The 42,239-nt window shown below is 62.8% G+C and carries 40 protein-coding genes; 25 read left to right on the top strand and 15 right to left on the bottom strand.

The annotated features are described in order from the left end of the window. From AC1D2G_RS33405 to AC1D2G_RS33375, 7 genes are all read left to right on the top strand, one after another. The coding region (locus tag AC1D2G_RS33405) for a 2-oxo acid dehydrogenase subunit E2 (protein WP_477419384.1) at positions 1-479 on the top strand (479 nt) is incomplete at its 5' end. Positions 480-493: 14 nt separating this feature from the next. Next, complete coding sequence (locus AC1D2G_RS33400; protein ID WP_477419382.1) at positions 494-934, top strand: hypothetical protein; 441 nt, start codon at positions 494-496, stop codon at positions 932-934. Beyond that, a complete protein-coding gene (locus tag AC1D2G_RS33395) occupies positions 931-1,569 on the top strand; it encodes an SGNH/GDSL hydrolase family protein (RefSeq protein ID WP_477419380.1) in 639 nt (212 codons plus the stop codon). The genes AC1D2G_RS33400 and AC1D2G_RS33395 overlap by 4 nt, the downstream gene beginning before the upstream one ends. Before the next feature lie 15 nt (positions 1,570-1,584). Further along, positions 1,585-3,030, top strand: a complete 1,446-nt coding sequence (gene lpdA / locus AC1D2G_RS33390) for a dihydrolipoyl dehydrogenase (protein WP_477419378.1) — start codon at positions 1,585-1,587, stop codon at positions 3,028-3,030. 90 nt (positions 3,031-3,120) lie between these two features. After that, positions 3,121-3,378: a GlsB/YeaQ/YmgE family stress response membrane protein gene (locus tag AC1D2G_RS33385; RefSeq protein WP_095091622.1), complete on the top strand. Its 258-nt coding sequence runs from the start codon at positions 3,121-3,123 to the stop codon at positions 3,376-3,378. A gap of 138 nt (positions 3,379-3,516) precedes the next feature. After that, positions 3,517-4,482, top strand: a complete 966-nt coding sequence (gene lipA, locus AC1D2G_RS33380; RefSeq protein ID WP_477419388.1) for a lipoyl synthase — start codon at positions 3,517-3,519, stop codon at positions 4,480-4,482. Positions 4,483-4,595: 113 nt separating this feature from the next. Continuing rightward, a complete protein-coding gene (locus tag AC1D2G_RS33375) occupies positions 4,596-5,054 on the top strand; it encodes a type II toxin-antitoxin system RatA family toxin (RefSeq protein ID WP_095091621.1) in 459 nt (152 codons plus the stop codon). Between the two features lie 71 nt (positions 5,055-5,125). On the opposite strand, the gene AC1D2G_RS33370 is transcribed toward AC1D2G_RS33375, so the two are convergent. Together AC1D2G_RS33370 and AC1D2G_RS33365 are read right to left on the bottom strand one after the other, a co-directional pair. Further along, positions 5,126-5,614: a CinA family protein gene (locus AC1D2G_RS33370; protein WP_477398856.1), complete on the bottom strand. Its 489-nt coding sequence runs from the start codon at positions 5,612-5,614 to the stop codon at positions 5,126-5,128. Beyond that, positions 5,611-6,834 (bottom strand): bifunctional 2-C-methyl-D-erythritol 4-phosphate cytidylyltransferase/2-C-methyl-D-erythritol 2,4-cyclodiphosphate synthase, encoded by a 1,224-nt coding sequence (locus AC1D2G_RS33365; RefSeq protein ID WP_477398854.1) that lies wholly within the window; start codon positions 6,832-6,834, stop codon positions 5,611-5,613. Before AC1D2G_RS33365 ends, AC1D2G_RS33370 begins: the two co-directional genes overlap by 4 nt. A 232-nt stretch (positions 6,835-7,066) precedes the next feature. On the opposite strand from AC1D2G_RS33365, the gene dusB reads away from it, so the two are divergent. The 8 genes from dusB to hflX all read left to right on the top strand — a co-directional run bounded on the left by dusB (position 7,067) and on the right by hflX (position 17,205). Further along, complete coding sequence (gene dusB / locus AC1D2G_RS33360; protein WP_477398852.1) at positions 7,067-8,095, top strand: tRNA dihydrouridine synthase DusB; 1,029 nt, start codon at positions 7,067-7,069, stop codon at positions 8,093-8,095. Further along, entirely contained in the window at positions 8,092-9,234 is a 1,143-nt protein-coding gene (locus AC1D2G_RS33355; RefSeq protein WP_477419376.1) for a two-component system sensor histidine kinase NtrB, read from the top strand. The genes dusB and AC1D2G_RS33355 overlap by 4 nt, the downstream gene beginning before the upstream one ends. Then, positions 9,231-10,691, top strand: coding sequence for a nitrogen regulation protein NR(I) (ntrC, locus tag AC1D2G_RS33350; RefSeq protein WP_095091616.1), 1,461 nt, complete (start codon positions 9,231-9,233; stop codon positions 10,689-10,691). Before AC1D2G_RS33355 ends, ntrC begins: the two co-directional genes overlap by 4 nt. Positions 10,692-10,820: 129 nt before the next feature. Further along, the gene (locus AC1D2G_RS33345) at positions 10,821-13,106 is read left to right on the top strand and encodes a sensor histidine kinase NtrY-like (protein ID WP_477419374.1); all 2,286 of its coding nucleotides are present in this window, start codon (positions 10,821-10,823) and stop codon (positions 13,104-13,106) included. After that, entirely contained in the window at positions 13,096-14,457 is a 1,362-nt protein-coding gene (gene ntrX / locus AC1D2G_RS33340) for a nitrogen assimilation response regulator NtrX (RefSeq protein WP_095091615.1), read from the top strand. Before AC1D2G_RS33345 ends, ntrX begins: the two co-directional genes overlap by 11 nt. Positions 14,458-14,558: 101 nt before the next feature. Then, the gene (locus tag AC1D2G_RS33335) at positions 14,559-15,422 is read left to right on the top strand and encodes a D-amino-acid transaminase (RefSeq protein ID WP_457152298.1); all 864 of its coding nucleotides are present in this window, start codon (positions 14,559-14,561) and stop codon (positions 15,420-15,422) included. A 145-nt stretch (positions 15,423-15,567) separates the two neighbouring features. Continuing rightward, positions 15,568-15,813: an RNA chaperone Hfq gene (gene hfq, locus AC1D2G_RS33330; RefSeq protein WP_006202172.1), complete on the top strand. Its 246-nt coding sequence runs from the start codon at positions 15,568-15,570 to the stop codon at positions 15,811-15,813. Next, the gene (gene hflX, locus AC1D2G_RS33325; protein WP_457152299.1) at positions 15,814-17,205 is read left to right on the top strand and encodes a GTPase HflX; all 1,392 of its coding nucleotides are present in this window, start codon (positions 15,814-15,816) and stop codon (positions 17,203-17,205) included. It begins immediately after the preceding gene. A 6-nt stretch (positions 17,206-17,211) separates the two neighbouring features. Here hflX and mazG read toward each other — a convergent pair whose 3' ends face one another. Together mazG and AC1D2G_RS33315 are read right to left on the bottom strand one after the other, a co-directional pair. Then, the gene (mazG, locus tag AC1D2G_RS33320) at positions 17,212-18,036 is read right to left on the bottom strand and encodes a nucleoside triphosphate pyrophosphohydrolase (RefSeq protein ID WP_457152300.1); all 825 of its coding nucleotides are present in this window, start codon (positions 18,034-18,036) and stop codon (positions 17,212-17,214) included. 89 nt (positions 18,037-18,125) lie between these two features. Further along, the gene (locus AC1D2G_RS33315; RefSeq protein ID WP_477419372.1) at positions 18,126-19,310 is read right to left on the bottom strand and encodes an amino acid aminotransferase; all 1,185 of its coding nucleotides are present in this window, start codon (positions 19,308-19,310) and stop codon (positions 18,126-18,128) included. A gap of 201 nt (positions 19,311-19,511) precedes the next feature. On the opposite strand from AC1D2G_RS33315, the gene AC1D2G_RS33310 reads away from it, so the two are divergent. From AC1D2G_RS33310 to AC1D2G_RS33280, 7 genes are all read left to right on the top strand, one after another. Next, positions 19,512-20,669, top strand: coding sequence for a TIGR03364 family FAD-dependent oxidoreductase (locus AC1D2G_RS33310; protein ID WP_477419370.1), 1,158 nt, complete (start codon positions 19,512-19,514; stop codon positions 20,667-20,669). Further along, entirely contained in the window at positions 20,666-21,481 is an 816-nt protein-coding gene (gene phnX, locus AC1D2G_RS33305; RefSeq protein WP_477419368.1) for a phosphonoacetaldehyde hydrolase, read from the top strand. Before AC1D2G_RS33310 ends, phnX begins: the two co-directional genes overlap by 4 nt. Positions 21,482-21,650: 169 nt before the next feature. Further along, positions 21,651-22,184: a sigma-70 family RNA polymerase sigma factor gene (locus AC1D2G_RS33300; RefSeq protein ID WP_477419386.1), complete on the top strand. Its 534-nt coding sequence runs from the start codon at positions 21,651-21,653 to the stop codon at positions 22,182-22,184. Continuing rightward, positions 22,181-22,954 (top strand): anti-sigma factor family protein, encoded by a 774-nt coding sequence (locus AC1D2G_RS33295; RefSeq protein WP_477419366.1) that lies wholly within the window; start codon positions 22,181-22,183, stop codon positions 22,952-22,954. Before AC1D2G_RS33300 ends, AC1D2G_RS33295 begins: the two co-directional genes overlap by 4 nt. Before the next feature lie 42 nt (positions 22,955-22,996). Next, entirely contained in the window at positions 22,997-23,713 is a 717-nt protein-coding gene (locus AC1D2G_RS33290) for a Bax inhibitor-1/YccA family protein (protein WP_477308137.1), read from the top strand. A 174-nt stretch (positions 23,714-23,887) separates the two neighbouring features. Then, positions 23,888-24,760: an aldose 1-epimerase family protein gene (locus AC1D2G_RS33285; protein ID WP_477419364.1), complete on the top strand. Its 873-nt coding sequence runs from the start codon at positions 23,888-23,890 to the stop codon at positions 24,758-24,760. Positions 24,761-24,816: 56 nt separating this feature from the next. Beyond that, positions 24,817-25,458 (top strand): glutathione S-transferase family protein, encoded by a 642-nt coding sequence (locus AC1D2G_RS33280; RefSeq protein ID WP_477419362.1) that lies wholly within the window; start codon positions 24,817-24,819, stop codon positions 25,456-25,458. Positions 25,459-25,612: 154 nt separating this feature from the next. Here the strand turns inward: AC1D2G_RS33280 and AC1D2G_RS33275 are convergent, their stop codons facing one another. After that, positions 25,613-27,640 (bottom strand): BTAD domain-containing putative transcriptional regulator, encoded by a 2,028-nt coding sequence (locus tag AC1D2G_RS33275; RefSeq protein WP_477419360.1) that lies wholly within the window; start codon positions 27,638-27,640, stop codon positions 25,613-25,615. 168 nt (positions 27,641-27,808) lie between these two features. Between AC1D2G_RS33275 and AC1D2G_RS33270 the strand changes: the two genes are divergently transcribed. Beyond that, positions 27,809-28,027 carry a hypothetical protein gene (locus tag AC1D2G_RS33270; RefSeq protein WP_477419358.1) on the top strand — a complete coding sequence of 73 codons (219 nt, stop codon included), beginning with the start codon at positions 27,809-27,811 and terminating at the stop codon, positions 28,025-28,027. Positions 28,028-28,198: 171 nt separating this feature from the next. Here the strand turns inward: AC1D2G_RS33270 and AC1D2G_RS33265 are convergent, their stop codons facing one another. Beyond that, entirely contained in the window at positions 28,199-29,107 is a 909-nt protein-coding gene (locus AC1D2G_RS33265; protein WP_477419356.1) for an agmatinase, read from the bottom strand. 268 nt (positions 29,108-29,375) lie between these two features. Here AC1D2G_RS33265 and AC1D2G_RS33260 point away from each other — a divergent pair, with 268 nt between their 5' ends. Beyond that, positions 29,376-31,535, top strand: a complete 2,160-nt coding sequence (locus AC1D2G_RS33260) for a mechanosensitive ion channel family protein (RefSeq protein ID WP_477419354.1) — start codon at positions 29,376-29,378, stop codon at positions 31,533-31,535. 18 nt (positions 31,536-31,553) lie between these two features. Here the strand turns inward: AC1D2G_RS33260 and AC1D2G_RS33255 are convergent, their stop codons facing one another. Next, on the bottom strand, positions 31,554-32,249 hold the full coding sequence (locus tag AC1D2G_RS33255) for a TetR/AcrR family transcriptional regulator (protein WP_477419352.1): 696 nt from the start codon (positions 32,247-32,249) through the stop codon (positions 31,554-31,556). 197 nt (positions 32,250-32,446) lie between these two features. On the opposite strand from AC1D2G_RS33255, the gene AC1D2G_RS33250 reads away from it, so the two are divergent. Continuing rightward, the gene (locus AC1D2G_RS33250; protein ID WP_477419350.1) at positions 32,447-32,935 is read left to right on the top strand and encodes a RidA family protein; all 489 of its coding nucleotides are present in this window, start codon (positions 32,447-32,449) and stop codon (positions 32,933-32,935) included. Between the two features lie 393 nt (positions 32,936-33,328). On the opposite strand, the gene AC1D2G_RS33245 is transcribed toward AC1D2G_RS33250, so the two are convergent. The 8 genes from AC1D2G_RS33245 to AC1D2G_RS33210 all read right to left on the bottom strand — a co-directional run. Then, positions 33,329-34,147: an MBL fold metallo-hydrolase gene (locus AC1D2G_RS33245; protein ID WP_477398818.1), complete on the bottom strand. Its 819-nt coding sequence runs from the start codon at positions 34,145-34,147 to the stop codon at positions 33,329-33,331. Between the two features lie 3 nt (positions 34,148-34,150). Next, complete coding sequence (locus AC1D2G_RS33240; RefSeq protein ID WP_477419348.1) at positions 34,151-34,963, bottom strand: TatD family hydrolase; 813 nt, start codon at positions 34,961-34,963, stop codon at positions 34,151-34,153. Continuing rightward, positions 34,963-36,516 (bottom strand): methionine--tRNA ligase, encoded by a 1,554-nt coding sequence (gene metG / locus AC1D2G_RS33235; RefSeq protein WP_477419346.1) that lies wholly within the window; start codon positions 36,514-36,516, stop codon positions 34,963-34,965. Before metG ends, AC1D2G_RS33240 begins: the two co-directional genes overlap by 1 nt. Before the next feature lie 138 nt (positions 36,517-36,654). Continuing rightward, the gene (locus AC1D2G_RS33230; RefSeq protein ID WP_477227129.1) at positions 36,655-37,710 is read right to left on the bottom strand and encodes a DNA polymerase III subunit delta'; all 1,056 of its coding nucleotides are present in this window, start codon (positions 37,708-37,710) and stop codon (positions 36,655-36,657) included. Then, complete coding sequence (gene tmk, locus AC1D2G_RS33225) at positions 37,707-38,381, bottom strand: dTMP kinase (protein WP_477419344.1); 675 nt, start codon at positions 38,379-38,381, stop codon at positions 37,707-37,709. Before tmk ends, AC1D2G_RS33230 begins: the two co-directional genes overlap by 4 nt. 204 nt (positions 38,382-38,585) lie before the next feature. Next, entirely contained in the window at positions 38,586-39,752 is a 1,167-nt protein-coding gene (locus AC1D2G_RS33220) for a D-alanyl-D-alanine carboxypeptidase family protein (RefSeq protein ID WP_477419342.1), read from the bottom strand. 103 nt (positions 39,753-39,855) lie between these two features. Beyond that, positions 39,856-41,085: a septal ring lytic transglycosylase RlpA family protein gene (locus AC1D2G_RS33215; protein ID WP_477419340.1), complete on the bottom strand. Its 1,230-nt coding sequence runs from the start codon at positions 41,083-41,085 to the stop codon at positions 39,856-39,858. A gap of 315 nt (positions 41,086-41,400) precedes the next feature. Beyond that, positions 41,401-42,239 (bottom strand): polysaccharide biosynthesis protein (locus tag AC1D2G_RS33210; protein WP_477419338.1); only part of this gene is annotated, 839 nt, incomplete at its 5' end.

Raw genomic sequence — 42,239 nt, 5'->3', positions numbered from 1 at the left:
CGCTGAAGGCGGTGCCGGATGCCAATGCGTCGTGGACCGAAAGCGCCATGGTCAAGCACAAGTATGCCGATGTCGGCGTTGCGGTGTCGATCCCGGGCGGCCTGATCACGCCGATCATCCGCAAGGCGGACGAAAAGACGCTGTCCACCATCTCCAACGAGATGAAGGACCTGGCCAGCCGCGCCCGCAGCCGCAAGCTGAAGCCGGAAGAGTATCAGGGCGGCACCACGGCGGTATCGAACCTCGGCATGTTCGGCATCAAGGACTTTGCCGCCGTCATCAACCCGCCGCATGCGACGATCCTGGCGGTCGGCGCCGGCGAGGAGCGGGCGGTGGTCAAGAATGGCGAGATCAAAATCGCCACCGTCATGTCGGTGACGCTGTCGACCGACCATCGCGCCGTCGACGGTGCGCTGGGGGCCGAATTGCTGGTTGCCTTCAAACGCCTGATCGAAAACCCGATGGGCATGCTGGTCTAGGAAGGGAAAGGGCGGTGCGGACATTCTTCACCAGCCTTTTCGCTTTCATTCTTTCCGGTTTGGCCGGCGGGCTGGTCGCGCAGTGGTTGGCCATCGCCACTGGCGCCGAGGAAGAATACATCCTCGTTTTCATGTTCTCGGTGCTGGTGACCTTCATGGTTACCTTCGTCTTCTTCGTGGCGGAGTTCATGACGGATCCGGTCGCGGCGGTGGCCAGGACGGGTAAGTGGCTGCTGATCATGTTTGCGGTGTTGCTTGCCCTGCTGGTCGCGCTTGCCCTGCTGGTCGCGCTTGCCCTCTACGCCGACAGCGGTGCCGCGGTGGTGAAGAAGGACATTCCCATGGTGGTCGGCTTTGGCCTGCCGGGGCTGGTGACGATCATTCTTCACTGGCTGTTCGTGAACTGGCGGGTGAGACGCGGTTCGATCAAGGCACAGGTGGGTGTGGGTGCATGAAGACAGTTCTGTGCTACGGCGATTCGCTGACCTGGGGACACAACCCGGAGACTTTGAGTCGACATGAACATGAAGACCAGTGGCCAACCACACTGGCGAGAGCGCTCGGACCGAGCTTTCACGTCATTGCAGAGGGACTGGGCGGCCGCACCACGGCCTATGACGACTTCTTGTCGGGCGCGGACCGAAACGGCGCCCGGATATTGCCGACGATCCTGAGCACGCATTCGCCGATCGATCTGATCGTCATCATGCTTGGCTCCAACGACATGAAGCCGTCGATTCATGGCAGCGCGGTCATAGCGTCCTATGGCATGCGACGCCTCGTCGAAATCGTGCGGGGGCACGCCTATCCATTCGGCGGTGCCGCCCCCAGGATTATTCTGGTTGCGCCACCGCATATCGTGGAAACTCGCAAGGTGGACTACGCCGAAATGTTGGGAACGGGTGCAATCGAGTCGCCCAAGCTCGCCGGCTTTTATCAAACAGCCGCCAACGAGATGGGCTGCGGCTTTTTTGATGCAGCGAGCGTCGCTAAATGTACACCGCTCGACGGCGTCCATCTCGATGCCGAAAACACGCGCAACATCGGCGAGGCGTTAGCGCCCCTCGTGCGCGGCATGCTGGAATCGTGAATCAAGGAGAAAATCGTGGCTGAGAACTACGACGTCATCATCATCGGCTCCGGCCCGGGCGGCTATGTCACGGCAGTGCGTTCCGCCCAGCTTGGCTTCAAGACGGCGATCGTCGAGCGCGAGCATCTCGGCGGCATCTGCCTCAACTGGGGTTGCATTCCGACCAAGGCGCTGCTGCGCTCGGCCGAGATCATGCACTATTCGGATCACCTGAAGGATTACGGGCTGAAGCTCGACGGCAAGGTCAGCGTCGACACTTCTGCCGTGGTCGACCGTTCGCGAAAAGTCTCGCTGCGGCTCAATGGCGGCGTTGCCTTCCTGATGAAGAAGAACAAGGTCGACGTGATCTGGGGCGAAGCCAAGCTCTCGAAGCCGGGTGAGATCGTCGTGTCCAAGACGGCCAAGACGCCGATGGAGCCGCAGCCGCCGGTGCCGAAGGGCGTCAAGGGCGAGGGCACCTACACCGCCAAGCACATCATTCTGGCGACCGGCGCCCGGCCGCGCGCGCTGCCCGGCATCGAGCCGGATGGCAAGCTCATCTGGACCTACTTCGAAGCCATGGTGCCGAAGGAGATGCCGAAATCGCTGCTGGTGATGGGTTCAGGCGCCATCGGCATCGAATTCGCCTCCTTCTACCGCACCATGGGCGCCGAAGTGACGGTTGTCGAACTCCTGCCTGCGGTGATGCCGGTCGAGGACGCCGAAGTCTCGAAATTCGCCCAAAAGCAGTTCGAGAAGCAAGGCATGAAGATCATTCTCGAGGCCAAGGTGACCAAGGTCGAGAAGGGCGCGAACTCGGTCACCGCGCATGTCGAGATGAAGGACGGCAAAGTCGAGAAGATCACCGCCGACCGCATGATCTCGGCCGTCGGCGTGCAGGGCAACATCGAAAACCTCGGGCTTGAGGCGCTCGGCGTGAAGACCGACCGCGGCTGCATCGTCGTCGACGGCTACGGCAAGACCAATGTGCCCGGCATTTATGCCATCGGCGATGTCGCCGGCCCGCCGATGCTTGCCCACAAGGCAGAGCATGAGGGCGTGGTGTGCGTCGAAAAGATTGCCAACTTTCCCGGCGTGCATGCCACCGACAAGCTCAAGATTCCGGGCTGCACCTACTGCAATCCGCAGGTCGCCTCCGTCGGCCTGACGGAGGCCAAGGCCAAGGCCGAGGGCTGGGATATCCGAGTCGGACGTTTCCAGTTCGCCGCCAACGGCAAGGCCATCGCGCTTGGCGAGGACCAGGGCTTCGTGAAGACCATCTTCGACAAGAAGACAGGTCAGCTGCTCGGCGCGCATTTGGTCGGCGCCGAGGTGACCGAACTGATCCAGGGCTTTGTCGTGGCGATGAACCTGGAGACGACCGAGGAAGAATTGATGCACACCATCTTCCCGCATCCCACGCTCTCGGAAATGATGAAGGAAAGCGTGCTCGACGCCTATGGCCGGGCGCTCAACGCGTGATAAATCAGGACCGCGGGTAATCGATGGAACCCGGCGGCAAGGATGTTCGTTTGCGGATGCATTTTCACCCATCACACAAGGAGAGGGCATATGCACTTGAATGGCGTCGGTTGGATAGCAGCAATCATTATCGGCGGCCTGGCAGGCTGGCTCGCCGAAATGGTCATGAAGAGCAACACCGGGATCTTCATGAATATTGTTCTGGGCATCGTCGGTGCGATCGTGCTGAACGCCATCCTGCAGGCGCTCAACGTCGGTGTCTTCGGCATCGGCTGGACGGCCTATCTGATCACCGGCTTTATCGGCGCCTGCCTGCTGATCTGGGTCGGACGCCTGGTGCGCCGTTAACATCGTTGAACAACTGCTATGCGAAAAGGGCTGCCGCGGCATGCGCTGCGGCGGCCTTTTTCTTTGAGTTGAAAAGTCTTAGATGACGTTATGACAGCGAAAGCCGGACTGGCTGTCGCGAACAAACCAGGTTTCCAGATGGTCACTGTCCTCGATACGATTGCCAACGCACCGCGCTTGCGGCACYCGGAAAAGGCGCACAAGCCCGATCAGGACGTGCTGCGCAAGCCCGACTGGATCCGCGTCAAGGCGCCGGTCTCGAAGGGCTATGCCGAGACCCGCGAGATCGTGAAGTCGCACAAGCTGGTGACCGTCTGCGAAGAGGCCGGCTGCCCCAACATCGGTGAGTGCTGGGAGAAGAAGCACGCCACCTTCATGATCATGGGCGAGATCTGCACACGCGCCTGCGCCTTCTGCAACGTCGCCACCGGCATCCCGACCGCACTCGATCCCGACGAACCGGCCCGCGTCGCGCACGCGGTCAAGCAGATGGGCCTGACCCATGTCGTCATCACCTCGGTCGACCGCGACGATCTCGCCGACGGCGGTGCGCAGCATTTTGCGGAGGTCATCCGCGCCATCAGGGCGGCGACCCCGTTGACGACGATCGAAATCCTGACGCCCGATTTCCTGCGTAAGGAAGGCGCACTGGAGATCGTCGTGGCGGCCAAGCCCGACGTCTTCAACCACAATCTCGAGACCGTGCCGTCGAACTATCTGACGGTTCGTCCGGGCGCCCGCTATTTCCATTCAATCCGGCTGTTGCAGCGGGTCAAGGAACTCGACCCGTCGATCTTCACCAAGTCCGGCATCATGGTGGGCCTGGGCGAAGAGCGGAACGAAATCCTGCAATTGATGGACGATCTGCGCTCGGCCAATGTCGACTTCATGACCATCGGCCAGTATCTGCAGCCGTCCAAGAAGCACCATCCGGTGATCCGCTTCGTCACCCCGGAGGAGTTCAAATCCTTCGAGACGATCGGCCGGACCAAGGGTTTTCTGCTGGTGGCGTCGAGCCCGCTGACGCGCTCGTCGCACCACGCCGGCGACGATTTCGCTAGGCTGCGTGCGGCGCGGGAAGCGCTTCTCAAGAAATCGCTCTAATGCATGTCGCCCAAAAGTGACCTCGGTTTTGGGAGAACGACATGCATAAAAACAAGGAATCCAAAGCGCGTCGCATGAATCCGTTTCAACGCAACGCGCTTTAGGGCCGGTTTATGCCGAAATTCGAAGCCACCCGCCGGGTTGCCCATACGCCGCAACAGATGTTCGCACTGGTTGCCGATATCGAGGCCTATCCGCAGTTCCTGCCGCTTTGCGAAGCGCTGACGGTGCGCTCGCGCAAGGAGCGTGACGGACGCACCGTTCTCGTCGCCGACATGAGCATCGGCTACAAGGCGATCCGCGAAACCTTCACCACGCAGGTGCTGCTGAAACCCGACGAGAACACCATCGACGTGAAATACATCGATGGCCCGTTCAAATATCTGAGCAATGTCTGGCGCTTCGAACCCGATGGCGGAGGCTGTATTGTCCGCTTCTTCATCGATTATGAATTCAAGAGCCGCATTCTGGGCGCGGTGATGGGCACCATGTTCGATCGCGCCTTCCGCATGTTCGCCGAGGCTTTCGAGAAGCGCGCCGACGTCATCTATGGTGTTGCATCGTCGGCCTGATGCATGTCGCCCAAAAGTGCGCAGCGGAACAACGATAGGCATAAATACAAAGACTTAAAGCGCGTCGCACTTTAACGCTGGCCGAGCGCACGCAGTCCCAGTTCCAGCGCATGCCCAACTGTTTCACGGCGGATAAAATCGCGACCCTTGTCGGCAAACAGTTGGCGCTCTGCGGTCACGGCCTGGCCGTCCAAGCCGACGCCGAACCAGACCAGGCCGACAGGCTTTTGCGCCGAGCCGCCGCCGGGGCCGGCAATGCCGGTGACCGCCAGCGTCAGCTTGGCGCGCGAACGGGCCAGCGCGCCCTTTGCCATTTCGATCGCCGTCTCGCGTGAAACCGCGCCGTACTCCTCAAGCGTGGCGGGGGAAACACCGAGCATGTCCATCTTCGCTTCGTTCGAATAGGTGATGAAGCCGCGATCGACCACGGCGGACGAGCCGGCAATGTCGGTGAGCGCGGAGATGATCATGCCGCCGGTGCAGCTTTCCGCCGTTGCCAGCATGATGCCGCGCTGCTGGCAGGCCTGAAGCAGCGCGTTTGCCAGCTCGTCGTTGGTCATTCCGGCACCTCGCCGGGAAACACCACGCTGGCGGTGGCGATGGCCGCTATGCCTTCCTCGCGGCCGACAAAGCCGAGCTTTTCGTTGGTTGTCGCCTTGATCGAGATGCGATCAGGGGAAATTGCCAGCATCTGTGACAGGGCTGCCGTCATCGCCTCGCGATGCGGGCCGACGCGCGGCGCCTCGCAGATCAGCGTGATGTCAGCGTTGGCGATGCGACCGCCGCGCTCGCGCACCAACTTTGCCGCATGTTCGACGAAGATACGAGATGCAGCGCCTTTCCACTGCGGATCGGACGGCGGGAAATGCGTGCCGATGTCGCCGGCCCCACAGGTCGCCAGCAGCGCATCGGTCAAGGCATGCAGGCCGACATCGGCGTCGGAGTGGCCCGAAAGTTTCTTGTCATGCGGGATGGCGACGCCGCACAGGGTGACATGGTCGCCAGGTTCGAAGGCATGCACGTCGTAGCCATTGCCGGTTCTGATATCGGGGAAGCGCGCACGGTCGCCGGAAAGCCGCTGGTCCGCCATTGCAATATCCCGTGCCCAGGTGAGTTTGACATTGTCCGGTGAACCCGGAACGATCCTTACCGGAATATGCGCCCATTCGGCGATCGCGGCGTCGTCGGTGAAGTCCATTTTCCCCAGGTGATGGGCTTTCTCGTGCGCGGCAAGAATGGGCCAGAACGGAAAGCCCTGTGGCGTCTGCGCGGCGTGAAGTCCGCTGCGGGAAACGGTTTCTCCGACGACGCCGGCGGCCGACTCGCGCTTCAGCGTATCGGCGACGGGCAGGGCGGGCAGCGCGCCCTCGCGCTCGCCGATGGCGTCGATGGTCCGGTCGATCAACTCCGCATCAACAAACGGGCGGACGGCGTCGTGGATCAGAACCCGGCCCGGCGCGTGGCCTCTCAGTGCGAGCAGTCCGAGCCGCACCGAAGCCTGCCTGGTCGCCCCGCCCATGATGGCGATGACCCGCCCGGCGTTGGCGCCTGCTGCCTGCTGGAACAGCTCGTGGTCATCGGCATGAATGGCGACAACAACTTCGCTGGTCCGCGGGTGGGCCAGGAAAATCTCAATCGTGTGGGCGATGACGGCGTGGCCGCCAATACTTTGATACTGCTTGGGTCCGTTGGCCTGCCCGGCGCGAGCGCCGCGGCCGGCGGCGACGATCACCACGGCGACCTTGCCATCGTCACTCGAATTTTCACTTGCGTCAGTCATGCAGATTGGCTTAGCGCACGATCCCGGAAAGTGTAATCGGTTTTCGGAAAAGATCGTGCGCCAAATATGAACTTCGAAGGCGTCCTTTGCGCCTTCCAAGGGGCGTCTGGCGCCAATTTGGAAGGCCAGCATTTTTCCCAATTGCGCCTTAATGTGGCGTCATTCCGCGTTGCACATTGCGCCGGTTCTGGCTAGAGAATGTGCAACGAATGAATATGCTTGGTTTTTGTGCATGCCTGATTTGACCAAATTGGCCGCGCCGCTCGACGTCGGCGGTGTGCAAATTCGCAATCGCGTGTTCCTGGCGCCGATGTCGGGCATCACCGATGAGGCGTTCCGGCAGCGCGCCCATGCGCATGGCGCCGGTCTTGTCGTATCCGAAATGGTCGCCAGCGGCGAGCTTGCCAAGGGCAGGGCCGGTTGCGACCTGCGCATTCGTCATTCCGGCCTGCCGGTTCACATGGTGCAGCTTGCCGGCCGCGAGGCGGCGCACATGGCGGAAGGCGCGCGGATCGCCGCTGGCGAGGGCGCCGACATCATCGATATCAACATGGGCTGCCCGGCCAAGAAGGTTACCGGTGGCTATGCCGGCTCGGCATTGATGCTGGATCTCGACCACGCGCTGTCGCTGATCGACGCCGTGGTCGGCGCGGTCAAGGTGCCGGTCACGGTCAAGATGCGGTTGGGCTGGGACGAAGGCGCACTCAACGCCCCGATGCTGGCGCGCCGCGCCGAACAGGCCGGTGTCAGGATGGTGACGGTGCACGGCCGCACGCGCTGCCAGTTCTATCAGGGCAAGGCCGACTGGCGCGCCATCGCCCGGGTCAAGGAAGCGGTGTCGATCCCGGTCGTCGCCAATGGCGATGTTTCTTCGCCGGCGGAAGCGGCTGCCATTCTCGACCAGTCAGGTGCCGATGCCGTGATGATCGGCCGCGCGCATTACGGTGCGCCTTGGATCGCTGGCAGCATCGCGGCGGCCGCGACGGGCGAGGCAGCGGCCAAGGTGCCGCAGAACCGGATAGCGCTGGCCGATTATGTCGTGGCCCACTACGAGGACATGCTGGCGCTCTATGGCGTCGAAAGTGGCCTGCGCCAGGCGCGCAAGCATCTTGGCTGGTATCTCGACCGTCATGCCGGCGGCATGGCTGACGACAGCCGAAAGGCCATACTGACCGCATTCGAGCCCGCGCGCGTCATCGCCATGCTGCGCGATGTGTTTTCGCACGATGCGCAACCGTCGAACCTGCGGAGCGCCGCATGATCGCCGCCGCTGGCCAGAGTGTTGAAATGGCGGATGCCGCCCAGATCGTGCTCAACACCATCCGGCGTCCGGTGATCATGATCAGCGAGCAAGGGTTCATCACCTACGCCAATGCCGATGCCGAGGACTTTTTCCGCTCAAGCGCGACCATGCTCGCCCGCAACACGCTGTCGAAACTCATTCCCTTCGGCAGCCCGCTGCTGACGCTGGTCGATCAGGTGCGCGAACGCCTCGCTCCAGTCAACGAATACCGGGTCGACGTGTCGTCGCCGCGCCTGGGCATCGAGAAGGTCGTCGATCTCTATGTCGCGCCGGTGCCGGAATTTCCAGGCTCCGTCGTGGTGATGTTCCAGGAAAGGTCGATGGCCGACAAGATCGACCGGCAGATGACGCACCGCGGCGCTGCGCGCTCGGTGACCGGCCTGGCGGCGATGCTTGCCCATGAGATCAAGAACCCGCTCTCCGGCATCCGCGGTGCTGCCCAGCTGCTCGAACTGTCGGCTTCCGACGAGGACCGCGCGCTGACGCGGCTGATTACCGACGAGACCGACCGCATCGTGTCGCTGGTCGACCGCATGGAGGTGTTTTCCGACGAGCGGCCGATCGATCGCTACCCCGTCAACATCCACGTCGTTCTCGACCATGTGAAGGCGATTGCCAAGAACGGTTTTGCCAAGAGAATCAAGATAATGGAGGATTATGATCCTTCGTTGCCTCCGGTGTTTGCCAACCGCGACCAGCTCATCCAGGTGTTCCTCAACCTGGTCAAGAACGCCGCCGAGGCAATCGGCAGTGACCCGCAGGGCGAGATCGTGCTGTCGACCGCCTTCCGGCCGGGCATCCGTGTTTCCGTTCCGGGCACGCAGGATCGCGTATCGCTGCCGCTGGAATTCTGCGTGCGCGACAATGGCTCCGGCGTCTCGGAAGATATCCTGCCGATCCTGTTCGATCCCTTTATCACCACCAAGCCGAACGGCTCGGGGCTGGGGCTGGCGCTGGTCGCCAAGATCGTCGGCGAGCATGGCGGCATCATCGAATGCGAATCGACGCCGMGCGGGACCACATTCCGCATTCTGATGCCGGCCTGGAAAGAGGTGCCATACGGCGCCGATGAAGACGGTGAAGGAGACCGCAAATGACCGTTCGCGGCAATATTCTCGTCGCCGACGACGATGCGGCGATCCGCACCGTCCTCAACCAGGCGCTTTCGCGCGTCGGTCACGAGGTGCGCGTCACTTCCAACGCTTCGACATTGTGGCGCTGGGTGGCGGCGGGCGAGGGCGATCTGGTCATCACCGATGTGGTGATGCCGGACGAGAACGCCTTCGACATGCTGCCGCGCATCAAGAAGGCGCGGCCGGAGCTGCCCGTTATCGTCATGAGCGCCCAGAACACCTTCATGACGGCGATCCGTGCATCCGAAACCGGCGCTTATGAATATCTGCCGAAGCCATTCGACTTGACCGAACTGCTCAACATCGTCAACCGGGCGCTTTCCGAGCCGCGGCGGCCGAAGATCGATGCGCGGCCGGAAGAGCAACCTGACGCGATGCCGCTGGTCGGCCGCTCGGCGGCCATGCAGGACATCTACCGCATGCTGGCGCGCATGATGCAGACCGACCTGACGGTGATGATTTCTGGCGAATCCGGCACCGGCAAGGAGTTGGTGGCGCGTGCGCTGCATGAGTATGGCCGCCGCCGCGGCGGCCCGTTCGTCGCCATCAACATGGCGGCGATCCCGCGTGACCTGATCGAGTCGGAACTGTTCGGCCACGAGAAGGGCGCCTTCACCGGCGCCCAGAACCGCTCCACCGGTCGCTTCGAACAGGCCGAAGGCGGCACGCTGTTCCTCGACGAGATCGGCGACATGCCGATGGAAGCGCAGACGCGCCTGCTGCGCGTCCTGCAGCAGGGTGAGTACACGACCGTTGGCGGACGCACGCCGATCAAGACCGACGTGCGCATCGTCGCCGCCACCAACAAGGATCTGCGCACGCTGATCAACCAGGGGCTTTTCCGCGAGGATCTTTTCTATCGCCTCAACGTCGTGCCGCTCAGGCTGCCGGCGCTGCGCGAGCGCTCCGAGGACGTGCCCGACCTCGTGCGGCACTTTTTCAAGCTCGGCGAGATGGAAGGCCTGCAGACCAAGCGCATTTCGTCGGGCGGCATCGAACTGATGAAGCGCTACCCCTGGCCGGGCAATGTGCGCGAACTGGAAAACCTCGTCCGCAGGCTCGCCGCGCTCTATTCGCAGGATGAGATTTCGGCCGAGATCATCGAAGCCGAGCTCAAGACCGGCGAGCGCCCGGTGGTGCCGGGCGGCGGCAACCTCATTCCCGACGACCTGTCCATCGGCCAGGCGGTCGAGCATTTCCTGCAGCGTTATTTCGCCTCGTTTGCCGGCGATTTGCCGCCTGCCGGTCTCTACCAGCGCATTCTGTCCGAGGTCGAGTATCCGCTGGTCCTGGCCTCGATGACGGCAACCCGCGGCAACCAGATCAAGGCCGCCGAACTGCTGGGCTTGAACCGCAACACGCTGCGCAAGAAGATTCGCGACCTCGGCGTCAACGTCTACAAATCATCGCGACAGCCCTGAGCCCTGATCCGAGCCCGGGCTCTTTTCAGGGGACCATCTCGCGAAAGATTTCCGTCTCGGTCACACTTGTTGCATAATCGCCACAATGCGTTGCATACATCCGACGCAATGATGGCTCTAGACGGCGACATGGCTCCGCAGGCACCGACACTCAACCAACCGCTTTTCAGCGAACCCGGCGCACGCGACGGGCGCAGGCTGCTTGCGCTGCCCGGTGTGGTCGCGGTCGGCGGCGCGCTGGTGACGGCGGCGATCTCGTTCACCATCCTCGTCGGCGCCACGCCGATTACGCCCAACGAGTCGACGACGCTCGCATTGATCGCCCTCAATGCCATATTCGTCCTGTTCCTCATCGCGCTGGTCGGACGCGAAGTACACCGCATCCTGATGGCTCGCCGGCACGGCAAGGCGGCCTCGCGGCTGCATGTGCGCATCGTCGCAATGTTTGCCCTGGTCGCCGCAATTCCCGCCATCATGGTGGCGATCATCGCCTCGATCACGCTCGACATCGGCCTCGACCGCTGGTTCGAAATCCGCACCAAGACGATCGTCAATTCGTCATTGTCGATCGCCGATGCCTATGTCCAGGAAAACGCCCGCAACCTCCAGGGCACGACGCTGTCGATGGCCTATGATCTCGACGCGTCAAGGACGCTCTATGGCCTTGATCGGACTGGCTTTCTCGACCTGATGAACAAGGAAGCCGTGGGCCGGTCGCTGGCCCATGCAGCGCTGATCAAACCCGACGGCTCGTTCGTCATGAGCGCCAAGACCGACACCGATTTCGCCATGCCCGAGCCGCCGGAAGGCGCCGTGGCCAGCGCCTCCGACGGCAAGCCGGTGCTGATCGAGCCGAAAACGCGCAACATCATGGGCGCCATCGTCAAGCTGCGCGAGATCGATGGGCTCTATCTCTACACCATTCGCCTCGTCGATCCCGAAGTGATCAAGGCGCGGCAGATCGTCAGATCCAACACCGACGAATATCGCGGGCTGGAAGATAACAGGCGCACGTCGCAGGTGGCCTTCGCGCTGCCCTATCTGTCGCTGACGCTGATCATCATCCTGTCCGCGATATGGACCGGCATTGCCGTTGCCGATCGCCTGGTGCGGCCGATTCGCCAGCTTATCGGCGCCGCCGACGAGGTGGCGACCGGCAATCTCGACGTCGCGGTTCCCGTCAGGCCATCGGACGGCGATGTCGCCTCGCTCGGCGACACGTTCAACAAGATGCTTCTCGAACTGAAATCACAGCGCAACGAGATCCTGTCCGCCAAGGACCTGATCGACGAACGGCGCCGTTTCTCCGAAGCGGTGCTTGCCGGTGTCACCGCCGGCGTCATCGGCGTCGACCCTTATGGCATCGTCACCATCGTCAACCGCTCGGCCGAGGCGATGCTGGCCATATCCGCCAACGCGGCACTTGGACAAAACCTCTCCGCCGTGCTGCCGCATGTCGGCCGCGTCTTCGAGATCGGCCGCAAGTCCGGCAAACCGGTCTACCGCGAGCAAGTCACGTTCTATCGCGCCGGTGCCGAGCGGACCTTCAACGTGCAGATCACCATCGAGGCCGGCGACGACGGTGCGGAGGAGAAATCCTATGTCGTGACGGTCGACGACATCACCGATCTGGTTCAGGCGCAGCGCTCATCCGCCTGGGCCGACGTGGCGCGGCGCATCGCGCATGAGATCAAGAACCCGCTGACGCCGATCCAGCTGTCGGCCGAGCGCATCAAGCGCCGCTACGGCAAGGTCATAACCGAGGACCGCGAGGTTTTCGACCAGTGCACCGACACCATCATCCGGCAGGTCGAGGACATCGGCCGCATGGTCGACGAGTTCTCGGCGTTCGCCCGCATGCCGAAGCCCGAAATGAAGGCCATCGACCTGCGCGAATCGCTACGCGAGGCCTCGTTCCTGGTCGAGGTCAGCCGCGCCGACATCACCTTCGAGCGGGTATTCGGCAGCGAGCCGCTCAAGGGCACGTTCGACAGCCGGCTGATGGCGCAGGCTTTCGGCAATGTGATCAAGAACGCCGCCGAAGCGATCGATGGGCTGGAACAGAAGGATGGTTCGCACGGCATAATCCGGATTCAAGCCGGCCGCCAGAATGGCGCGATTCGCATCGACGTCATCGACAATGGCAAGGGGCTGCCGCGCGAGAATCGCCAACGGCTGCTCGAGCCCTATATGACCACACGCGAGAAGGGCACCGGGCTCGGTCTCGCTATCGTCAAGAAGATCGTGGAGGACCATGGTGGCAGGCTGGAGCTTCATGATGCGCCCGCGGATTTCCACGGCGGGCGCGGCGCGATGATCAGCATCATCTTGCCGCCTGTGGCGGTCGCGCCTCCGCGCGGCGAAAGCAGGACGGAAAACGAACGAGAAACTGAAAAGGTCGGTAATGGCGTCTGATATTCTCATCGTCGATGACGAGGAAGACATCCGTGAACTCGTCGCAGGCATACTGAGCGACGAAGGTCACGAAACCCGCACGGCATTCGATGCCGACAGCGCATTGGCGGCGATCGCCGACCGGGCGCCGCGGCTGATTTTCCTCGACATCTGGCTGCAGGGCTCGCGTCTGGACGGCCTGGCCCTGCTCGACGAGATCAAGACGATGCACCCGACCCTGCCGGTGGTGATGATCTCCGGGCACGGCAACATCGAAACCGCGGTCTCCGCCATTCGTCGCGGCGCCTATGACTTCATCGAAAAGCCGTTCAAGGCCGACAGGCTGATCCTCATTGCCGAGCGTGCGCTCGAAACCTCGAAATTGCGGCGCGAGGTTTCCGACCTCAAGCTGCGCAGCGGCGAAACCTTCGATCTGATCGGCATGTCGTCGGCAATGAGCCAACTGCGCCAGACCATCGAGCGCGTCGCGCCGACCAACAGCCGCGTCATGATCATCGGCCCCTCAGGTTCGGGCAAGGAACTGGCCGCTCGCGCCATCCACACGCTGTCGGCACGCAAGGGCGCGCCATTCGTGACACTGAGCGCCGCCAACATCACGCCCGAGCGCATGGAGATCGAGCTGTTCGGCACCGAATCGAACGGTGTCGAACGCAAGGTCGGCGCGCTCGAGGAGGCGCATCGCGGCATCCTCTACATCGACGAAGTGGCCGACATGCCGCGCGAGACGCAGAACAAGATCCTGCGCGTGCTGGTCGAGCAGCAGTTCGAGCGGGTAGGCGGCACCAAGCGGGTCAAGGTCGACGTGCGCATCATTTCCTCGACTTCGCAGAACCTCGAAGCGATGATTGCCGACGGTCGTTTCCGTGAGGACCTTTATCATCGCCTGGCGGTGGTTCCGGTAATGGTGCCGGGACTGGCCGAACGGCGCGAGGACATTCCCTACCTCGTCGACAATTTCATGAAGCAGATCGCCCGCCAGGCCGGCATCAAGCCGCGCCGCATCGGCGATGACGCGCTGGCCGTGCTGCAGGCGCACAACTGGCCGGGCAACGTCCGCCAGCTGCGCAACAATGTCGAGCGTCTGATGATCCTGGCGCGCGGCGATGACGTCGATGCGCCGATCACCGCCGACCTGTTGCCGTCCGAAATCGGCGATGTCATGCCGCGCACGCCGAATCAATCCGACCAGCACATCATGGCGCTGCCGCTGCGCGAGGCGCGCGAACAGTTCGAGAAGGACTATCTGATCGCCCAGATCAACCGCTTTGGCGGCAACATCTCGAAAACCGCCGAGTTCATCGGCATGGAGCGCTCCGCTTTGCACCGCAAGCTGAAGTCGCTGGGCGTCTGACAGGCGCGACGTCCGATCGGCCGCGCTTGGGCCAACCATTTGCCGGTTACGGCAGCGGCGGAATCGCATAAGAAAGCCCGAGAATTATCCAGGGGTCGCCAATGCCGCGCATTGCCTATGTCAACGGGCGCTACGTCGCTCATGCGGACGCTTCCGTGCATATCGAGGACCGCGGCTATCAGTTCGCCGATGGCGTGTACGAGGTCTGCGAGGTGGCGCGTGGCTTCATCGTCGATATGCCGCGCCATCTGGCCCGTTTGAACCGCTCGCTGACCGAACTGTCGATTGCCTGGCCGGTGACGCGCGGTGTCCTGCCGCTCATCCTGCGCGAGGTGGTCAACCGCAATCATGTCGCCAATGGCCTGGTCTATGTCCAGGTCACGCGTGGCGTCGCCAGCCGCGACTTTGTCTTCCCGTCGGCGGACACCAGGCCGTCCCTGGTGGTCACAGCCAGGAAAGCCGATCCTGCCGCCGGAGCAAAGCGGGCTGAAACCGGCATTGCGGTCATCACCGTGCCGGAGAATCGCTGGGACCGGGTCGATATCAAGAGCGTCGGACTGCTGCCTAACGTGCTGGCCAAGCAGAAGGCCAAGGAAGCCGGTGCGCAGGAGGCATGGTTCGTCGACAGCGACGGCATGGTCAAGGAAGGCGGCTCGTCGAACGCCTGGATCGTCACCACGGATGGCGTTCTGGTCACCAGGCCGGCCGAGCATGGCATCCTGCGCGGCATCACCCGCACGACCATGTTCGAGGTGGCGGCCAGCCTTGGCTTGAAGATCGAGGAACGTGGTTTTTCCGTCGCCGAGGCCAAGGCAGCGCGTGAGGCGTTCATCAGTTCCGCGACCACAATTGCCATGCCGGTGGTGGCCATCGACGGCGATCCGGTTGCCAATGGACACCCCGGCTCAGTAACACTTTCCTTGCGTAAGGCCTTTTTTGACATTGCGGAAAAAAGTCCAGCCTGATAACCGCACAGGTGGAATGAACATCAATTTATCTCGTTCTGCTTGTCGTTACTGACGACAAGAGGGTGTTTGCGCGCTTGACATGTGCCCGTTAATTTGGCGCATTGGCTTGCAAACCGAAGGGGATCGGCGAAAGACAAGAACAATGGCGGAACGATCGCAAAACCTTCAGGACCTGTTCCTGAATTCAGTTCGCAAGAGCAAGAACCCGCTCACCATCTTCCTTATCAACGGCGTGAAGCTGACCGGCGTGGTCACTTCGTTCGACAATTTCTGTGTCCTGCTGCGCCGCGACGGTCATTCCCAGCTCGTCTACAAGCACGCCATTTCCACGATCATGCCGAGCCAGCCGGTTCAGATGTTCGATGGCGAGGAAAGCCAGGGCGCCTGATTGGCACGTGAGAAAGACGCGGACGCACCAGTTCGCGGAAAACCAGCACATCATCCCGGGACGGAAGCCAAGGGCCCGACCCGGGCCGTTGTCATCGTGCCGGTGCTTACGCGCCAGCCGCGCGGTGACGACGATACCAACCGTCCGCGGCTGACGCGTTCGGCTGACGCTCGTCACGACGAGGCCGTCGGCCTTGCCCGCGCCATCAGCCTTGACCTGATCCACACGGCGGTGGTGACCGTCAACGATCCGCGCCCGGCGACGTTGCTCGGCAGCGGCAAAGTCGCCGAGTTCGCCGAAATCGTCAAAGAGGGTCATGCGGAAGTGGTCATCGTCGACCATCCGCTGACGCCGGTGCAGCAGCGCAATCTCGAAAAGGAACTGAATGCCAAGGTGCTGGACCGCACCGGCCTGATCCTTGAGATTTTTGGCGAGCGTGCGCGCACCAAGGAAGGCACGCTGCAGGTCGAGCTTGCCCATCTCAATTACCAGAAGGGCCGTCTTGTGCGCAGCTGGACCCACCTCGAGCGCCAGCGCGGCGGTGCCGGCTTCCTCGGTGGTCCCGGTGAAACGCAGATCGAATCGGATCGGCGCGTCCTTCAGGACAAGATCATCAAGCTGAAACACGAACTCGAAACCGTGCGCCGCACCCGCGACCTGCACCGCGCAAAGCGCAAGAAGGTGCCGTTTCCGGTGGTGGCGATCGTCGGCTACACCAATGCCGGCAAGTCGACCTTGTTCAACAGGCTGACCGGAGCCGGCGTGCTGGCTCAGGACATGCTGTTCGCCACCCTCGACCCGACGCTGCGCCGCGTGCGGCTACCGCATGGCACGCCGATTATCCTTTCGGACACCGTCGGCTTCATCTCGGACCTGCCGACGCATCTCATCGCCGCTTTCCGCGCCACGCTGGAAGAGGTGGTCGAGGCCGACCTCGTCATCCACCTGCGCGACATTTCCGATCCCGATACAGCCGCGCAGGCCGAGGATGTCGAACGCATCCTCGCCGATCTCGGTGTCGATGCCGGCGACGCCAAGCGGGTCATCGAAGTGTGGAACAAGATCGACAGGCTTGACGAAGGCAACAGGAACCGGCTGCTTGCCGACGGCACCGACGCCAGCAAGGCGCCGCCGGTCGCGGTGTCGGCGGTGACCGGCGAGGGCATCGATGCGCTGAAGGCGATCATCGAAACGCGCATGGCGGGCGAACTCGAAGACCTGACGGTGACGATCGAGCCAGCACAGTTCGGTCTTGTCGACTGGCTTTACCGCAATGGCGACGTCGTTTCGCGAACCGACAATGACAACGGCAGCGCCACCATCTCGCTCAAGGCGACGCAAAGCGCCCGCGAAGAAATAGAAAGCAGATTGCGCGCCAAAACCAAAGGGTAACGTCGCTTACTTCACGGTTTTTGCATCCTGCCAGAGCGCTTCCATCTCGGCCAGGCTCGCCTTGTCCAGCGTGTTACCCGACTTTTCCAGGGCCTGCTCGACATAGTGGAAGCGTGAGCGGAACTTCTCATTGGTGCCGCTCAGCGCGGCTTCTGAATCGAGCTTGAGGTGCCTGCCGAGATTGACGACGGCAAACAGCATGTCGCCGAACTCGTCCTTGATCGACGCGGTGTCACCATTGGCCAGCGCCTCGCGCAACTCGCCAATCTCTTCCTCGATCTTGTCGAGGATAGGAGCTGCCTCGCTCCAATCGAAGCCGACGCGGGCGGCCTTCTCTTGCAGTTTCAGCGCTCGCGTCAGCGCGGGCAGGGCGACCGGAACACTGTCCAGAAACCCCTTGCCATTGTCCTCGGGGTCGAGACCGCGGGCGAGGCGGGCGCCTCGTTTTTCCGCCTTTTCCTCGGCCTTGATCTTTTCCCACATGCCCTTGGCCATGCCGGCGCTGCGGGCCTCCTCGTCGCCGAAGACATGCGGATGGCGACGGATCATCTTCGTCGTGATGGCCCGGACCACATCGCCGAAGGCGAATTCACCGGCCTCCTCGGCCATTTGCGCGTGGTAGACGACCTGCAGCAGAAGGTCGCCGAGTTCGTCGCGCAGATCGTCGAGGTCACCGCGCGCGATGGCATCCGCCACCTCGTAGGCCTCCTCGATCGTATAGGGCGCGATGGTCGAGAAATCCTGCTCGATGTCCCATGGACAACCAGTTTTCGGCGCTCGCAGCGCCGCCATGATCTCGATCAGGCGCGAAATGTCATTCGATGGCGTCATGCGACCGATGCTACCGCGCGGCCACTCGCGCGGCCAACGTTGTCAGCCGGCGAGGGGGCCTTGTCCACAGGTGCTGGGTACCCGGCCTGTCAATCAAGAACGGAAACGATCGCCTTGGCGAGTTCGTCCATCCCGTCCTCGGGCAGACCCGCGACGTTGATGCGGCTGTCACCGACCATGTAGATGCCGTGCTCGGCACGCAGCCGCTCGACCTGCGCTTCCGTGAGGCCAAGGCGGGAGAACATGCCCCGGTGGCTGGCAACGAAATCGAAACGGTCGGAATTGGACTGCCGGCGCAGCGCCTCGGCGAACTGGACCCGAAGCCTGAGCATGCGCAGCCGCATCTCCTCGAGTTCGGCCTCCCAGTCCGCGCGCAACGCGGCGTCTTCCAGCACGACACGCACAGCGGCAGCGCCATGATCCGGCGGCATCGAATACATGGCGCGCGCCGCCGATAGCATTTGACCCATCGCCAGATCGGCCTGGGCGCCGTCCTTGGCCAGGATCATCGCGGCGCCGACGCGGTCGCGGTAGACGGCGAAGCTCTTCGAGCAACTCGACGCGACGACCATTTCCGGAACCTTCGCGGCCAGCAGGCGCAAGCCGAGAGCATCGGCCTCAAGGCCATCGCCAAAGCCCTGATAGGCGATGTCGACAAACGGCAGCAGGCCGCGCTCGACCACCAGATCGACAACGGCGGCCCATTGGGCGCTGTCCAGATTAGCGCCGGTCGGATTGTGGCAGCAGCCATGCAGCAGCACCACGTCACCGCTGTTTGCCGTCCGCAGCGCTGCCAGCATGTCGTCGAAGCGAACGGCACCCGAAGCCGCATCGAAATAGGGGTATTCGCGGATCTGCAGGCCAGCGGCGCGCATCACCGGCATGTGGTTCGGCCAGGTCGGGTCCGAAAGCCAGACCGTCGCGTTCGAACGCGTCCGCTTCAGCAATTCCGCCACCAGCCGCAGCGCACCGGACCCGCCGGGCGCCTGTGCGGCGCGGATGCGCGTCATGTCGGCGCCTGGGCCGAAGGCAAGCTTGGCCATCACCGCGTTGAAGCCGACATCGCCGGCCAGGCCGAGATAGGTCTTGGTGTCCTGGCCCTGCAGCAGGCGCTTTTCGGCCTCGCGCACGGCGCGCATGACCGGCGTCTTGCCATCGCGATCCTTGTAGACGCCGACACCGAGATCGACTTTGTCGGGACGCGGATCGGCGCGATAGAGGCCGATCAGGGCAAGGATCTTGTCGGCGGGGGCGGGCTGCAGATCTTCGAACATTGGCAAAGGTTCCGTTGACGCGGCGGAGTGATACGCAAATCGAACGTATTTCGCCAGAGCTTTTCCTGCCGCCTCGGCGTGGCTGTGCATGGACGTTGTCCGAGACGACAAGGCCATCAGGACCTACACGCTACTGTCACATCGGCGTAGTCTGAATAGCCTTTCCAGCACGAAGCCTGAGAATGATGGTGTGAGATAACGATGAGCCGGCAAGAAAAATTCGACCTCGCCATCGTTGGCGCCGGCATTGTCGGTCTCGCCCATGCGCTCGCCGCCGTCCGTCGTGGTCTCAGCGTCGTCGTCATAGACCGTGACGCTCAGGCCAACGGCGCTTCAGTGCGTAATTTCGGCTTTGTTACGGTCAGTGGTCAGGAACGCGGCCAGGTATGGCGCCGTGCGATGCGATCTCGCGACATCTGGCTGGAACTGGCCGCGCCCGCCGGCATCAAGGTCATCCAGCGCGGCTTGGTCGTCGTCGCGCGCCGTCCGGAAGCGCTCTCGGTGATCGAGGCGTTTCTTCAAACCGAGATGGGCGAGGGTTGCCTGCTGCTCGAACCCGATGTGCTTCGCCGCGACCATCCAGAACTGGCGGGCCGGAATTTTGCCGGCGGCCTGTGGAGCCCGCACGATGTGCGCGTCGAGTCGCGCCAGGCCATCCCGCAGCTGGCAACCTTCCTCGCCGAAAAGCATGGCGTCGAATTCCGGCGCGAGACGGTGGTGCGCTCGATCGAGCCGCCCGATATCGAGACAAGCCGGGGTCCGGTTTTCGCCGACAAGGTGATCGTCTGCCCGGGCGACGACCTGGTCACGCTTTACCCCGATCGCATCGCGCGATACGGCGTCACCCGCTGCAAATTGCAGATGATGCGCCTTGCCGCTCCCGGCTTCCGGTTGCCGGCAGCGGTGATGTCGGATCTTGGGCTGGCGCGTTACAGCGGTTACGCCGCTTTGCCAGAAGCCGCCGCTTTGCGAAGCCGGCTGGAAATGGATCAAGGCGACGCGCTCGACAACGGCGTTCATCTGATCGTCGTCCAGAGTGCCGATGGCACGCTCGTGGTGGGCGATTCACACCACTATGCGACAACGCCCGATCCGTTCGCCTCGGGGCGTGTCGACGATCTCATCCTTGAGGAGTTCAGCGCCGTCTTTGGTGGCCCGCCACCGCCCGTGCTGGAACGCTGGACCGGCATCTATGCCTCGGCAACCGGCCAAACAATGTTCGCCGACGCGCCGCGGGAGGGCGTGCGGCTGGTCATGATCACCAGCGGCACCGGCGCCAGCACCTCGTTCGCGATCGCCGAAGAGGTGGTCGACGAGCTTTTCGGTTCAACCACGGCCGACGCCAGGAAGATCGCATGATGCCCACCCACGGTTTGCTTCGCGCCGTCGTCCTCGACTGGGCCGGCACCGTCGTCGATCACGGTTCGCTGGCGCCGATGGGTGTCTTTGTCGAGGCCTTCGCCGAATTCGGCCTGGCGATCAGCGTCGATGAGGCGAGGGGGCCAATGGGAATGGCCAAGCGCCCGCACATCGCAGCACTGCTGGCACAGCCCAGGATCGCCGCCGCCTGGACGGAGCAGCACGGTCATGCGCCGACGAATGCCGACATCGACGCCATCTATGACGTATTCGTGCCGAGGAACCGGGCTGTGGCGGCGCGGTTCTCGGATGTCATTCCCGGTGTTGTCGACGTGATCAAGGCGCTGCGGAAGCGCGGCCTCAAGATCGGCACGACAACCGGCTATACGCGCGACATCATGGCGGAGATACTGCCGGTTGCAGCCGCGCAGGGCTTTTCGCCGGATTGCCTGGTCTGCACCGGCGATACGCCTGACGGCAGGCCGACGCCGTTCATGCTCTGGAAAGCGCTGACCGAACTCGGCGTCTATCCGCCGTGGCTGTGTGTCAAGGTCGATGACACCGAGGTCGGTATCGGCGAGGGGATCAATGCGGGCGCGTGGACCGTCGGCGTGGCGGTGACCGGCAATGTCTTTGGTCACACGCTGGCGGAGACGCAGGCTATGGCTGCGGATGTGTTCAGGATGAAACGGGCCGGGGCATCGGCCAAGCTAACTGCCGCCGGCGCGCATTTCGTTGTCAACGGCGTCGCCGATCTGCTGCCCGTGATTGCCGCGATTGAAGGCAAGCTGCGGCGCGGCGAAAGGCCCTGATCGTTCACTCGGCCGTGTGCCACCTGCTTTGCAGCACCCTGCGCCGGTATCGCGGGATTGCCCGGTTTTGCCTGCGAGGCGAGGGCGGTTGCGAACGATGTCCTCCTGCGATCCGCGAAAAAAATGGCGCGGCTGGGATTAAAATCCCCACATGCTCCGTAAACAGGACATGAAACGGTCGATGCCGCGCTTTGACATCATAGGACAGCTCGGTTCGCTACGCCGCTACGCGCGCTCGCTGACGCGTGACAGCACGGACGCCGAGGATCTCGTGCATGACGCTCTTGTGCGGGCCTATGAACGGCGCGCCACTTTCCACTCTAGCGGCAATTTGCGCGCATGGCTGTTGTCGATCGTGCACAACACATTCATCGACAAAATGCGCTCCCGCAAATCCGAAGCCGCTCGCCTCGAACAGGCCGGATATCTTGCCGATGGCAGCACACCGGCGCCGCAGGAACACTCCGTGCGCCTGGCGCAGGTTCGCGAAGCCTTCTTCAGTCTGCCGCAAGAACAGCGTTCGGCCCTGCATCTCGTTGCCATCGAAGGGCTTTCCTATCAACAGGCGGCCGATGCCAGTGGCGTGCCGCTGGGAACGCTGATGTCGCGCATCGGCAGGGCGCGCGCCGCATTGCGCAAGATGGAGGACGCGGCGCCCTCGAAGACAAAAAACCGTCTCAGGATCGTTGGAGGACCGTCATGACTGGAACTGTCGATCCCGTGGCCGATACCGACCTCGACGCCTATGTCGACGACCAGCTCGATGTCGCCCGCCGCATCGAGGTCGAGGCGTTTTTGTCCACCCGTCCGGAGGCGGCGGCGCGCGTGATGTCGGATCTGCGAACCCGCGACGAGCTGCGCGTGGCGCTTGCCGGGTCCGGGGGCATGGCGCGGCCGGCGACCGCCGACGCCGCACGGCGGCTGGAGAGGGGGCTTTTCCGCGGCCGCATCTTCGGTGTGCTGCAGCGTGCGGCGGCAGTGGCCGCCTTCGTCGCTGCCGGCTGGCTGGCAAACGGCATTATCGGGCCGATGTCGGTGACCAAGGTCGTTGCCTCGCCGCAGCCGCCCGCCTATGTCGACGAGGCGGTGCGCGCTCATAGAACGACGCTGGTGCGCGAGACCATGCCGTCGCAGCCGGAAGCGCCTAACTACAATGCCGGCGAGATCCGCGCCGCAACCGCGATCGTCATGCCGTCGCTGCCCAAGGACTGGAAGGTGCGCGACGTGCAGATCTATCCGTCGCGCTTCGGTCCGAGCGTCGAAATGGCTGTCGAGACGAAGGAGATGGGCCTGGTCTCACTGTTTGCGATCCGGCCGGGCACCTTTGACGTCGTCAAGCCGACCGTCGCCCCCTCGGGTGACATTTCTTCGGCCTATTTCCAGATCGGCGAGGTCGCCTATGCGGTGGTCGGACGAAGCGAGGTCCGCGATCTCGACCGCGCCGCCGAGACGCTCGCCAAAACGCTTTACTGACCGACCCACGCTTTGCTGACCGATACACAAAGGAGAATTCATATGAACACCCCCAATCTGGGATACCGCGTGGGCGCCGGCGCCCAAACCGGCGCCGTCTACGACGAGGGCCTGCGCCAGCACATGCTGCGCGTCTACAACTACATGGGCGTTGGCCTGGTGGTCACCGGCCTGGTCGCCTTCATGATCTCATCGACGCCCGCGCTCTACGTGCCGATCTTCTCCAGCCCGCTGAAATGGGTGGTGATGCTGGCGCCGCTCGCCTTCGTCATGCTGTTCTCGTTCAAGATGCAGACCATGTCGGCGGCCAGCGCCCAGGCGATGTTCTGGGCCTTCTGCGCGGTCATGGGCCTGTCGCTGGCCTCGGTGTTCCTGGTCTTCACCGGAACCAGCATCGCGCGCACCTTCTTCATCGCCGCCACCATGTTCGGCGCCACCAGCCTCTACGGCTACACGACCAGGCGTGACCTGACCCAGTTCTCGTCGTTCCTGATCATGGGCCTGATCGGCGTGGTGATCGCCAGCATCGTCAACATCTTCCTCGGCTCGACCGCGCTGCAGTTCGCCATCTCGGTGATCGGCATCGCCGTGTTCATCGGCCTGACTGCCTGGGACACGCAGACGATCAAGGAGCAGTATGCCGAGAATGTCGACGCGGAATCGCGCCAGAAGCTGGCCGTCTTCGGCGCCTTCTCGCTTTATCTGAATTTCATCAACATCTTCCAGCTGTTGCTGAACTTCACCGGCGAACGCGAGTAACGACTGTCCGCTGTGGGCAGGGGCGAGGACTATCGCCCCTGATGCGGGGAGGTGGCCGGAGGGAGATCCTCCGGCCACAATTCGTTCTGGCAGGACCGGCTACACCTTGAGTCCTCAAGAGCTTTTGCTAGTCTGCCACCGCACCGCCCTTCAATACCGACCGCGCGAGGATATGTGGCACAAGACAGCCAGACGCTTCAGGGCGACGGCATCTCGGCAACCATCGTCGCCCAGGGCGCCGAACTGGTTTCGTTGCAAGATGCCGAAGGATTTGAGTTCCTGTGGCAGGCCGGGCCGGCCTGGCGGCGCCATTCGCCGGTGCTGTTTCCGATCGTCGGCCGGCTGAACGGAGATCGGCTGCGCCATCGCGGCCAGACCTACCCGATGACGCAGCACGGGTTCGCGCGCGACAAGCCGTTTGCCTGGGCGCAGAGCGGGCCACGATCCTGCACGCTGGTTCTCACCGACGATGCCGAGACCCGCACGCACTATCCATTCGCCTTCCGTCTCGCCGTGACCTACACGCTGGACCGCCGGCAGCTTGGCGTCACCTTCGACATCACGAACACCGGCGAAGAGCCGATGCCGGCGTCCATCGGGGCGCATCCGGCATTCAATTGGCCATTGCTGCCCGACCTGGCCAAGACGGACTACCAGCTGACTTTCGCTGCTGCCGAACCTGCTCCGGTCCGTCGCCTGAAAGACGGCCTGCTGCTGAAGACGCCGCAGCCGACGCCCGTCGAAGGCAACATCCTCGCGCTCTCCGAGCGGCTGTTCGACCAGGACGCGGTCATTCTCGACCACCCCGCCAGCACCAGCGTGCGCTATGCCGGCGAGCGTGGTCCGGCGATCGAGATGGCCTGGCAGGGATTTCAGGAATTGGGCGTCTGGTCAAAGCCGGGCGGCGCGCCGTTCCTGTGTATCGAGCCCTGGCACGGCATCGCAAGTCCGGTGGGCTTCGACGGCGATCTTGTCGACAAGCCGGGCCTGATGCTGATCGCGCCGGCCGCCAAGCGGGTGCTGAGCTATCAAATCCGGCTTTTGTGACGCCCGTCATTGACAGCTGAGGCAATAGCGTTGGCCAGCCACACCGGAGGTGTCCAATGAAGCTATACTTCAGCCGCAATCCCAATCCTCGGCTCGCCGTCGCGGTGGCACGCTATCTCGACGCGAATGTCGAATTTGAATTCGCCTCGCCATTCGCTCCGGGGCAGGCCGAGAAATATCGCCTGCTAAACCCCAATCTCTCATTGCCCATACTTGTGGACGACGGCGGAAAAAGCCTCTGGGAGGCAGACGCCATAGCCTGCCGGCTGTCGCGCGACGTGCGTTCGGATTTCTGGCGCACCGGCGATGACGAGCCCGAGATGATCCGGTGGTTGAGTTGGGGCAAGGAGCACTTCGCATTCGCCTGCGACACGGTGCATTTCGAACGTGGTACCAAACAGCGGTACGGCATAGGCCCGATCGATCAACAGCGTGTGGAGGAGGGGCTGACGCATTTCCGCACGGCCGCCGCGATACTCGATACGGAGCTTTTCGCACGGGAATGGCTGGTCGGAAATTCGGTTTCCTACGCCGACTTCCGCATGGCGACCTTTCTGCCGTTCAACGAGGCCGCCAGACTGCCGCTCGATGACTATCCCTCTGTCGGCCGCTGGTATCGTCGGCTTGAAGAGATCGAGGCCTGGCGCGATCCCTTCAAGGGATTGGACGCGCCCGCATTGCCGCCGGTCCCAGGGTGAGGCCGAGTCTGGGTATCCTCTCGGCAGCGGAGGGAACCTTGTCGGGCCGTCATGCTACGAGAGGAAGCCGGCTTTCAAACCTGCCGGGTGATGGCTCCGATCACATTGACGAGAAGGCGCGGGGCGGTCAGGGAGCGGGCTCACGCCGCCCGGCTCAATCGGGCAGGCCGGCTAGCCGCAATGCCTCGACATATCTGACGAAATAGGCCGGCCTGATCTGCCCCACCCGGTGCCTGAGGTTGGAGAGGGTCAATTCGGGATCGAGCTGCAGCGACAGCGCGATGTGCTTGCTCGCGGCATCCAGCCTGCCGGCCATGGCGTTGCTGGCTGCGGCTACGCGTAGACCGGTGAGATAATAGGGCTGCGCGCGGGATGCCGCCTCCGCGATCGGCCAGGCGGCATCATAGCGGCCGGCCACGAAATGGGCGAAGGCCGTGAAGCACTGCATGAAGAAAGTCAGCGGATCGAGCGGGCTCAGCCGCCTTGCCCGCGACAGATGCTCGATCGCGATGTCCGGGTCGTCATGGCAGGCTTTTAAGCAGCCGCTGGCGCTCCATGCGGCGGCGCAGTTGGGGTTAAGCACGAGCGCCCGGTCGGTCAGTGCCGAACCGGCCTCGTAGTCGCCGAAGACATAGCCCAGTGCGAGGCCGCTGAAAGCCAGCGCTACCGCGTCGTCCTGGCCGGCTATGGTGACGTTGCCGACCAGCCGGGAAACTTCGGCGGTCTCCTTCTGCCGGTCCGTCATCCAGCCGTTCGCCATTCGCCAGAAGTAGCACCAAGCGGCAGCACCCTGTGCGGCGGCAAAGTCAGGGTCGAGCTCAATGGCCTTGTAGAAATGCGGCAGCGCCTCCTCCAGTCCCGCTCTCGTCCAGCGGTAAAGGCTCGCCATGCCGCGTAGGTAATTGTCGTAGGCGTCGAGACTCTCGGTCGGCTTGCGCTTGGCCCGCGCTATCTCGGCCTGTTCGAGCCTGGGCGAAATCGCACCTATGACGCTGGAGGCGACGAGGTCCTGCAGTTCGAACACGTCGGCGACGTCGCCCTCGAAACGGTCGGCCCACAGGCTCGCGCCCGTTGTTGCCTCGATCAGCTGGCCCGCAACGCGGAGCCGGCTACCCGCCTTGCGCACGCTGCCCTCAACCACGTAGCGCACTCCCAGCTCGCGCGCCGCGCGCTTTATATCAACGGCCTGGCCCTTGTAGGCGAAAGCGGAATTCCGCGCGATCACGAACAGCCAGCTCACATGAGACAGCGCCGTGGTGATCTCCTCGACCACGCCGTCGGTGAAATAGTCCTGCTCGGCGTCGCCGCTCATGTTCTGGAACGGTAGCACCGCGATCGACGGCTTATCCGGTATGGAAACGACGGGGCGTGCCGGTTCCGCCACCGTTTCCCGCCGCGGCGCCCCAGCTTTGGGCGGGCCGGAGCTGCTGGACGCGTGCTCGTGCCGATCCTTTGTCTCAGGCGCCGCGATACGCTCGACCAGCGCCTGCGTCGCCTCTTCAGGGGCGACGCCGAGCTCGCGCTTCAGCGCCTCCTCGCAGGCCAGGAACTGGCGGAAGGCGTCGTTGGTCTTGCCGCGACGGCGGAAGATGCGGATAAGCGCCCGGTGGGCCTGCTCGGCGCATGGATCGAGCGCCACCAGCCGCTCCGCCAGCCTTTCGCAAGCCATCTCCTCGCTGGCGTCCGTCTCCGGCAGAAGGCTCAGCCGCTCGGCGAGGTCCAGCGCCTTGCGGGCATAGTTCGCCCGAAGCGGCGCAAGCCATTCGTCGATCTCGCCGGGAAACGACAGACCGTCGAGCAAGTCGCCCCGGTAGAGGTTCGCCGCTGTCGCTAGGCTGGCGCCGTCACTGGCCAGGATATTCCGGTCGAACAGCCAGATGTCGGCCTCGTCGGCATTTGCCGCCAGCCATATGGTGTGGGCATTGCCTTCGACACGTATGGCCTCGTCGTCGGTGGGCGGAAACAGCCGCCTGATGTCGACCAACGCTTGGCGCAGGCTGTTCCGCGCCTGCTGCTCGCCGCTGTCTGCCCATAGCATCGCAGCCACCCTCTCGCGGCGAAGGCCCTTGGGCCCGGCCAGAACGAGCGCGGCAAACAGCAACGACGTCTTGCGCGTCGCGAAGTGCAGGGATTGCCCGCCTGAAGAAATAACCTCGATACCGCCAAGCAATCCGATGTGCACCCCGACCCCCTGTAGCAGCCTCGGGTAGAATATCACTTCCCGCCGCCGACTTAACGACGATTTAGCGGCTTCGGTAGTGGTTTCTCCTCCGGTTTCACGCCTAGATGAACATCGACAAAGCGCGCCGGTGAGACACTGCCCTCATGAATTCGAACGAGGGAGAATGAAATGACCTCCATCAGCCTCAGGACCTTCCAGCCGACCTCCCGTTTTTCCGTTTTGCTCGCCGGGCATGTCGCGCGTGTCTTCGCAAGGTTTCGACGCCGATATCAGGATTTCAGGCAGCGCAGGGCACTTGCCGGCCTGTCTCTGCCGGAACAAAAGGATCTCGGCTATCTGGCGGATGAGGCGCCGGCGGATGTAGCCGCACGCGGCCGGAACCTATAGCAGCTCTAGGGAAGTCCGAGCGGATGTGGTCGATAGGAAGGACTTCCCTTTGGGAAGCCCAATGGATTCGCCTGAATTGCCGCCGGTCCGAGGGTGAGGCCAAGTCTGGGTATCCTCTCGGCAGCGGAGGCAACCTTATTGGGCCGTCATGCTACGAGAGGAAGCCGGCTTTCAAACCTGCCGGACGATGGTGCCAATCACATTGACGAGAAGGCGCGCCGCGGTCAGGGCCGACAGGCTGTCGATATCGGCGGGAGGATAGAATTCGACAAGATCGAATCCTGCGATCCTGGCCCGCCTGCCGAGGCCCGCGATCAGGTCGATCACCTGCGTGTAGGTGAGGCCGCCGGGCGTACGCGCCGCCACACCCGGCATGATGCTGGGATCGAGGGCGTCGCAGTCGAGCGTGACAACAACCCGCGATCCTTCCGGAATATGCCGCAGCGCGGCTTCGACGCCCTGGGCGTGAATCTCGCGGGCGGTCACGAAGCGACTGCCATAGCGCCGCGCCGCTTCGATCTCGGTTATGCCTGCGCTGCCGACGCTGCGAAGGCCGACCTGCACCATGCCGGCGACATGCGGCATCTCGCTCGCGCGACGCATCGGGCTCGAATAGCCGTGTCGCTCGCCAGACACCTCGTCGCGCCAATCGATATGGGCGTCGATCTGCAGGATCCAGACCGGTCCGTGATCCGCAAAGCCGGCGAGGAAGGGAAAGGTCACGGAACAGTCGCCGCCCAGCAGGATCGGTACGGCCGGCAATGCCAGGACCTCGCGCGTCTTCGCCTCGATTCTGGCCCGGTTGCCGGCATTGTCATGCATGGTGGTCGGGATATCGCCGGCGTCGATGCAGCAGCCCGGTTTGCCGTCGAACAGCGGGCCGCCGAGATCGAAATCCCAGTGCTCGACGAGCGCGGCATCGCCCTGGCTCGCGGCGCGGATGGCATCGGCGGCCAAGGCATGGCCGCTGCTGTCCTTGCCGGGATAAGTGCTGCCGTGACCGGCTCCGAAGATCACCGCACTGGGGATGCGGCCATCGGCGAGGCGATCGGGAAAGCCGAGAAAGAGAGATGCTGTCATTTGGTCTTGATGATGGTCTGGCTGAAATTATGTCGACTGCCGATGTATCAGTTTGGCGAAGCTCTGTGGAGCGAAACGCGCCACCCCAGCTGAAACGCGAAATTGCCATACCTGAACGGGGACTGGCGATTGATGGCCGAGCTCCCTTGGCACTCCGCCTCGACGGACAATTCCGGCCCTGTTCGGGCGTATTGCATCGCTACATTATTTTGTTCGTGAGGCAGTATGTTGTGGGCATAGTGAAAGTGAGTCCATCGGGGGTCAGCAGATGAGTGTGATGGTTTTCCGGGCTGGCAGAACCGGCGTGTTGTTTGCAATGCTGATGGCGTCCCTGATCGCATTCACTGCGATCGCCCGGGCGCAGGCGACCTCGGCGCCGCCCCCTCCACCTGAAAAAGTCGAGCAGTTGCTGAAGTTGCTGAACGATCCCGAAGTCAAGGCCTGGATCGCCGAGAAGGGCGCGGCACCCGCGGCCGATTCGGCAATGCCAATGGGCGCTTCCGCCACTGACTTCATGGTCTGGTCCAACGCCATTCGCGAGCATTTGCAGGGCATTGGCAATGCGATTCCAGAGGTCCCTGACGAGATTTCCGGCGCAAGCTCGACGATTATGACCGAGATTCACGGGCGAGGGCCGGGAGCGATCCTCGTCCTGTTCGCGGCCTTTGTGGCGCTCGGGTTAGGTGCCGAGTTCATCTTCCGCCGTATCGTCGGCAGGGCTCACCGCCGCAACCCAGCTCAAAGCCCGGAAACGGGCGCACCCGCCCGACATCATGTGATCGCCCGAACGTTGTTCGTCGCCATCGCGCCGCTCGTCGTGTTTGCAATGGCCAGTGTCGGCGCCTTCCTGGCGTTTACCTGGCCACCACTGCTTTCTGCGCTGGTGCTGCCTTTGCTGATCGCTGTCATCGCCTGGCGCGTGATCATGCGGATCACGTCAGTTATTCTCGGCACGGCGGACGGCAATTTGAACCTTGGAGACCAGCCGAAGGTCCGGCTCATTCCGATGGACGATGTCACCGCTGCTTTCTGGCGCCGCCGCGTCGCGTTGTTTGCTGGCATATTCTTCCTTGGATGGGCGCTCGCAGGGGAGATGAACATCCTCCACTTCACGCCGAACGTCAGGAATCTCATCGTCTACATACTCGGTCTCGGTCTCCTCGCGGTGTCGATCGAATCCGTATGGCGGCGGCCGGCGGCGATCGAGCCTTCCAAGGTTTATCGGCTCAAGGAATGGCTGCTGACATTTTTCCTTTGCGTGCTCTGGCTCTTGTGGGTCGTGGGGATGAGCACGCTTTTGTGGATTGGCATCTATGGCTTGATCCTCCCACCAATCCTGAGATCCACCAGCTCAATCACCAAGTCGTTTTTCGCCAGCTCCGACGAGACGACGAAGTCGAACAATGCCATCTTCGAAGTGCTCGTCGAGCGTGGGGCGAGGGCGATCGTCATCGGGCTCGCCGTCGCCTGGCTCGCGACTGTCGTGCGTTTGCGCGCCAGCGGAATGATGGGCGACGAAAGTGTAGACCGCATCGTCCGAGGTGTATTGAGCGGCATCGTGGTGCTGCTCGCCGCCGATCTCATCTGGCAACTTGTGAAGGGTCTCATTGGCGGTCGCATCGATCGCGCCCGCACGGAGGGCGGCGACGAGGCAGCGCTTGCCCGCAGCGGGCGGCTTTTAACGCTGCTGCCGATCCTGAAGAATTTTCTCGCCGCACTCATTGCCGCCATTGCGATCATGATGGTTCTCTCCGGCCTTGGCGTCGAGATTGGTCCATTGATCGCGGGCGCGGGCATCTTCGGTGTTGCCATTGGCTTCGGATCGCAGTCGCTGGTAAAGGACGTCATCAGCGGTGTGTTCTACATGACCGACGATGCGTTTCGCGTCGGAGAGTATATCCAGAGCGGCACCTACAAGGGCACGGTCGAGTCCTTCAGCATTCGCTCGGTCAAGCTGCGCCATCACCGCGGCCCGATCTTCACAGTTCCATTCGGCTCGTTGGGCGCCGTCCAGAACATGAGCCGGGACTGGGTGATCGATAAGTTCTTCATTTCGGTCAACTACGACACGGACATTGCCAAGGTCAAAAAGCTGGTCAAGGGGGTCGGCGCCGAACTGCTGGCAGATGAGGAATTCGGTCCGCAGATCATCGAGACCTTGAAGATGAAGGGCGTCGAGGCTTTCGGCGATTATGGCATCAACCTCAGTTTCGCGATGACGACCAAGCCGGGACACCAATTCACGATCCGTCGCCGAGCCTATGTCATGATCCGCGAAGCGTTCGCGGCAAACGGGATCGAGTTTGCCTCGCCCACAGTGCAGGTCGCAGCCGGCAATGAGGACCATGGGGCAAGTGCGGCTGCTGCCAGGGATGCGGTGGTACGCAAACAGGTTGCGGAAGCCAAGGCCAAGGAAGGCGAGGGATAAAAGTCGGCCGGCGGAACTTTATCTTGGAGCGAGGCCATCGAGCAGGAAGTCGAGGCCTTTCCTGAAAGCGCCGAGCCAATCGTCATCCAACAGCAGACGAGAGCGTTCGATTGTCGGGTAGCGTCCGCTGAGATGCGCAAGGCGCTGCTGCGCGGCGGCCCTGTTGTCGTCCGAGAGGTCAAAGCTCGTCCGGGTGATGGTGGCGCCCATCACATAGTTCCAGAGTGACCATATCGCGACGTTCAGATTTGCGTCCGCCACGCCGGCGCTGGACAAGGTCTTGCTCAGCAGCTCCAGGCGGCTGAGGATGCCCGGGCCGAGCGCCCTGCGCGGCAACAACGATGCCGACCAGGGATGGCGCAGCATGCCAGTGCGCCAGTCTTCGAGCATATGGACGACTTCTCCGCGCCAGTCTTGAGACTCAGCCATTTGCGGCGGTTCGCGATATTCGAGCACCGAGTCGAGCGCCAGATCAAAGACATCCTCTTTGTTGTCGACGTGCCAATATAGGCTCATCACGCCCGAGCCGAGGCGATCGGCCAGCCGACGCATCGTCAATCCGTCGACGCCTTGGGCGTCCAGCAGTTCTACCGCCGTCGCCACGATACGTTCCCGCGTGAGAGGCGGTTCACTGCTCGCCTCCTGCACGGGCTGGTGCGAGACACCGACCTGTTGAGGTCGTTTGCTCCGGGCGCCGCTACGCTTGGCTGCCATCCAACTTTCCTCGCTGTTCAGGACATCGATTTTGACCGGCAACGCGACGAATGTCGATCTTGAACAATTGACTCGTACGACGTACTATACGACTACTCGTACATCGCACGAGTCGTCGTATGGGCGATGTGGTTAAAGTCCAATCATGCCGGCCGCGAGGGTAGGTCGCTCGCAGTCCGCGGAGCCGAGAGAAAATCATGTCACGCGCAATCAAGCGTCTGCTTATTGGAGGGCTAATCATCATGACCATCGCAGTTCCCAGGGCGGCAACAGCCAATGAGAACGATCGCAAGCTGACTATCGTCAATCCCCAAAACCTCTACGACCCGTCGCCGAATGGCTACAGCACAGCGGTGATCACACCCCGTGAAGGCCGGGTCGCCTATATATCCGGGCAGGGCGGCCAGGACAGCGCGGGAGCGCTGTCTCCCGACTTCGCCGCCCAGGTTAAGCAGGCCTACGCAAATTTGCGTACCGCGCTGGACGGGATCGGCGCGAAACCGGATCAGGTCGCCAAGCTGACGGTCTTCGTGGTCGATCACGATATGTCAAAGCTTGAGGTGCTGACCGAGAACGTCAAGGCAATGTTCGGCGAGGCGCTGCCGGCGCAGACTCTGGTTCCCGTTCCCAAGCTTGCAATTGACCCCATGCTGTTCGAGGTGGAGGCCGTGGTCGTGCTTGATTAGCGCGGGCGGTGTGCATCGCCAGTCGGTGACTGATCAATTGGCTTGCGGCGTTCTCGTTGCGCTGCGGCCAATTGCTCTAGCTGGGTGGCATTACCGCACATCAGAAAGTCGCATAAGATAGATTATGGAACTGAAGCGTGTGACGGCAGACGGTGATTTTCCCGCATTATCAGCCGTTTGGCGCCCATCCGGCTGCAGCAAATAGATGATGCCCACAACGCTATGGCGGTCACGCCAACCCGCGACCTCAAGATCTCTTCGATTGCGCCCGGCCAAATCGTCTGGTCAACACGGATTTCAGCTGCCGTGCATGCCGGATCGACTTGCCGCGATAGACACGACGTCATTCATTGTCGAAATTCCAGTGCGGCCAGCGATGAAGGATTGGCTTCATCACCATGAATCATATGGGATATCTATCACCATGCCGTCATAGGCTGGCTCGACGTTGGCTGGCGTCTCGGCCATCACCGTGGCGTAGTCGAGCGGCACATGCATATGCGTCAGCACGGAGTGCCGTGGCGCCAGCCGCTCGATCCATTCCAGTGCTTCGCCAAGCGACAGATGGCTGGGGTGCGTCCGGTACTGCAGCGCGTCGATGATCAGCACGTCGAGGTCGCGCAGCCGTTCGACGGTGGCCTCCGGAAAGTCACTGATATCAGGGCAATAGGCGAGCGTGCCAATGCGGAAACCGAGCGATATGATGTCGCCATGCACCTGCGGCAGCGGCTCGAGGGTGAGGGCACCCCCCTCTCCTTCGATGATCACCGGCTTCGCGTGATGGATGATATGAGCGTCGACGATCGGCGGATAGGAACTGCCCGCCGGCGTCTCGAAACAATAGCCGAAGGCCTGCCGCAGGCGCAGCATCGTCGGCTGGTCGGCATGGATATCGATCAGCTGGCGCTGATCGAGGACGAAACCACGCAGGTCGTCGATGCCGTGGATGTGGTCGGCATGCGGGTGCGTGTAGACGACCGCATCGATGCGCCTGACGGAGGCCATAAGCATCTGCTGGCGGAAATCCGGTCCGGTGTCGATGACGACGCTGGTGCGGCTGCCATCCGCGGCAATTCGCTCGACGAGTGCGGCCGCGCGCGTGCGCCGGTTCTTCGGGTTGTCCGGGTCGCAATTGCCCCAGTCGCCGGTGATGCGCGGCGTACCTGGCGACGAGCCGCAGCCGAGAATGGTAAGGCGCAGCCGGTCGGTCATCGTTCAGGCGCTCTGCTCGGGCCAAGCAGTTTGCTCGGGAGGTCGCGGCATCTTGCCGAACAGGCGGAAGAAATTGTTCGTTGTCAGATCAGCGATGTCAGCCTCGCTGACGCCGATTGTTTCGGCCAGCACTTTGGCCGTGTGCGCGACATAGGCCGGCTCGTTGCGCTTGCCGCGAAACGGTACGGGCGCCAGATAGGGCGCGTCGGTTTCGACCAGCAGCCGGTCATGCGGCACATCGGCGGCGATGGCGCGCAACTCGGCCGAATTCTTGAAGGTCAGGATACCCGAGAACGACACATAGCCACCGAGCGCAACGCCGATTTCCGCCAGCCTGCGCCCGGACGAAAAACAATGCAGGATGAAGGGGAAGGCGCCCTTCCCTGTTTCGTCCTCGAGGATGGCTGCCATGTCGTCATCGGCATCGCGCGAATGGATGACCAGCGGCAGCCCGGTTTCCCGCGCGGCGGCGATGTGGGCGCGAAATCCCTGCGCCTGCGCATCGCGCGGAGCCTTGTCGTAAAAGTAATCGAGCCCTGCCTCGCCGATCGCCACCACCTTCGGATGAGCCGACAGGCGCACAAGGTCCGCGGCGGTGACGTCGAGTTCGTCCGCGGCGTTATGCGGGTGGGTGCCGACCGAACAGTACACTTCGTCGAAGGTTTCAGCGATTTCAAGGATTTGCTGAAACCGCTTCACGCGCGTCGAGATCGTCACCATGCGGCTGATGCCGGCCGCCCTGGCGCGGGCGACAATGGCCGCCCGCTCCTCGGCGAAGTCAGGAAAATCCAGATGACAATGACTGTCGACGAGCATCAGACGTTCGCATCCGGCTGTTCAACGTAACGCGGGAACACCCCTTCCGGCGCAGGCAAGGCAACCCCCGACACAAGCGCGTGGTCTGCCGCGATATGCACGAAATCGCGGCTGTCCGCCGGCACCGCCAGCAGGTCGAGCAGTTTGTTGGCCGATCCCGGAATGAAGGGTTGGCACAACAGCGCCACGCGCCGGACGAGTTCGGCAGTCGTCCACAGCACGGTTTCCATGCGCGCCGGATCGCTCTTCTTCAGCGCCCATGGCGCCTGGCCCGCGAAATAACGATCGGCTTCCGCCACCACGCCGAAGATCGCCGCCAGCGCCAGATGGATGCCTTGCTCGGCCATGGTCTTGCGCGCCACGGCGAGCACGGCAGTTGCCTGATCGAGGATCGCCTTGTCCTCATCCGCCAGGGTGCCGCGTTGCGGCACCACGCCGCCGCAGTTCTTGGCGATCATCGACAGCGAACGCTGCGCCAGATTGCCGAGGCCATTGGCAAGATCGGCGTTGGTGCGGTTGACGATTGCTTCATGGCTGTAGCTGCCGTCCTGGCCGAACGGCACCTCGCGCAGGAAGAAATAACGCACCTGGTCCAGACCGTAGTGCTCGATCATCGTGAACGGGTCGATGACGTTGCCGACCGATTTCGACATCTTCTCGCCGCGGTTGAACAGGAAGCCGTGGCCGAAGACACGTTTCGGCAGCGGGATGCCGGCAGACATCAGGAAGGCCGGCCAATACACCGCATGAAAGCGGACGATGTCCTTGCCGATGATGTGCGCATCCGCAGGCCAGAAATGCCAATCATCAGCATTTTCATTGGGATAGCCGACACCGGTGATGTAATTAGTCAAGGCGTCGACCCACACGTACATCACGTGCTTCTCGTCGCCCGGCACCGGCACGCCCCAGTCGAAGGTGGTGCGCGAGATCGACAGGTCCTTGAGGCCGGATTTGACGAAGCTCATCACCTCGTTGCGGCGCTCAGCCGGGCCGATGAAGTCGGGCTGGTTTTCATAGAGCGCGACGAGCTTGTCCTGATAGGCCGAGAGGCGGAAGAAATAGCTCTCTTCTTCGACCCATTCGACGGGCGTTCCCTGTGGCCCGTACCGGACATTGTCTGGGCGGACCTCCGTCTCCTCCTCGCCGTAGTAGGCTTCGTCGCGCACCGAGTACCACCCGGCATAGCCGCCCTTGTAGATGTCGCCATTGGCGGCCATTGCCTTCCAGATCGCCTGCGACGACGCGTAATGCCGCTCTTCGGTGGTGCGGATGAAATCGTCATTGGAGGCGTTGAGCGCCTCCGCCATGCGCTTGAACTCAGCCGAGTTGCGATCGGCCAGTTCGCGCGGCGAAATGCCTTCGCGCTTGGCGGTCTGCAGCATCTTGATGCCGTGTTCGTCGGTTCCGGTGAGGAAAAAGACTTGTTTGCCGTCGAGCCGCTGGAAGCGGGCAAGCGCATCGGTTGCGATCAGTTCGTAGGCATGGCCGATATGCGGTTTGCCGTTCGGATAGGAAATCGCCGTCGTGATGTAGAACTTGTCGCGTGACATGAATGAACCGTCATGAATGTCTGAATGGAAAGGCGTGGCGGTGGATATCGCATCGGGGCGGCGATTGCCATCCCGGGGCCAATGCATGCCGCCCAAAAGTGGCCCCGGATTTGGGGCACGGCATACATGGAAAAACCGTCACATTCGCATTGCAGAATTCAGGCGGTCGATCATGGTCAAGGCGTGCTGCTTCTTGTCGAGATTGTAGGTGTCCGTCTCAGATATAGCGTCGAGCGCCTCATGCCAAGTGTCCGACAGTGTTTTGGCCCGTGTGAGGTCACCCGCCAGCGCTGCCTGGCTTGCCGCATCCGACAACAGCTCCAGCGCCCGGCGGTTGAAGATGTCGAACTGGATTGCCTGGTCGCGGCCGGCGACAGCCTCGGCAAGGCGAAACGCGCCGCCGACATCGTTCTTTCTTGCCGCCACCAGGGCGTCGAGCGTTGAGGCGATCTCCAGCCCGCCATACTGCGTCAACAGGATCGCACTGCGCGCGCTGCCCCCTGCCCGCTCGGCCAGCGCCGCGCGCGCGGCAGGATCGTCCGGCGGTGGCGGTTCGGTCGTTTCCAGCACCGCCATCAGGTCGTCGGCATCGAGCGGCGTCAATCGCACCACCTGGCAGCGCGACCGGATCGTCGGCAGCAGGCTGCCCGGCGCATGGACGATCAGGATGAACAGCGTTCGCGCCGGCGGTTCTTCCAGATTCTTCAGCAAAGCATTGGCGGCATTGGTGTTCATGTCGTCGGCCGGGTCCACGATCACAACCCGGTAGCTGCCGTCATGCGAGGTCAGCGACAGGAAGCGGCTGACTTTTCGGATCTCGTCGACGGTGACGACGGTCTTGAAGCTCTTGGTCTTGTCGTTGGGCGGACGGGTCAGGTGCAGCACGCAAGGATGCGCGCCGGTGGCGATCTGGCGAAACAGCGACGAGGCCGGATCGGGAACGGCAAGGCTTTCCGGCGCCTGCGCGAAGTCCGGGTGCTTCAAGAGATGATGCGCAAGATGGAAGGCAAGCGTCGCCTTGCCGATGCCGACCGGCCCGGAGAAGATCAGCGCATGCGGCAGCTTTCCCGCACGATAGGCGGCGGTCAGCATCCCGGCGGCCTGCCGGTGTCCAACCAGACGCGGTGTTTCGGATGGCTCGGGCACCCCGTCGAGCGTGTCGTGCTGCTCGGGTGCAATGCGCTCGAAGATCATGCCGGCGTCGCCTGCCTGTTGCGCGACGGCGTTCTTGCCTCCAGCGCCGCGAACACGGCGGCGGTGACGACATTCTCGACCGTATCGGGATCGGCGGCGGCGTTAACGACGATGCAGCGTTGCGGCTCGGCAGCCGCGATTGCCAGAAACGCCTCGCGGCGGGCCTGATGGATCGCCAGCCTCTCCTTTTCGAAGCGGTCGGCGATTGCTTCGGTGCCGCGCCGCAACGTCGCGCGCCTGAGACCCTCAGCCGGATCGATGTCGAAGATCAGCGTCATGTCCGGCATCATGCCGTTGATGGCGACCTGCTCCAGCGCATCCATGAACGCCCGGTCGATACCGCCGGTGACGCCCTGGTAGACCCGGGAGGAATCCAAGAAGCGGTCGCAAAGCACGATGGAGCCACGCTCGACCGCCGGACGGATGACCTGCTCGACATGGTCGGAGCGCGCGGCGGCGAACAGCAGCGCCTCCATTTTCGGCCCGAACGGTTCGGCCGCGCCCGAAAGCAGCACATGCCTGACAGCTTCGGCGCCAGGCGAGCCGCCAGGTTCACGAGTGGGGAGGACATCATATCCCTTGGCGCGCATCTTCCTGGCCAGCCGCTCGATCTGCGTCGACTTGCCTGCTCCTTCGCCGCCTTCGAAGGTGATGAAAAATCCGCGCGCCAATCGAAAAGCCCTTGCCATGCTTGCGGGTGGTTATAGCGCTCTAGATAGTCCGCGTCGGGGCAAACGTCTATGCCGTCGGCGCTAGCGCAATTCCAGGAAAAGTGTGAAACGGTTTCCCGGGAAAAGCGCGGCACTTTCCCTAGGGAATTGCGTCAAAGCCAAGAGATAGAGCGGTTCTGCGTTTCCGTGAAACGATGAATCGCTCTAGCGCAGCCAGCCGATCGCCAGTTCCTTGACGGCATCGAGCGCGCGCTGCGGCAACGTGCCGACGCCGATCGACTCAGCGGCGAAAAGCGGCGTTTCCTGGCTGAGCGTGTCGCCGATCCAGACGCGCAGCGCACCCACCGGCTGCCCTTCCTCCACCGGAGCGGCAACCGGGCCTGTGTAGACGATCTTGGCCGTCAGCTTGTCGCGGTTGGTGATCGGCAGGAAGATGGCGATCGGACCCTTGGCCTTCAGCGTCACCCCGGATTTCGCGCCGCCAAAAACCTGGGCTTCGCCGACCACCTCGTCCTTGGCGAAGATTTCGGTCTTCTCGAAAGAGCGAACACCCCAATCGAGCAGTTTTCGCGCCTCTTCGGCACGCTCCTTGTCGCTGGCCAGTCCGCTCATCGCCGCGATCACCCGCGTGCCGTTGTGGTTGACCGAACCGACGATGCCGAAGCCTGACGTCTCGCTCGCGCCGACCGCCAGGCCGTCGGCGCCGATGTCCATTGCCAGAAGCGGATTGCGGTTCCGCTGCGAGATCTTGTTCCAGGTAAAATCCTTCTGGCCGTAGTAGCGATAGAAATCCGGATAATCGCGCCACAGATGCACGGCCAGCAGCGCTAACTCCCGTACCGTCGTCTGCTGGCCGTCCGCCGGCAGGCCGGTCGAGTTGACGAACGTCGATGTCTTGAGCCCGATCTGGCGGGCGCGCTCGGTCATCTGCGCAGCAAAATTGTCCTCCGAGCCGGCCATGCCTTCGGCAATGACAATACAGCCGTCATTGGCCGCCTGCACCGTTACGCCCTGAATGAGATCCTCGAGCCGGATCGACGATTTGAGCTTGGCAAACATCGTCGAAGTTCCCGAGGGCGCACCACCCTTACGCCAGGCGTTTTCGCTGACCACGAACGTATCGTCGAGCTTCAAGCGTCCGGACTTTATGGCGTTGAAAACCACTTCCATGGTCATCAGCTTGGCCATCGAAGCCGGCGGTATCGGCTTGTCGGCATCTTTCGAAAACAGCACCGTCCCGGTCTCGGCATCGATCATGAAGACCTGCGCGGCCTTGGTCTCGAAAAGCTGCGCACTGGCTGGAGCCAGGGAAAGCAATAGCAGGCAAAAAAACAGAAGCCCGGCGAAAGGCTGGAGCAAGCGAAATTGCATGAAATTCGACCCGTTGGCCGGCACGTCCGGCAAGCCCGCGAAAAGTATCAGGCTTTTTCCGTGGCGGATCAACCGCGCAGTGGAGATCCGACCTTGCTTGCGCTCAGTTGCGCACAGCCAGCGCATCCGGCGCGCCATGCGACCAGGCTGCCTGCAGCAAATCATCCAGATTGCGGTGGCCGTCGGGATAAAGATTGACCGAATACCAATCCTCGCCATCGAGTTCGGAACGCTGGATCTCGATCTTGCCGAATGCGGCAAGCTGGGCGGCAACGCGCTTTGCCTCCGCCGCATCCTCGAACGAACCTGCCGCAACATAGTCGGTGGGCGAACCGGCCGACGGCGACTGACGCTTCCACGATTGCAGCAGGTCGGCCGGTGACATGCCGTCGCCGCCCAGCGCTGCGAAGGCGTTGGAGGCGCGCTCTACCCGCTCGTCCGCATAGGAGAGCGAGGCCACGGCAAACGGCGATTGCGGCGGCAGGCTGATCTCTGGGCGCTCCGGCACGATCGGGCCGAAATCCGGCAATGCCAGGTCGCCATAGGCCGGCGACTGCGCCGGCATAACCGCCTGGGCCGTCCCCGAATCGGTCAACTGGCCAGGAAACGGCACGGCGGCGGCACCAACGGGAAGGCTCGGCGACGGTCCGTTCATGGCGACCATGACGCCGGTCGGCAGTCCATCCGACGGGTCCGGCGCCCTGTTGCCGGGATGGTAGGAGGCCATCAGATACTGGTCGTCATCGCCGTCGAGCGGTGCGCGGCCGACATACTCGACCTTCACCTGAGCGGTGCCGATATTGGCATAATCAAGCATTTGGGCGGCGCGCTCCGACACATCGATGATGCGGCCTTCGTGATAGGGGCCGCGATCGTTGACGCGAACGATGACCGAGCTGCCGGTCTTGAGATTGGTGACACGGGCATAGCTTGGCAGCGGCATGGTCGGATGCGCCGCCGTCAGGTGTGTCATGTCGTAGACTTCGCCATTGGCGGTAAGCCGGCCGTGGAAGGCATCGCCATACCAGGAGGCCAGACCGACCTTGGCGTAGTGCTTGTCTTCCTTGGGGTAATACCACCTGCCCCGGACCTGATAGGGCTTGCCGAGCTGGTCCCGGCCGCCGCCACGCTGCAGCCGCCCGCCCCGGAAGGCCACACGCGGGCTTGCCTTCACGCCGTATTCGGATTCGGAGAAATATTCCTTGGAGCGGGTCTTTTTGTAGACCATCGCTTTGGGTTCAGGCGATGCACAAGCCGCCAGTAAGGCAGCCGACACCGCCAACAACGCGACTGTAGCAGCGCGACGAAGACGCGGGTGCGTCACAGCCTGCATTTTTTCAGATGTCCCCTACAGTCTCAATGAAAGACGCCGCCATCTAACCGCCAGAGGAGCAAAGCACTCACTCGACAATACCAATGACACCGTGAACCCCGATCCTTTGTGCGCAGGAATTGTTTATCACGGTATTAATCGATTATGGCCGGAACCGGGCAATATTGTGGCGCCGGTGCCTTGGCGGCCGGCCGGCAGCGTGGACGGATTAGGCCTGCGTCCAGGCGACATGGACGCGAACATGGTAGGGACGCTTTGCACAAAGTCAGGATGGCAATACGCTTTTAGCTTGTGGCGGTGGCACCGCGATGAGGATCAGTGCTTGCCCGAGTCCTCCCCGCTCATCAGCAGGTGAATCTCGCTCCCCGGAATAAACTCCCCGACGGTCGATTTCAGAAGCCGTAGGGCGCCGGGCAAATCTTGGGCGTCGATCCTGCGTTTCATTTCGTCGAAGATGCGCACGATCAGCGCTCCCTCGATCGACCGTGGAGATGCGGCCAGGATCCCCGACGCACCGGTCCCGCTCAAGGTTTCCTTGTTGTCGAAGAGTTCCTCGCAAAGCTTTTCCCCAGGCCGAAGCCCGGTGTAGACTATCTGAATGTCGGTGTCCGGGCGGTGCCCCGAGAGACGGATGAGATTTCGAGCAAGATCCACGATCTTCACCGGCGAGCCCATGTCGAGAACGTAAATTCGGCCGCGCTCCTGCTGCCGCTCGCGGCTATGAGCCGCCGCCTGCAGGACGAGGAGGCAGGCTTCCGAAATTGTCATGAAAAAGCGTTCCATTTCCGGATGGGTAACTGTCACCGGGCCGCCGGCCCTGATCTGCTTCTCGAACAGTGGGACCACGGATCCGGCCGAGCCCAGGACGTTGCCGAACCGAACGGTGACGAAACGTGTGCCGTTGACCGCCGAGTCCACATCCATCGCCTGGCAGAACATCTCCGCCATCCGCTTGGTCGCGCCCATAACGCTAGAGGGATTCACAGCCTTGTCGGTTGACACCATAATCATCGTGGAGACGTTGGCACGAAGCGCGGCCTCAGCGACATTGCGCGTCCCGATCGCGTTGGTGAAAAGGCCTTCAAGCGGCTGAGCCTCAACGATCGGCACATGCTTGAGTGCTGCTGCGTGGAAGAGCACGTCGGGCCTATGGC

The organism is Mesorhizobium sp. P2_C7, from assembly GCF_056404515.1.
This window is presented reverse-complemented; position numbering and strand designations above follow the sequence as displayed.

Coding starts and splice junctions, on each gene's coding strand:
- AC1D2G_RS33395 (WP_477419380.1), top strand. CDS start 931: ATGAAGACAGTTCTGTGCTACGGCGATTCGCTGACCTGGGGACACAAC.
- AC1D2G_RS33385 (WP_095091622.1), top strand. CDS start 3,121: ATGCACTTGAATGGCGTCGGTTGGATAGCAGCAATCATTATCGGCGGC.
- AC1D2G_RS33375 (WP_095091621.1), top strand. CDS start 4,596: ATGCCGAAATTCGAAGCCACCCGCCGGGTTGCCCATACGCCGCAACAG.
- AC1D2G_RS33370 (WP_477398856.1), bottom strand. CDS start 5,614: ATGACCAACGACGAGCTGGCAAACGCGCTGCTTCAGGCCTGCCAGCAG.
- AC1D2G_RS33365 (WP_477398854.1), bottom strand. CDS start 6,834: ATGACTGACGCAAGTGAAAATTCGAGTGACGATGGCAAGGTCGCCGTG.
- dusB (WP_477398852.1), top strand. CDS start 7,067: ATGCCTGATTTGACCAAATTGGCCGCGCCGCTCGACGTCGGCGGTGTG.
- ntrC (WP_095091616.1), top strand. CDS start 9,231: ATGACCGTTCGCGGCAATATTCTCGTCGCCGACGACGATGCGGCGATC.
- AC1D2G_RS33345 (WP_477419374.1), top strand. CDS start 10,821: ATGGCTCCGCAGGCACCGACACTCAACCAACCGCTTTTCAGCGAACCC.
- ntrX (WP_095091615.1), top strand. CDS start 13,096: ATGGCGTCTGATATTCTCATCGTCGATGACGAGGAAGACATCCGTGAA.
- AC1D2G_RS33335 (WP_457152298.1), top strand. CDS start 14,559: ATGCCGCGCATTGCCTATGTCAACGGGCGCTACGTCGCTCATGCGGAC.
- hfq (WP_006202172.1), top strand. CDS start 15,568: ATGGCGGAACGATCGCAAAACCTTCAGGACCTGTTCCTGAATTCAGTT.
- mazG (WP_457152300.1), bottom strand. CDS start 18,036: ATGACGCCATCGAATGACATTTCGCGCCTGATCGAGATCATGGCGGCG.
- AC1D2G_RS33315 (WP_477419372.1), bottom strand. CDS start 19,310: ATGTTCGAAGATCTGCAGCCCGCCCCCGCCGACAAGATCCTTGCCCTG.
- AC1D2G_RS33310 (WP_477419370.1), top strand. CDS start 19,512: ATGAGCCGGCAAGAAAAATTCGACCTCGCCATCGTTGGCGCCGGCATT.
- phnX (WP_477419368.1), top strand. CDS start 20,666: ATGATGCCCACCCACGGTTTGCTTCGCGCCGTCGTCCTCGACTGGGCC.
- AC1D2G_RS33300 (WP_477419386.1), top strand. CDS start 21,651: ATGAAACGGTCGATGCCGCGCTTTGACATCATAGGACAGCTCGGTTCG.
- AC1D2G_RS33295 (WP_477419366.1), top strand. CDS start 22,181: ATGACTGGAACTGTCGATCCCGTGGCCGATACCGACCTCGACGCCTAT.
- AC1D2G_RS33290 (WP_477308137.1), top strand. CDS start 22,997: ATGAACACCCCCAATCTGGGATACCGCGTGGGCGCCGGCGCCCAAACC.
- AC1D2G_RS33280 (WP_477419362.1), top strand. CDS start 24,817: ATGAAGCTATACTTCAGCCGCAATCCCAATCCTCGGCTCGCCGTCGCG.
- AC1D2G_RS33270 (WP_477419358.1), top strand. CDS start 27,809: ATGACCTCCATCAGCCTCAGGACCTTCCAGCCGACCTCCCGTTTTTCC.
- AC1D2G_RS33265 (WP_477419356.1), bottom strand. CDS start 29,107: ATGACAGCATCTCTCTTTCTCGGCTTTCCCGATCGCCTCGCCGATGGC.
- AC1D2G_RS33260 (WP_477419354.1), top strand. CDS start 29,376: ATGAGTGTGATGGTTTTCCGGGCTGGCAGAACCGGCGTGTTGTTTGCA.
- AC1D2G_RS33255 (WP_477419352.1), bottom strand. CDS start 32,249: ATGGCAGCCAAGCGTAGCGGCGCCCGGAGCAAACGACCTCAACAGGTC.
- AC1D2G_RS33250 (WP_477419350.1), top strand. CDS start 32,447: ATGTCACGCGCAATCAAGCGTCTGCTTATTGGAGGGCTAATCATCATG.
- AC1D2G_RS33245 (WP_477398818.1), bottom strand. CDS start 34,147: ATGACCGACCGGCTGCGCCTTACCATTCTCGGCTGCGGCTCGTCGCCA.
- AC1D2G_RS33240 (WP_477419348.1), bottom strand. CDS start 34,963: ATGCTCGTCGACAGTCATTGTCATCTGGATTTTCCTGACTTCGCCGAG.
- metG (WP_477419346.1), bottom strand. CDS start 36,516: ATGTCACGCGACAAGTTCTACATCACGACGGCGATTTCCTATCCGAAC.
- AC1D2G_RS33230 (WP_477227129.1), bottom strand. CDS start 37,710: ATGATCTTCGAGCGCATTGCACCCGAGCAGCACGACACGCTCGACGGG.
- AC1D2G_RS33220 (WP_477419342.1), bottom strand. CDS start 39,752: ATGCAATTTCGCTTGCTCCAGCCTTTCGCCGGGCTTCTGTTTTTTTGC.
- AC1D2G_RS33215 (WP_477419340.1), bottom strand. CDS start 41,085: ATGCAGGCTGTGACGCACCCGCGTCTTCGTCGCGCTGCTACAGTCGCG.